This is a genomic window from Niabella sp. CPT15-335-S11, from assembly GCF_058792415.1.
Map to the genome: position 1 here is coordinate 602,115 of NZ_JBYTEI010000002.1, position 57,671 is coordinate 659,785.

Below are 57,671 nucleotides of genomic sequence, written 5' to 3' on the forward strand. Positions count from 1 at the left end.
GATACATTAAAGTGGAGATAACGGATGCCATCGGCAAATTTGGCTCCGGTCGTGAATTGTATGTGTTCAAAGTCCCGGGTACAGAAAGTTATATCCCGGGGGATATCAACAATGATAAACTCATAGACAGGAACGATCTCACTTCATACATGAATTACCTGGGCCTGCGTAAAGGCGATGCTGATTTCGAAGGTTATATCAGTAAGGGTGACCTAAACAAAAATGACCTGATAGACGCTTTCGACGTGTCAGTTGTCGCCACACAACTCGACGGAGGCGCCTGGGAGGAAAGCAAAGAACAACTTGTCGGTAAAGTGGAACTAGTGGCGGACCGTCTGAACTATAAGGAGGGCGACACCATCAATATTACGGTTAAGGGCGTTGGCCTGAACCTGGTCAATGCCATCAGTTTTGCATTGCCTTATGAAGGCACCGATTATGAATATTTGGGAGTAACGCCTCTTCATTTGAAAAAAATGGAGAATTTGACGCGCGACCGCCTGCATTCCAATAGGCAAAAGGCGCTTTACCCGACATTTATTAATGTCGGCGATCAGGAAACACTGAGCGGCACGGAGGATTTGTTCCTGATCAGGTTCAAAGCAAAACGCGACCTGCATTACAACCTGACGTCAAAGGATGGGATGCTGGTGGACAAAAGGCTGGAAACAATATCCTGGTGATCAACGGAACAAGGAAAGGCCTAACCTCAATAGTTATTAAATTTATTTTTTGAATATTTTGCGATGTAATAAATTTAACGCTTGTTTCAAGAGCCAGATGGAAGTCACCGTGATGATCACCGGAATTGAGCTGAAAGATTCGTCATGCGGCCTGGACTTTATAACGCATTCGGATAACTTTCTGCTGTTATTTCTTACCTAAGGAATAAAATCGCACCCAGTCAATTTCCATTTCAACTGGTAAATCTTCAGGCTTTACAGCCCCAACCCAGGATCCACCCAATTGCATATCCACCAACAGGTAGTATTTATTCTGATTAAATGGGAACTGGCCCTCCTTATCTGTGCTGATACGTGGATAGGTAAAGGTTTTCTTGTCGTTGATAAAAAAAACAAGACTGTCGGGGTGCAACTCCACGGCATATACATTGAACCCATTGGGGTCTATACGACCAATGCCACCTTGCTTTGGATTTTGTCTGATGTTCAGGACATGCGTATAATAACTGTGTACGGTCTGGTAAGCGATGGAATCAAAATTTAGCCGTTCCATGATATCTATCTCGCCGCTATCCGGCCACTTACCACCCTGTGCCAGGAGCCAGAACGCAGGCCAGGCGCCGCGTGCGCCATTTAGTTTGGCCCTGATCTCCCATCGACCAAAACCGAAAGAAACTTTGTCTTTCGTAAATACACCACCTGTAATAAACCGTGCGGTGTCGTTTCCGCGATCAGTGTTGTTTATCCCTCGCAGAATCAGTTTACCATCGCGTATCGCATAAAGAGCTGGGTCACTACTCATGTGCCGGTTCCAATCAGAACTGCCGCGGGGAATTTTCGTCCAGTATTTTTCGTTGAACGATGAGTGATCATTGAAATCATCTTCCCATACTAATTTCGCCTTCTGAACAACTGATGCGCGGCTGCAACCGATGAACAACAACGCTAACAGAAAAAGCTTGCAGGGGAAAGCAAATGCAGTTCTCATAAAGTTTGAATATTTTAGTTCTTGATTGTCACTTTCGACTCGGAACGATGGATTCTCCATTCAATCACTTTCAAATACAGCAGCAAACTATTTCTCTATTGTTCAACATGACGCTGTCAGCGGAGGCGCGTTCGGTCTGTATCTGAAAATCATAAATAAATAACCCCTATCGAACACACTTACGAAGGTAGGCGTTTTCACCAATCAGCGAAAATCACAATCGGGAGGTTTTTCAACAGGTGCCTGGTCAATCCCCTAAATTAGGTATTGGAATAAGGTTCCCACGGCGCTATATTTACATAAACTTTGTCTTACACCTCATCCCGTAGCGTATGCCCTGCAAACAAAATTTATCTGACAACTGGTATGTTGTAATCGTCAGGAAATTCCCCTACCATAAAGTACGGGGCTTGCTGCATAAGATGGGGTACGCGTTTTATATGCCAGTTCAAAGGCAATTGCATTATTGGAGCGACCGGAAGAAATGGGTTAATGTACCGATTCTCAGACCCTATCTGTTTCTTTACACTAATTTGACAGACAGACAGCGTCTTCTGGAAAATAGCGATTGTTTTTATTTTCTGAAGTCAAATGGAAAGCTGGCAATTTCCACCGAAAACGAAATCGAACATTTACAAAGGTTATGCAACTATGAAGATGCCGTATCTATTCAACAGGATCCTGTAAGAAAAGGAAATAAAGTCGAAATTATTTCCGGGCCCCTGACAGGTATGAAAGGATATACTTTCGAGGAGTCAGGAAAACACCGTTTCCAAATTCAGATCGAAAGCCTCGGACATTTCGCCAGCATTGATATTGAGGCAAACAGACTTAAGGTAGTCAGATAGATCGATTCATCCGCCTGGCCAGTTTGACCTTGTAACGGAGATCACAGCGCGGAGACTCAATTGTAGCATCCAGTCGGACATTCGATGTGACCGTTGACGGCGAAGCCGTGACCCGCCTGCGCCTCTTACCATTGATCAACCTTTAGTGTTTAAATTCAACGAGGCTTACTAAATCTATTATCAATCATTTCATTTATTGTTTAAATTATAAACTTATGCCAGTACAAACATCTTACCCCGGCGTGTATGTTCAGGAAGTGCCGAGTGGGGTGCGGACGATTTCCGGAGTGGCCACATCGATCGCCGCATTTATCGGCCGGTCCAAAATAGGCCCTATGTTCAAACCTGTTCTATGCCTGAGCTACAGCGATTTTGAACGAACGTTTTCGTCAGACAACTCCCTGGGCGATATGGCCCGATCCGTGCGACTTTTCTTTTTGAACGGTGGCACGCAATGCTATGTCACCCGGGTAGCCAATGGAGCAACCCCTTCGAAAGTAGATTTAAAGAATGATGCTGCTGTGCCCGTTGCCGTGCTGCACATTGAAGCCAAATCGGCCGGTGTTCTCGGCGACACTATCAGAATGGCTGTTACCTATAACGGTTCTCAGCCGGAATCACTATTTAATATGGAAGTGTTTCGCTGGGTGAAAAATGCTGCCGGCATGCTGGTTAAGACCGATCTGGAGATGTTGTCAGGCCTGAGCATGGATCCATTACACCCCCGCTACGCAGGTACTTATATATCGCTGGAATCCAAGTTGATCAACGCTAAGGATGTAGCCCCCCCACCTGTAGCAAAAGGCTATTCACTTTCAGGACCGATACCCAAAAGCATTCTGAATGCAGCCTCCACAGGCAAACAGTTTTCGATCAGTGTGAATGGAAACGCCCCTGTAGCCGTAGATCTGGGTGCGGCTGCGATTGCTGATCTATCAGCAGCCGCCACCCTGACCGCGATTCAAACTGCCATCAATACTGCCGTGAGCCCCGAGACTGTCGCGGTGACATTAATACCGTCAGTTGCCCCACGTATTACTTTAAAAATTGAAGCCGTGAACGGAGATGTAAAGGTGACTCCCGCGGAATCAAACGATATTTCCGGTGTGCTGATGCTGGGAACTGGACAGGGGGGCATAGAAATAAGCAAATACACAGGTAGCAGACCTGCCGCCAACGGCATCACATTTAAGATTGATAAGTTCGCAACATTTGCCGCATTAACACAGAACGCCTTCGATGCCATGACACTGACACCCTCCAGCGCCGACACTCCCAAGCTGGCGTTCAATGGCGCGCTGAAGAAAGTGGGAACAGACCCCATGCTTCAGGATAGTATCCCTGGCAGTATCACCGGCCACAGCGACGGCGTCAGGGAAAAATGGGGTATTATTGCCGATGCCATCAACAACCGGCGGGATATCGATCGTGCTTTTCCCTGGAGCGCAGAATTGTGGGGATCCAGGCTGGCTATACTGCCGGTGAGCGGGGGCGATAACACAGCATTCCTAATCGCGACTTCCGATGCGGGGGGGACAGATATCGGCCCTGGCGGATCCGACTGTTTCTTCATTAATACGCGCTATTACAGTCTCGGCACCCTGGGAGCGGGGATTTATCAGGTTAACGGCGTAGCGGGGGGTGATGGCAATCCACCGAAGATCGCCGATTACCGGACTGCCTTCGATCTGATAGATAAAGAAGTGGATCTCTTCAACCTGCTCATATTACCGAGAAGCGCAACGGTTACATCTATTACTGCGAATACTTTCTGGGGAGAAGCCAGTGCCTTTTGCGAAAAGAGAAGGGCTTTCCTACTAATGGATCCGCCCGAGGAATGGACCACCGTACAAAATGCCACTAATCCAACTTCAGGTGTCAATAGTCTGCGGCTGGGCCTGGTAAAGGATCACAGTGCTATTTTCTTTCCTCGCCTGACTATTAATGAAAATGGCATGAATATTCAGGTTGGCCCCAGCGGCGCCATTGCTGGTTTGATGTCCCGCATTGATGCGAGCCGCGGTGTCTGGAAAGCATCGGCCGGCACAGAAGCGGACCTCCGTGGTGTTATGGGCCTGGAATATCGTTTCTCCGACAGGGAAAACGGCGTATTGAATCCAAGAGCAGTCAACACCATCCGAATATTCCCGAATGGGATTGTCAATTGGGGAGCCCGCACCATGGATGGCGACGACGATTTCGGAAGCGAGTACAAATACATACCGATCCGGCGCACCGCGTTGTTCATTGAAGAAAGTCTTTATCGTGGGTTGAAATGGGTGGTTTTTGAACCGAATGATGAACCGCTGTGGGCGCAGATCCGGCTCAATGTGGGGGCGTTTATGCATAATCTTTTCACACAAGGCGCCTTCCAGGGCAAAACCAAACAGGAAGCTTATTTTGTAAAATGCGATCGCGAAACAACTACACAAAATGATATCAACCTTGGCATTGTCAACATCTGGGTAGGGTTCGCACCTTTGAAGCCAGCAGAGTTCGTAGTGTTATATCTGCAACAAATGACAGGTCAGATTCAGGTTTAATCTAAAAAAAATCATCTATGGCAATTCCTCAATTTGTGGTCAATGCATATCGCTACGACCCCTACAAAAATTTCAAATTCCGTATTAAATGGGATGGCAGGTATGTGGCTGGTGTCAGTAAGATCTCTGCATTGAAGCAATCAACTGAACCGGTTACGCACCGTGAAGGCGGGGATCCCAGCACAGTGAGAGTAAGTCCGGGCTCCTGGAAATTTGAACCGATCACCCTAGATCGCGGCGTAACCCACGATCCGGAGTTCGAAAACTGGGCTAAAAAAGTCTGGAACGTCGAAGGCGATGCGGCCATTTCGCTGAAGGACTTCCGGAAGGACATCATTATTGAGCTGCTCAATGAGCAGGGCGTGGTAGCAAAAGCCTATAAGGTGTACCGGTGCTGGGTATCTACCTATCAGGCGCTGCCTGAACTGGATGCCAACGCCCATGCTGTAGCCATCGAACAAATGGTACTGCAAAACGAAGGCTGGGAGCGCGATACGTCAGTCACTGAACCCAGCCAGACATAGCCGATCATTGATAACATCATAAGGTGGGAGAAATTTTTGTTCCGTTGCGGTTAACGCCGGGTATGGATGACGTGTCTCTGCGTGCAATTAGTGGCGCCGATGAACTGCTGGTTGAAGATGTTACAACCGGCGTTGCATTAACACTCCTGGAAAAACTGGTACACAAGGTCGATCCGGCTGAAGCGATAGCGACGTTTAAGCCAGCGAATATCGTTACCGCCGATCGTGACCGGATCTTCGCAGCATTGTATGGGCAATTGTACGGGAACAAGATCGAAAGCACGATTCAGTGCAGGCACTGTCAAACACGCTTTGACCTGGATTTTTTATTGTCAGCGCTTTTGCAGCATTACGAGTTAACACCGGTCCCGCGCGCCGACCAGGGTATTATTCAGATGGAAGAAGACACCTGGTTTAGGTTACCAACAGGGGCAGATGAATTACTGCTGGATGAAGTTCCTGAAACCGTTGCCGAGAATTTCCTGCTTTCCAGATGTCTGGTAAAAGGGGACATAAAAAAAATGGGAACACAAGTCCAGGAAAAAATGGCCCAGATCGCGCCTATCCTGAACCTGACCATGCAGGCACATTGCCCGGAGTGCGACAATGACCAGGAAGTACTTTTCGATATCCAGACCTTTTTCCTCACGCGCCTGATGCAGGAACGCCCTCAACTCATCAAAGACCTGCATCGCGTTGCTCAAAGTTATCATTGGAGCGCTGATGTTATTCTGAATTTGCCCCGAAAGCTTCGCAGGCAATATGTTGCAATGATCGAATCTGAACTTTAACAAGATCATGCCTAACTATCTGGCTCAAATCGCCACCCGCAATTTCAGCAGTGAACAGCCGATGTTAAGGCCCGAACGTCTCACTTTCACAGTGGGATTGGGAGAGGATCCATTCGAAAGGACCGATCATGTGGATGTTGAACGTGAATCGGCCGCAAAGGAGACCCCACGGCTATCACAAGAAATTATCACCACTGAAAGAAAATCACCCCGCCAGGCGCAGACAGAAACCGGGGAAATGAAAGGCGCAAACCCAGCGGCACAACCTAGAAATATTAAATCACCGTATCTATCAAAATATATTGAGAGATCTCAATATATATACAAAGAACCAGCCAGGGAATGGAAGGAGGCCGATCAGGGTGCCGGTTTGGAGAGTAAAATATCTGAGACCAGTTTTCCTGAACTTTTTCTTGCAGAGAAAAAAAGTTTAACAGAGAATAGGATAAAAACCGAGGTACCTGCTCAGGAACCCATTCATCCAGTTTCACAACCAGCGATGCATCGTAACGAACATACTCCAAAAGTCAAAGCCATCGCCTCAAAGAAACAAGCAACCCGGGAAGAACTTAAGCCGGTTCCTCTTCCTGCAGCTACGAACAGGGCGCAGAAAGACCCACCATTGATTCAGCCTAATTTGCCTGTTCCAGGATCGGGACAGGTTCAAAAAGAAAAACCTGCTCCTTCTTTGGTCATCGGCAAAATCACCGTGGAGGTATTGCCCGCGCAAAAACCAGTCACGAAAATTATTAACCAGGCGGTAAAGCCCCGGCCCGTAACTAATCAACCTAGTAAATTTAGTTTCGGTCTGGGACAACTGTAACATGGACTACACTTCCTTAAAAGAAATTACGACTACAATCGTTGCCGTACTGCAAAATGCCATCGATCCCGGGCTAACCGTGAAAGTTGCCCCGGAGTTGTTGCGCAACAACGACATGGGGGTTGGTTTCTATTTGTTCCATGCGCAGGAAAATCCACACTATAAAAATTATCCGGCACCCGGAATGGACACCCCTCCTGTAAATTATACTCCGATGGCTTTGAATCTGTTTTACCAACTCTCAGCCAACTGGAAAGAAGGCGATAAATCAGACGCCTACGAGGAACAGCGGTTGATGAGCATTGCGATGAAAGCCCTGCACGACAATGCCGTGATGACAACGACCATTCCCGGAGGGAAAAAAATTGATATTAAGATCACTCTGCAAACACTAACACCCAGTGAATCCGTACAATATTGGGCAGCGGCGGAATCACCCGTCAGGCTATCGGCCTATTACGAAGTCTCTGCAGTTTTCCTGGAACCCGAGAAACCAAAGACTTATGCCGGCAGAGTCCTGACCTATGGCAACTATGTTTTTGTGACCAACCAGCCCCAAATCATAAGTAGTGAAAGCGTGATTCTTTATCAAGTCCCCGGAGAACCATCTCAAAGGCAGGTATTCACGTCTCCCGGACAAACGCCACCTGCGAAAGCACTGCCAGCAATGCAAACAAACAAACAGGTTTTCAGGGGTAGTGGTCTGGGAGGAGGGCCCCTGGAATTGTTGATCATTCATCCCCGCTGGCAGGAGCCCGCCTTGGCCGACGCGGTCGACTGGGAACTGGTACGAACCGCCGATCATACGGTGAGCGTGACGGTAAGAGAAACTGTACGATTACAAAAGTCACTGACCGTTGTAAATATATTACCCGGACTGTACGCCGCGCAGGCTTCTATAAAAACCATCCGAGCCACTTCCGCCGGCGCGAAAACATTCATCCAAACTTCCAATCAATTTCCATTCCTGGTGACTCCGCGAATTGACAGTATTGTTCCAGGAATGGGCGTTGGAGGAGACACCTTTACCGTACAGGTTTACATCGTGCAACATCCAGATCTGTTGCCAGGTGACATCCAGGTTTTTGTGGGAGAAGACCGATTGGATTACAAACCAGGTGGCGCACTCAATCCAGGTGAGTTCAAAATTACCGCCGCAGAACAAATCGAATTTAGAGCTCCCGCAATACTTGCAAAAGGCCTGGTGCCTGTAAGAATCCTAATTAACGGCGTCGAATCAACACCAAACTGGATTAAGGGTCTTTAAAAATCTCTTTGAGCGTGATAGAAAGCATTAACCATATCTTAGCACCGGATCATATTGCTACAACATTACCAGAACATCAGCTGGTAATGGAAAAAATTCGCCTGCTTTGTACCCGGCGCGTAGCCTGGCTTCGCAGGGTTTGGTCAGACTTATTGCAGCGCGGTGATGAAACATTTACACCCCACATGGAGGTCGATGGCTACCTCGGTCAGATTGATCATCCGCTCCTCGAAAAAAAATGGCTACGACAAGACCCTCAAATGCGCGAAATCGCATCAAAACTTTTGGACACTGAACAAACGCTTGACTCGTTTCCGGGATCCAGGTTAAAATTACTCGCACAAACTTTTGGTTTAAATAAACAGGAGCAGGATCTCGTGCAGCTTTGTTTTGCATTTTCGCTTGATCCGGACCTCGGCCGCGTATTTGCATATATGCAGGACCACAGCGGGAGAAGCTACGTAACCGGGAACCTGGCGGCGAGGCTGTTTGGGCACGACAGTACGCAATGGCTACGGCCGGCATCGCCGTTACGAATGTGGCAAATTATCAGGGTGGAGTCTTCGGGCCCCGGTGAACCTGAACGAATCGAATGTGATCCATTCATCAAAAACTGGCTACTGGGGAGTGACGACCCTGGTGAATTGCTGTCTACTTTTACAAGACTTCAACCTGCCCATCAACCATTAGAAGGATGGCCGGTAGAACAACTGGATAGTTCGCTCAAAAAAATATTTGATAGTAATGAACAGGAAAGGATCCGTATTTTCGTTTCTGGTAGTGAAGGCTCTGGAAGAAAAACATTTTCAGCTGTTATCTGCAAGCGCCACAAGCTCCGGCTGTTAAGCGTGGATACAGCGCTAATCCCGGAAAACCGTAGGCAACAAACCTATATCCAGCTACAGCGTTATGCATTTCTCACGAAAACCGCCCTGGCCTGGATTGAGTTGGAACCGGAAGAACAATTTCAGACATTTAATACACCTCCCTTTCCTATTCAGTTCTTTATCATCGGACCCGGCGAACATATTCAGCCAGATCCACAGTTTATAGATCTGTCTGTGGAGATTTCCCCATTAAAATTTGATGAGAGAGTGGCTCTTTGGAAGCAATGGGTCCCACAGTCCGCAAGCTGGCCATCGGCAGATTTTATTGGAATGATTGAAAGATATCAATCTACCATTGGACAGATAGTCTCACTGTCGCGAAAGAACTGCGATACGATTTCCGATGCTTATATGGCACTAAAATCTGATACAGCCCATCGCCTGGGCAAATTAGCGCAATTAGCTAATGGGACATTTAACTGGGACGATCTGGTGGTTAGTGAAACGGTCAAAACGACTATTGAAGATTTTACTTTCGAAGCCACCGAGCGGGTACATTTCTGGGAACAGCCTGCTGCGCAGCGCCTTTTTCCACAGGGCCGGAGCCTCATTGCCCTTTTTACGGGCAGCCCGGGCACAGGTAAAACCATGGCGGCGCAGGTCATTGCATCCACCCTGAAGCTTGATCTGTTCAGGATAGATCTGTCCGCCGTCATTAGCAAGTATGTTGGAGAAAGCTCAAAAAACCTGGAACGCATTTTATCGAAAGCAAAGGCAATGGATATTGTATTACTCTTTGATGAGGCCGATTCATTATTCGGAAAAAGAACGGAAATCAAGGACGCCCATGACAGGTACGCAAATACCGATACAAATTACCTGCTGCAGGCCATTGAGCAATATCCGGGTATCATTATTTTATCGAGTAATAAAAAATCGGGTATCGATGCGGCATTCATGCGAAGATTTCGATATGTGATCGACTTTCCCAAACCCGATAAAACACAGCGACTCAGATTATGGAATGCAATGATGCAACAACTTGCGGGCGATAAGGCAGCAGAATCACTGAACAAAGACCTTATTACCCTTTCGGGTTTAGTCGAGATGACAGGCGCTCAGATAAAACAGGCTGTGCTTTCAGCGATCTTCATCTCCAGGAAAGAGAGGGTGGCTCTTAGTACTTCGCATGTGTTAAGAGCCGTGGAGAGAGAATTTATGAAAGAGGGAAAGAGTGTGAACAAGGAACTTGAACAACATTTCCAATCTGTCGATTTATGATACAGATAAATGAATTAGTGATGCGCGTGCCGGGTATGCAGGAAGAGCATGCGAGTCATTTGGGCAGGGAAGTTGCAGAGCTGGTGGCCAGCGAATTGCCCGCTAATTCAGGCAATCGATCGATTCCCGAATTGCGTGTAAAGCTCGACCTTGGTGCACTCCGGCCGGGCGTCCCTATGGCTGTTTCGATCGCGGAAGAAATCTTGAGGGAGATCAGATTAACTACATACAGGTAATCAAAAAAACGCTATTTTGAATCTCACAACATTACAGTATCTCACTACCAGCACCAAACCTGGGCTGCATCGGACTGCAAAACAGGTTCAGGCCAAACTGCAGGTGAATGAGCCAGGCGATAGGTATGAACAAGAGGCGGATGCAATGGCAGATAAGGTAATGCGAATGAAGGACATCAATCAACAGCAAGTGAAGCCCAATGCTGTCACCGGTCTCATTGGCAGATCAGTGCAACGGAAATGTGCGCATTGCGAAGAAGAGGAAAAAAAGAAACTGATGCGAAAAGAAAATGGAAGCGTCGCCAATGACGCTGTACCTTCCTCATTTGCTTCCTCTCTTCAGGCATCAAAAACCGGTGGAAACACACTGCCCTCCCGTACCAGAAACAGTATGGAGAATGCATTTGGCGTTGATTTTTCGGGTGTCAGGATTCACACGGGTAATGAAGCTGCCGGGATGAGCCGCCGGATAAATGCAAGAGCGTTTACATATGGCCAGGACATTTATTTTAATGAAGGAGAATACTCAACAAATACCGCTCAGGGACGAAAATTGCTCGCTCACGAGTTGACACATGTGGTGCAGCAAGGTGGCACGCAACAGCGCGATATTCAAAGAGCGGTAAGCAGTCATTCTCACTGTGCGGCGAATACGAACAACAGCCCTGCCAATCCTTTAGAGGTGATAGCTCAGGCAAACGACAGGGCCGTATTAATGGCACTAGGGGCATCGCATTTATTGTTTGTTGATTCCCTTTTTATGCAGGACGTTCATTTCGGTTCTTCAGGGATATTGAATATGTACCGAAGAAGATTTGGAGACCCCACGCAGGTTACCTCCCACCGCGGCGTAACGAGTTTTAAAAACAGATTTAACGGGACCTCGCATAATACTTTGATAAAGGCACAGGCTTCCGAAATGCAGTTTCTCTCGGCAAGGGCTAAGCGAGTGAGTGAGTTTTTAAACGGACCTATACGTTTTACCTGTGCCGGTACGGGAAGCTTTACGGTGGGTAATTGTGCAACCGGCCATTGTGGCACAAGTGCTGGTATGGCCTCCTGCCCCGACTCAAGTGGCAGACAAATAGCGGTTTGCCAGAATTTCTGGGCCGGATTCCCTTCCATCGATCAGAAAGCCATTGGCATGATACACGAGGCCATGCACATGTTGTTTCATTTGCACACCGACTTTGACACCACACCTGCCGGCTCCTTCGCCCAACGCAGGATTGAGCCGGAATGTTATGCCAGTCTAATTGCAGATGTATACGGAGTAGTCCCGCAAGACCCAAGTTGCCCCCAATTGCCCATTTGAACGCTGTGTTGAGACGATATTATAATGGACATACAACACTTTCAGAAACAAGCTATCAAACCAGTTAAAGTGCAGCCAAAGTTGCAGGTGAACCAACCTGGCGATCGCTTTGAGCAGGAAGCAGACGCTATGGCTGATAAGGTAATGCGAATGACGGATGGTAATCAAAGTAGCTTTTCATCAAGCGCAGTTACCGGCATCATTGGCAGATCGGTGCAAAGAAAATGTGCGAAATGCGAAGAAGAGGAAAAGAAGAAAAAAATAATGCGCAAAGAAGCCAACGGCGCAAGTGGGACAACGGTATCTTCTTCGTTTTCGGCATCATTGCTAGCATCAAAAACCGGCGGCCATGCATTACCGGTTACTACAAGAAATTTCATGGGAAACGCCTTCGATACTGATTTCTCAGCGGTAAGAATTCATACCGGTCGGAAGGCTTCCGAATTAAATAATACCATTCAGGCAAGAGCATTTACTCATGGAAATGATATTTATTTTAATGACAGGAAACCCGCGTTCGATACGTTTGAGGGCAGAAAGCTACTGGCGCATGAACTGACCCATGTGGTGCAGCAAAATAATTTATATAACAGCGTTCAACGCGACTCAGATTCAGAATTGAAAGATCCCTGGGAAATCATCCAGGGGAATACGAGTAAATCAGTGTCCCTGATCATACTGGACGTTGGTTCCAGAAGGACCCGGTTTTATACACTTGGCAATACTTATATGGACGGGATCATCACACAGCTCACCAGTTCATTTGAAATGGGAGAATATCTTTTGGAACGGTCGTACTCAGGTGATGCTGACCGAACCTGGAATATTTTCTTTCCCGACCACAAGAAGTACTTTGGGGGACTCCAGTTTACCGTATTGATGGATCAAGGAATAGACTTTGATGCCATATCATACACAAAACCTGTTCGCTTGTCTGTTGTATCCGGTGTATTACCTAAGAAGATCGATTTGGAAAAAAGAATTAAGGACATTGTTAGCATTGCGGAGAAAATAAGGGTTAATACGGCTGCTGAATTAAAAATCATTTCGCTCCTTTCCGATATTCCGCCAGAACAATCGGAAGACTTCGTAAAGTTATTGAGGGAAACAAAAATAGGGGATGAGATTCTGATCGACCGGCTCGACAGTGTGGTGGATCTTGATGAGAACAACACGCTTCATGAAGCCTTGAGCTTACTTAAGCTGCGTGCCAGAGCAAAAGGCAAAACGACTGATCTATCAAAAGCACCCATGCTTGCCTGGCATGATGTAATGGGTTTTTTCGAACAAACATCGGTATTTGCTATCAAACGGACTTCAAACGGGAAAATTAGTATTCGTTATTTAGGTGCAATATCAAGCGGTTTATTTTCAACTCCGGAATATGATGAGATAAAAGATATGAATATCAAAGATCGGGTAAACTGGATGACTGGCGGTGGAGTAGAACTGGATCCAGATGAACCGGTGATTGTGCATGACTACGATGCTGATAAATTTGTGGTACTTACTGCAGAAGATCTCATTACCTATCAGCATAGTGGCAAAAGAAAATTCTTAGCCGATACGCTTACTATCGCTTCTCTGGCAACACCCGTAGGTGCAGAAACAGCGTTAGGCCGGGCTGCAGTGATTACATTTGAAAAAGCTCTTCCTGCATTGGTGATGCTGGTGGAAGAAAATAAATTGAATATTAAAAAATGGTTCCCAAACTGGGGCCCGGCCATTTTAAAGGCCACTGAAATGGTGAAAATTGCTATCGCTGTATATGGAGCAGCTCAGTTGGTGAGAGGAAGTTATCAATTAGTCGTAAATCTTAAACGGATCCGAAATGCCCGCGGGGCGATGGACGCAAAGGTTATCGCAGACGATGCCAATGAGGTCAGCAAGGCCGAGTCTGTAGCGACACAACTGGAGAAAAAGGCAGATGATCTTATTGACACTGCCGAGCAGGCCAGAAAAGAAATTGGACTAACCCTGGCGGAGGCAACACCGGCAGAAGCAGGTCTTGCCGGGGCGAAAACAGTCAGCGAACTGGAAAGTACCACAGTGAAATCAAAATTGATTGAAGATGCAATTTCAACGAATAAATTTAATGAAGGGGAATTTACCAGGCTTGTGAATAAGGAACTGTCAAACCCACGAGTGCAGGTATCTGCAAGACCGGGGTATAATATTGAGGTCCCTATTGATGGTACAGAGCATGTGCTTGCCCGTAAACCCAACGGAACCTGGTGTTTATTTTCCGGAATACCCAAAGGATGTGGAGACATACCAGTGGCGGAAGACGTGGACCAACTTTTTGCACAAATTTCAGCTGAAATGAAACTGGAGCCTGCAAAAATTGGGAGAAAAGGCAAGGTTGATATTGCAAAAGCAATTAAAGATGCGAAGGACGCCGGTTGGGTTGGAGCGAATGGTGAACCTATCGGTGTTGACTTAGTGGTGCAACCGCATTCTGCTGCATCCGATTACAGAGCTGCCCTGGGTGTGTCTGGCAAGGATTTTCAATCAGCGCACGTCGGCCCTACCGCAGCGCTTAAAAAGGTTCCAGGCTACAGCAGAGAAGGCGCATTAACAGTACTTATGCCGAAAGCAACACATAAAAAATTCGATGATTCCTGGAAGGCATACTCTCTTGCGCAAAGGCAAGAAAATATCACCGAAGTAACTGTTGATGAATTTCTCGGAGTTATGAACAAGGCCATCGAGCAAACTCCCGACATTTCACAGGGATCAAAAAATGCGATGGCAGGATTGTTGTTTGATGAGTTTATGAAATTGGGATTAAAACCAAATGATAAGATAAGGTTGCCTTATGCACCTCAATAGCGATTGAGCTACGGTAAATTTTGTTCCAGTTAATTCAGTATAAACCATGTCTTCTTACCCCCGCTCCCCAAAACTCCTGAAAGGCGCGCTGATTGAATTCTCTGAGCGATTCATCGGACCGGTCCCAAACGTAATCGTGTTTCAGTATAACCCCGAAAATATGACACGATCGCTGGAGGTCTGGAACCAGGGAAATAATAATTCCGGCGGGGGATCAGCAAGCAATGACACCTCTCATACCGCGCAACCGTTCGACCCCCCGGAGACTTTTACTTTAGCCCTTGAACTGGATGCTGCTGACGCACTCGAAAAACCGGAATCGCACCCAGTGGCTTTTATCTCGGGCGTAGCTGATCGTATTGCAGCGATGGAAATGCTGCTGTATCCTCAAGGCGACAGCCTGTTGGGAGGACTCCTTGGCTCCGTCACCGGCTCGCTGAGCGTCGGAGCCAGTGTAGGCGGCGGAGGCGGGAGTATTGGCGGAGGTGTTCCCGGAATAGCCGGCGGCGGAAATGCGCAAGCGGTCCCGCGTGGCACCGTACCTGTTGTATTGTTCGCCTGGGGACCAGGCAGGATTGTTCCAGTGAGGCTTACGTCATTTTCTGTAGAAGAACAGGCATACTCTCCTTCCCTCTACCCTATCCGCGCGAAAGTGAGTATCGGTTTGAAAATTCTGACCCCAAAAGATTTTCCACCCTGTCATCGCAAACTAAGTGAGGACATTGCCATTACCGCTTTTAAGTTCACAAGGAAGCAAAAAGAAGTGCTGGCCGCCGCAAATATGGCAAACAGCGTTGAGTCTATCCTGGGTATGCTACCATTCTAACCCGACCTTTACATTAATTAATACGTGTATATGTTTGATGACACAAGCAGGTATAAAGATATCCAGCAATATGAACAGAAAGACAGACGTGGTCGAATGGTAAAGGTCGTTGCCGTTCCACCAGCGCCCCTTCAATCCTTGATGGGATACCATGTCCTGAAACAGGGGCAAAAGACGGATCACCTCGCTGGCAGATACCTGAACAATGCCGCAGGCTTCTGGCGCATTGCCGCCATCAATGACACAATGCTGGCAGAAACCATGAGCGAGCTAAAGGAAATAGCCATCCCCAATAAATCATAACCGATGGGTCTCAATATCCTGATTTGTATAAATGACCAGCCAAACGACGCCTTGACGCAGATGGTGAGTCAGGTAGAGGTGTATGAAAAAATTGATGAAAACACACACTATAAATTACATTTTTCCGTGGATGTTTGCGATGGGGATATCGCACAGTCAGTACAATCCGCAACTGCTAATGGGACAATGATAAGCGTCATGGTGCAAATGGACAATGGTCTTACCTGCCTGGTAAAAGGCCCCGTGCTGCAACAGGAATCCAGTCTGCAGCAAGGCGGAGCAGGCTCCTGGGTAAAAGTGGAAGGTGAAGATTTCGGGTACGTCATGGACCACACAGCACAGTTCAGGGTGACTGACTCGGGAACCGATGCAGACATCGCATCACAAATCATTTCAAGCTATCCGGACATGACTGCCGACGTGCAGGCCACTCCCTCTTCCACACACGATGAAAACAATCACAGTCACGTCCAGCGTGAATCTAATCTCAGCGTCATTAAAACCCTGGCCAGACGAAACGGCTATCATTTCTGGATAACAGTCGATCAAAACGGACAAAGCACCGGTCATTTCAAACCCAGGAGCTTACTGGGCGCCGCGGTGGTCGATTTGATCATCAATGCCGAATCTAATAATATCGACTCCCTTCAGTTGAATGCTGATAGCCGCCGGCCAACACAAACAATTGGATCGCAGATTAACCTCCGTAACCGGGAGATCATAGGCAACAATGAAGTATTAAATGGTCCTGCCCTCGGCACAGACAATCTCGCCTCCGCAGCAGGTTCCAATGCACAAGCCGTTCACCTGGCACCAACGGTCGATGACGCCGGCGCCCTGCGAGCCAGGAGCCAGGCCGCCCTTGACGAAGCTCAATGGTTTATCAGCGCAACCTGCAGAACAAATACACACCGAATGTGCAACAAGATTATCCGTTTTCATTCGCTGGTAGCGCTGGTTGGCGCCGGGAGTCGTTACAGTGGAAAATACTACGTGACCGGTGTCAGGCATATCATTGATGCCGCTTCCCACCAAATGGAACTTGAACTGGCGAGAAATGCCTGGGGGAATGAACCCGTTGCTGCCGGCGGAATGGCAGCTTCGATATTTTAACATTCAGAATTTTTATTATGAGTACGCCGGAGCTCGATCAGGTATTACAATACATCAGGAATCGCTTTTTTGGGAAATACAGGGGCATTGTAAAAGATAATAATGACCCAACAAACCGGGGAAGAATTAAAGTGAGCGTCCCTGCCGTTTTGCAGGACCTGGAAGTATGGGCAATGCCATGCCTTCCCTACACCGGCAATAACGCGGGCACCTATCTGATCCCCGAGGTAAACGCTGGGGTTTGGGTTGAGTTTGAAGGCGGCGATCCATCCTTCGCTATCTGGACGGGCGGTTACTGGTCGGATGATGAGTTACCAAAAAACGAACAGGGTACCCAGGTGACGCCAGGTATACGCGCAATCCGCAGCCAGAAAGGGTTGATGATTACGTTTAACGACGACAGCGAAGTGATCACTGTCAGTGATCAGAATGGCCAAAACATTATCACCCTCGATGTACAATCGGGCAAGATCCGCATGCAGGCAAATCTGAAAATAGTCATAGAGGCACCAAAAATCGAGCTGGTTGAAAACTCAACGCACCCGTTAGTGTTTGGAGATGATCTGTTACAGTATCTCAATCAATTGGTACAGATATTTAATGAACATATGCATCCGGGTGAGCTGGCCTTTGGTGTAGCACCCATAACACCTGCGCGGCCGGTCCTCTTTATGCCTCCAGCCCAACCATCTTTATTATCGACCAGGGTAACTACCGGTTAATTCAATCCGCAATATGCCACTAAAACCAGGAACAAATCACAGCACAACTGAATTTGCCGACAGCATGGCTGAAGCCATGGTAACCGCATTCAACAATGAATGGAAATACGTAATGGACAAAGCACCTAAACCAGAGTCATTAGACCAAATAAAACTGCTGTTTGCAGCGGTAGCACAGGGAATTGTAGAGCACTTGAAACTTCACGCAACTGATTTTAAAGTGACGGTAAATAGTTCGGGCAGCGGAAATTATAAAGGAACTGTCACCCAGATCGATTAAACTTTAATCTACGGATGAACCAGAAGATTCACAGCATACATTATCCATTTGGCATCGACGGCGGCTTCGGTAAACTATTGGAAGAACCTGATTACGCGCAACACGTTGAGCAAATGATTAAACAGATATTATTCACTAACCCGGGTGAACGAATCAACCGCCCCGATTTCGGCTGTGGGCTGGCGCGAATGGTGTTTGCACCCAACAGTGAGACAAGCGCCAATCTCACCCAGGTGATGATCGTACAATCCTTGCAACGTTGGATAGGCACGCTCATCGAAGTGATAGATGTAAAAGCCAGCGCCGTAAATGAGAGACTGGAAGTAAAAATTGTTTATCTTCTCAAAGCCCGACAGGAACGCCGATACCTGAACCTGGAAGTAACACTATGAGCAGTACAGCACCCGATAGAATTGAGAGCCTGAAAGCACAGGACCAGGTTACCGGAATCGACTTCATCTACGTTGATGCCAGTCAGACCATCCTGGATATTTATTTTCTGCGAGGCGTCACCACATTGGCGAGTCCTTTGCCTGGTTCGATCAATACATCGGATATTCTCATATATAGTACGACGGTAGGTTTACCCGCTATCGAAATAAATTCGCCACTGACATGGCTGGTGCTGGACGGGCAGGATGTGCTACGGGTGATTACAAGGGAACCGGGTGACTTTACGCTGTATAAACTCAAAATTGATGATGCAAGAATAGATCCGTATTTCAATGATGTAACTTTCAGCTTCAAAGCCAATTGCTCGTCAGACCTGGATTGTGTGCCGCCACCGCATGAATGTCCACCTGATCAAATAGTAGATTTTCCTATAGATTATCTCGCCCGTGATTTCTGGAGCTTCAGGCAGGCATTGCTGGATTTTGCCTCGCTGCGATACCCCGGTTGGACAGACAGGCTTGAAGCGGATGCCGGCGTGATGATGGCCGAGTTGATGAGTGCCGTTGGTGATGAGATGGCTTATTATCAGGACCGCGTTGCCCGCGAAGCATTTTTAGAAACGGCCACACAGCGGAGATCTGTACGCAGGCACGCCAGGTTGGTGGACTATCATATGCACGATGGATTAGGTGCCTTCGCCTGGCTGGAAATGATGGCGGCCAATGGCAACCACCAGGTAGCCGCGGGCACAACCGTTTATGCGCTAAGCAATACAAATGAACGCATTTATTTTGAAGTAGGCTACGGACTGATGGAGTCCGTCGCAAACAAACAATATAACGTTGATGCCAAGCGAAATATATTATACCCGCATTTGTGGGATGAGGACCAGACCTGCCTTTCGGCCGGAACGACCAGTCTGTACCTGGAAGGTCATCATGCAGCCGACTTACCCTTTGATGATTTTGGCATCGACCCCAATACCGGTAAACAAACTTCCGGGAAATGGGTACTCATCAAAACAGATCCTGCCAATCCCGCGCAACCCGTACGCAGGCAAATGGTGAGGCTTATCGCGGTAACGGATATGACCGATCCGGTTTTGGCACCAGGGCCTATCACGTTCATTCAATGGGCGCCTGAACATGCGCTCGCCTTCGAATTCGACCTCACCGTTTTAACAATAAGCGGGAATATGTTGCCCGCTACATCAGGGTTAACCAGGCAGGCCTATTTCCTGGTGAATAAATCTGCTATTGGCCTGCTACCTGCACCATTACAGGCTTTTTTGAGTCTGGGTGGCGAAGAAGCAATTCATCGTGAGGGCCACGACCAGACGGCAGCGCCTCGCTTCACTTTGCCCGGAACTCAAAACGATAAACTGACGTACCTGGGAGAAACGCCTGGTGGTGCAAGGCCGGAAGTAGTATTAGAACGGCTGTTTTTTGATGGCGCCTCATGGAAGTCAGCAGGAGAATTCTGGTCTTACAAGAGAAGCATGATTGGTGTAAACTCTTCTGAGCCAGAAGATCTTCATTTCACCCTGGATGATGGCAGTTGGAAAAGGGTGGTAGGTTACCAGCGCATTGGCAAAGAAATTGAACACCGCGACTATGCTTTCGGCGATGGCGTTACGATTCGTTTTGGCGATGGTGAATTCGGAAAAATTCCCGATGATGATTCGGTATTCTTTGTAAGGTACCGGTTAGGTGGCGGCAAGGCCGGTAATGTATCCGCCGACTGTATCACAACAGTCTCTTCTCCTTTAGCATTCGCTGCTAATGTTTCGAACCCGTTGCCCGCATCGAATGGCACGGATCCTGAAACAGCCGTTGAATTACGACAGGTGGTATCAGATGCTTTCAGAGCGATCACCTACCGGGCCGTGCGTCCGGAAGATTATGCTGAAGCTGCCGAAAGACTTCCCTGGGTTCAAAAGGCAGGTGCTGTTTTTCGCTGGACAGGTAGCTGGCTGACAGCTTTCGTTACAGCCGATCCCAAGGGTAAAGTTATTTTAGAACCGAAAGACAGGAAGGAATTGCAATTCCAGATGGATCGGTTTAGACAGGCCGGTCGGGAAGTATATATTAGTGATCCTCAATATGCGAATATAGACCTTGAAATAGAATTATGTATTGACGCTGCTTCTTATGCGGGCGAAGTAAAGGAACGCGTAATGAAAGCGCTGATGGGCAGGAAAGGACTTTGGCCAACCGATGGCTATTTTTCACCCGACCGATTCACTTTTGGTACCTGGCTTGAACGATCCTCACTGGAGGCGGCTATTCAACAGGTACCCGGGGTAAAGGCGGTTGAAGAAATTCGTTTCCGCCGTCGCGGATGGTTTGCCTGGCGCACTTTCGTAGAATACGCTTATAATCCTGGCGACCACGTCATTATACGGATAGAAAATGATCCCTTGCATCCCGAATGGGGAACTTTAAAACTCTTTACACACGGTGGTTTATGAGTTGCATCCAATGTGGAAATAAAAAAGATAGCGGCACCGCCGCTTACAACTGTCCCTGCGATCAGTTTATCCATCCTATGCCTCTGCAAATTGGCGCGGGACTGGATCATCTGCCGCGTCAAATTGCTGGCTTCCCTGAATTCAGAAGGGCGATGATTTACCTGTTGCAAACAGAACAGGTACAGCTCATCGACACCAACAATAACCTGGTCGAAATAAAATCATTGACCAAATGGCGCGCAAGTGGTAGTGATGATCTTGGCCTGATGTTACTTGAGATGTGGGCTTATGTATGTGATGCATTGACGTTTTACGACGAAGCCATTGCCAACGAAAGTTATATCAGGACCGGTCAACTGCGCCCCGATATACGCAGGCTGGTGGCTTTACTAGGTTACAGGCCAAGGCCGGCCGTGGGCTCTACCGTTCAACTGGCTGCATTGGCTGATGGACGAGTACCAGTCAAACTCCCGGTTGGCACTGCCTTTCGCTCGGGTGCTTTTGATGGAAACCCGCCGCAGGTTTTTGAACTCCACCAGGAATTCACGATACACCCACTGACAAACAAGTGGAAAATACTCTCGCCGCATCCCGGTGTTGTACAACAGAGTAATCCTTCTCAACTGACTATTGCGCCCACCTATGATATTAAAGCGGGATCATTGCTCCTGGTGCTGAATGAAGCCAATCAGGCCCAACAAACAGGGCAGTGGGTAAAGAAAATGGAGAAGTATACCGGACAGGATAGAAAACTGTATTCCCGCATCAGTTTTACAGCAGCCACCAAACTAATCGCCGGTACGGCTTTGAATAAGTTGAAGCTGGTGGTTCCTACCCAGACCGCAAAGTTGTGGACACTGAACAACCCTTCGGATTCCGTGACCATGAATACCCTGGTTTTAGAAAATCAATTTCAACAACTGAAGGCTAACGATTATGTTCTTGTCAGCTATAATCAGGAAATCCGGTGGTTTAGGATTAACCAGGTTAGGGACGTGACCCGGCAACCAATGGCAAGCAGCGAGATGACCATCAACGGGCACAAATATAATTTGCCAGGTATGTCAATTTCCGTGACTGAAATTACGCTGGATACAAACATCAATGATGCGGGGAGGAAGCAACCAGGGAGCCTGAACTGGGATAATAATATCCGGAATGCTATCACTGTTCATTTTGCTATGCAGACAGCCGCGACGGTCATTGATGAACCCAAGGGCACCCTATCATCAGGCGACCCCTTGAAATTCGATGGGTTTGTTGAGAAACCGGTTGATCAGATAACGTCACGAAAATTTTTATTACAGGACGTAAACACGCGGGGAGTATCGGTGGAAGGTGAGGTAGATTTTGATGATAAAGAATTGTTTATTAGCCAGGGAACAACCTGGGCGCCCGAACTGTCATCACCCGTTACCGTATTCGGGAATGTAGTCACTGCCCGACGTGGTGAAAAAGTGACCCAGGAGAAATTGGGAAGTGGCAATGCCTCGCTGGCCAATCAAACATTCAAATTAAAAAAGAAACCACTAAGTTACTATTTATACCCTGCCGCTGAAAACGACAATGGAGTTAAGAACACATTAACGATTTATGTAAATGGTGTCAAATGGAGCGAGGTAAACAGCTTCTATGGTAGAACAGAAAATGAACAGATCTATATCGTTCGTCAGAATGATGATGGCGATTCTTTGATAACATTTGGTGATGGAGTCCGCGGGCAGCGATTACCATCAGGGGTAGATAATATAACAGCCAACTATCATTTTGGTGCAGAAGCTGCCTCACCACCCGGAGGCGCAATTAATCAAATCTCAAAACCGGTGAAGGGGTTGCAAAGTGCGAAGAATGTATTGGCAGCATTTGGAGGGGCAGACGCGGAGCCGGCATCAGATATTAAAAAAAATGCACCCCGCTCAGCCCTGATCCTCGGCCGGGTGGTCTCACTGAAAGATATGGAAGCCGTAGCGGCATCTTTCCCGGGCGTAAAGGATGTTCAGGCTGAGTGGCGATGGAATAAACATAAACAAACGACATCGGCCCATATTTTCTATATCGGAGACGATGGTATTCAGGCATCGCTTTCGGAACGGTTGAGAAATCTTTCAGATCCAACAGTATCTATCACTGTAGAACAGGCAAAGCCGGTTCCTCTTGACCTTTCTATTACTGCACGCATCGATAACCGATTCCTTGAGTCTGACGTCATCCAACAAATACGCTCTGCACTCACCAACCCGGATGCAGGAATGTTGGCGGCCGAGCATATTGGAATTGGTCAAGCGCTATTTCAAAGCCGCTTGTTTGAAGCTATACTTAATGTGGAGGGCGTGGTGGCGGTTGATGGTATTCTAATAAACAAGAAAAATTTCGACCAATACGCGGTAACGCCTGGCACCGGGCAGTACTTCAAGCTTGGAGATAACACCTTCACGATTAATGGTTCGATAAACTGATTGACTAGATTATGGCTGAAGATCGTTTTGAAATTTATTATGCGGAGAAGCTCTGGGAGATGGTCCCTGCTATCTATCGTCACGAAGATGGCTTAGCCGAAAACCCGGGTGTGCTGAGGGCCATGGTGCAGGTGATGGCCAGGCAGGCAGCTATTCTGCGCAGGAGTCAGGACCAGTTGTGGGACGATGTATTTATCGAATGGTGTAACGAATGGGCGGTGCCTTATATCGGCGATCTGGTAGCCACACGCTTGTTGTCGGCTTTGAACAAACGCGGCAGAAGAGTGGACGTTGCCAAAACAATCTACTACCGTCGCAGAAAAGGTACGCCGAGAATATTAGAGGAACTGATCAGTGATATTAGCGGCTGGGAAGGGAAGATGGTAGAGCAGTTTCAAAAGCTGGTGCGGTCACGTCACGGGCTTGACCCCTTTCCGGGGGCGCTGGCAGGCCGGTTTTCCGGCACATTGCCTGGAGGAAGTGCTGATCTTCGGAATCCGAGGATCAGTGAACTCGCCAATGGTCCTTTTGAAGAATATTTTCACACACCGGATACCAGGAAACACCATGGACTTGATGGCCGTTACGCCATTTCCAAACTCGCCTTCTATCTCTATCGGCTTAAAGCCTTCAAGATAGATCATGTTACGCCGTTTTCGCTGGGAGATAATCAGGATTTTACTTTCGATCCTTCGGGGCGTGGTATACCGCTGTTTAGCCAGCGTTTGCGATCGGATGACTGGGACAGATGGCATAGTGCACTTGAATGGGAATTACCTGCTCCGATCCCCTGCCGATTACTCGCTCACGCGGAATATAGCATCAATGGTGCGATCATCGGCGAATTAGTTGCAAACGGACTTAGCTCTGGCGCGGCGGACGAACTAAAACAACTATCTGGTTTACGATTTAAGAACGAACCCAGCCTGTTGACGATACTAAACACCTTTGCAAACAAGGTTGAAATATTAAACCCTGGAAATTATCACCGACTAGTTAGTTTATCACTGATTCCTGATTGCGGGAAACAGGTACTTTTGCCAGATGCAGCCACCGCGTCTACGAACCCTCTGGAAGAGAGCTCAGTAATTGTTGGGTTTGGTCCGCCCTCGAATACATTCGTCAGCGTTGAGGACAGTGTCGCGGGTAACCTGTTGAACTGGTCGGCCAATACTAACAAGACCCTGGTCATAGACCCCGAGCATGGACGGTTTCGTTTCACATCAGCAACCGATCCCACACTTACTGTTTATTGTAGTTATCACTACGGATTTTCGGGGAACATCGGTGCCGGAACCTATACGCGACCCTGTCCCGGATCCCTGACCCCTGATCAGACAAAATCCGGGGGCGGTGCCATTGCCTCTTCAGATCTGCTGAATGATGGCATTGTACAGATCAGCGATAATAAAACTTATGGGCCAGTTTCTGATAAACTTAGCATCAAAAACATGACCTTGTATGCAGGCAATCAGCAACGACCATATATAAGGCTGCAAAACGACTGGATCCTGAATACCGGCACAAACAAAAATGCAACGCTAACCCTCGATGGTTGCTGGATCGGAAGTGCAGGCAATACAAGTGTAGCCATCATCCTGAAAGGAAATTTTGAACGCGTAACCTTCCGGAACTGCACAATAGATCCTGGTGGAAGTAACAATGCAAAAGGTGAAACTATTCTTCCAGTAACGCTGAAGATCCAGGGCTTTGTAGAAACGCTCTGTATTGAATCGAGCATAACCGGACCTATTGTGCTGGATAACGCGGGAACGGTTGAACAGGTTTTTATGTCGGATACTATAGTACAGTCTGTAAACCCCGCCATCAAAGCCATTGATGTCCGTCAGGGAAAGATAGATATAGAAAGAACAACGGTATTTGGCGGGATATCTGTACATGAACTTTACGCCTCTGAAGTGATACTAACCGGCGCTGGCATGGTCAAAAATACCCAGGAAGGATGTTTCAGGTTTAGCGCTGCGCCTTCAATCAGTAAACTGCCGCGACCTTATGAATCCTTCCTTTTTGAACACGATGCCAATCACTGGTTTACTTCAAGACGCTTTGGCGATCCCGGTTATGCACAACTGAGCGACACAGCTCCTTCGGCTATTGCCAGAGGTGCTGAAAACGGATCAGAGATGGGTGTGTTCAGCGGACTGCTGAACCCGATCAGGTTTGATGGACTTCGCGCTAAGATCGATGAATACATGCCATTTGGATTAATCCCCATTTTCATAAACAGAACTTAAACCTTTCATATGGGAAGCTTCGATATATCAAGGATTAACTTTAATCCTCAAAAACATTTTGCAAGTGTCCGGATGCAGCAGGGTCGCGTATTGACCGATGACGACTGGAACGAAAATGAAAAGATTGAAAATGAGGACCGGCGGCGGTCACGCGTCGATATCATCGGCCCCTATGGTAGTCCGGATAACGGCTTTAAGATCCAGGTGATCCCTACGGTCGGCAGCCTTATTGATGCTGGCAGGATCAACTTCCTCATTAAAGCCGGAACTATTTATCTAGGTGGCTGGCGGTTTGAATTAGAAGAGGATGAAACTTACCGGTTACAAAACGACTGGCTGCAACAGCCGGCCATCCTGGATCCCACGCCGGCCGGTCTGAATAGCGATCGCTTTGACCTCGTATACCTGGAAACCTGGCTGCAGCCCGTGAGTGCGGTTGAAGATTCATCTCTGTTTGAAGTAGCTCTTGGGGGACCGGATACGACCACACGCATCCGCGCGATGCAGCGAATCCACCTGGCTTCCGGTCTGGACTACTGCGATTGCGCAGAGGCCTGGAAACAACTGGTCAGCAAATGGAGTGCTGGTCATTCAGGGCAGATCAACCAGGAGTTTGAACGAATCACAGACGCGAAGCTGACGGTTTCTTTTGCTGACACCGGGTTGCCCGAAGATCTTTGCACGCCAACGGCAGCGGGTGGTTATCTCGGTGCTGAAAACCAGGCTATTCGCGTGCAGTTAACCGACGCGTCACATTTTACCTGGGGATTTGACGATGCCGCACCTCTGTATCGAATAACGGTTTCGGCTGATGGTAAGAAGGTGCACATGCTCACCGAACCAAAAGACCAGTATCACTGGCCGCTGTCTAACCAGGTTATTGAGATACTCCCCTGGTCGGCTGTGTTACCTAATGGCGAGAAGGTTGCTGAGATCAATGGATACCTGACCAAAGTTAATGCGTCATACAATCCCGATACTGGAGATTTCACGCTGGTGAATGCCCTCCCGGCAGGTTTTGGTGCGGATTGGAAGAACAGGTCGGACAAAAATGATCTGGTAAATCAAACACCCCCTGATTATTTTTATGCGAGGGTCTGGAACCGGGGCAACGATCTCAATTCGCCGGAACAAATTCCATTTACTTCAGGCGCTAAAATCACACTGGGCAACACGGGATTGCAGGTGAGCTTTACCGGGGCTGAATTTATCGCGGGCGATTATTGGGTAATTGCCGCGCGCCCCGAAACTCCCGACCGGGTTGTTCCCTGGGAATTGGAAAAAGGAATTCCACCGCACGGTATCAGGCGTTTCTATGCGCCATTAGCGGTCATCCGCTGGCAGGCTATTGGAGGTCAGGTGCAGGGCGAGATCATGAGCGATTGCCGAAAAAAATTCAATCCGCTGACGGAACAGGGATGTTGTTGTACGTATACGGTTGGCGATGGCATCAGAAGTAAAGGCGATTTTAGTAGCATCCAGGATGCGGTGGATAATTTGCCTGCTTATGGAGGGAAGATCTGTGTACTGGCCGGAGAACATGAAGCCAACGTGGTAATCAAAAACAGGCGGCAGATACGCATCTCCGGATGTGGAGATCAAACCATCGTGCGTCCTAACCCGGACTTATATGATCAGCCCATTTTCCTGATACAGAACTCCCAGCGCATACAAATAGATCAGCTTACCCTGGCAGCTATTGATGGTACCTGCATCCAGGTGGAAGACAGCAGGGAAAGCAAAATGGATTCAGAAAGAATTACCATTAATGAAAACCGCATGATCGCGGGCATTCAGGCAATCCACATTCACACCAGTGAAGACTATGGCGGCGCTAACCTCATTGATATTTCCCATAATGAGATCGGGATGCTGGACAGGCCTGAAGGCAAGCCAGCCATTTTCTGTCTGGCTGACGATGTGCTGATAGAACGGAACCGTATTGTTGTTATCCCAGACCAAAAGGGTGATGATCCGGATGATCCGCGTGATCCGAATGACCCCGGCGATCCCTTCAATCCTTGTCGGGATAAAAAATCACTCCAAAGTGGCAATTTATTTAAGTACCAGATCTATGTATTGATCCGCTATGTAACATTGTATTATCCGCAGGGGCGCTATTTGAAATCATATCTTGCCGATGGCGGCATTCAGATTGGCGGAACTTCCGAAAAAGTGTGGATCCTGGAAAACGAGATCATTGGTGGCAAAGGAAATGGTATCACGCTGGGACATTTACCCGAATCTGACGGCGATTACAATCTAAAGTATAAAGATACAAAAATTTTCTACTCGGCGCTTTATGACATCAAGATCGATGGAAACAGGATCTCACAAATGGGATTAAGCGGTATCAGTACGCTGCTAGTCCCCAGCGTCCAGCAGTTCATCCATGTCGAGGATCTGACCGTTTATAAGAATATCATTAAATATTGTGCTTCCCAATTACCTGTGGAGATTCCCCGGAACTTGCTGAACGACTGGGCCTTTGGCGGCGTTATACTGAGTGAATGCGATAACGGGCGCATCCAGGAAAACAGGATCGAAGATAACGGAAGAAAACAAGGCGATGCTATTTGCGGCGTGTTTGTGCTGCATGGCGAAAAGATGATTATTTCCGGTAATACTGTTATCAGAAATGGAATGTCAGTCACCACCGCCAATGACCTGGTAAAAGCCGGCGCTCGTGGAGGAATTGTCGTGAAGATGGCCTTCAAAACTACCGATCTGAACAAACTATTGAAAGCAAGCCTGCCTTCATTTGATGGAGTACCGGCTGTGAGTGTGTATGATAATATAGTAGAGCAGCCATTGGGGCATGCTCTTTTACTCACGGCCATGGGTCCTGTGTCGGTAGTCGATAACCAGTTTACATCATTAGCCACAGACCACACCAATCCTTTGTCGGTCGCGGCCTCAACGGTTTTCATTCTTGATATTGGCATTTCCAAAGATCTTCTTGCTCAGCATTTCCTGAACATGGCCAATACCAACCCGGCGAATATGACCAAACTAGCCAGCAACCCGGCTTATCAGGCCATCCTGCAGGCATTACAATATCTTCCGAGCGGAAAGGTCATGTTCAATGATAATCAAACGACGTTGGATATGCGTGCGCCCACAGCGAACATTGGTCTCAGTTCTCAATTGATCGCATCGCTGGATGATATTTCTTTTAACAGCAATCAATCGGAATGTGCGGGATTTATATCCACAGCCGCGGGCAACCAGACGTTTGACATGGTTTTGATCAACACGGTCCTCTTTGGCGCTTCCCTTCGCTCAAACGACAATCGTTTCCTGGAAGGATTCACGCTTACACAGTATTCATTGCTTTCCTATGGATTGATGAATACGGCAACAGGAAACCAAAGCACTCATTGCATCCTTGTTCTTGGCAACCTGCGGGCGGTAAACAGCAATATCGTTTTACTCAACCAGCCTTGCAAAGACCAGACCGCGACGGCGGGGGCCAGGTTTGCCGTACCAGCAGGAATGAATTTTTGATCCCAATCAAATTTAAAAATATGCAAATACCTGACAACAACACTGATAACCGGGCGATTGACCAGGCTGCGGAAAGCATTGTTCAACTGGATCGGCAGCGGGTGGAGGAATAAGATTTTTGATGTAAGTTAAATTAGTAATATGCAAATAAATGACAACAACACTGATAACCGGGCGATTGACCAGGCTGCAGAAAGCATTGTTCAACTGGATCGGCAGCGCGTGGAGGAATTGAAAAATGAAAAGCAGCTGCAGGAAATCAAAAATGAGGTAATCAGCCTTGAGGCTGCACGAATGGCAGCGAAGCACGGTGAAGACTCTCCCAGGGTGACAAACTTGATGTCCAGGAATAATTACAACGCATCCATGTTTCCGGGGTTCGACAGAGAGATTAAACAAGCCTCAGCCAAGACAGAACCTTTGCCCTTAAACGCATGGCGGCTCACCGGGACAGTCATGAATAAAAAGATGCGGCCGGTACCCGATACCACCATTCTTTTTTCCGATGAAAAAAGCAACTGGATACAAGAATTTGGATCAGCCGTTTCTGACCAATCCGGGAACTATTCAATTACAGTGGCAGGGAATCTAATAGAACGCGCTCAAAAAACAGCCTTGTATCTGAGTGCTGTCAATAAGAACGGGCAGGAACTGTATCATGAGCTGAATACTTTGACACCAACCAGCGGCATCATCGATTACCAGGATATTTATGTTGAGGAAACACGTACAAGCAGACCCCCGACGATGAATAAAAGGGATTCTTGAGATGAGAGTATGTTTCGCGTAGATTCATATCCATCAAAACACCTAATAACTCCCCAGAGCAATTATTTGAAATAGTCCTGACCTATTTGACAAATCCAATTACACGAGCTACTTCTATGATATGGTTTAATTGCAGTAAGCATTCCCATCAGCGAAGAAGCCTCCATTTAGGGGGGGTATTTATATTAAAACGGTTTGCTTTACTGAGGTAATGGAGATTTTATCTTACGCAAAAGTTTGTTTGCATCTGCCAACTTCTTTGGCGCAAGTACTTTCCCCTTTAACTTGTTGAGCTTTTCATCAACAGTAAAAGTCATCTGCTGCTTAGAGAAAGCGCCTTTATATTTCATGACTTTTTTCATAGTACAAAATTATACATTTTTTCTCTTAATTAAAAAAGCGGTCACCTCAGTATCTCTTGAAAATGGCATAATTTCCTCATTTACATATGAATAAATATTAAATTCCACAGACAACTCTTCCAGGTTAAGCCCAATTGCCATCCGGTAGAGCCGGGTTCGCTCTGTAGCGCTTCCTCTGAAAAAAAAACCTTTCAGGGAATCTTTCTGTATAAGCTTTAATCACACTAACCACTGTTGCTAATATTTTGTTTCTATCTCCATTTTTGCTGTTGCAATAGTCGTCTATTTCTCAATTATTATCAATATCGCCAAATGCTAAATTATAGACTCCTTCTCTTTCTGTTGCCGTAAAAACAATCCTCTTAGGTATTTGACCATTTTTACCTTCGCTGATAAAATCAACAATGCTAAAATCATCCGTGGCTCGAAGAGTAGTGTAGACTTCGTATCTCATTCTTTTTCGTTATTGCCCTGCTAAACCATTTGCAATGGTGCAATTTATCCGACAACTCTTAATTGCCAAAAATGGGATTATCGTTGATTTTTTAAATTTCCCTTTTTCACTTAAACCCCTCCAACCGGGGTATTTATGTAATCTGTTCCACCTTATTCCGTACGACATACAAGGCCTTTCGTTACGCCTGCCGGTAACCGCTCCAGGTTACTTGGCGGACCATGGTTTGCTTTGTTAAATCGGCGTTATCCTAACTGGCATTTCGCCCGTTACTGAAACTCCTGTACAAACTACACTTGAAAAACTTTTACGCTATGTGGTAGTCGGGGTTGTCGGCTTCCGCGCAGAAACTGTAATTCCATAACTTACGGTTGCCCAAAAACTATTTGGTACAATAGGGTAACAAATTTTTAATTTTTGCTGAGTTTTATGGGCTTTGACAAACCAGGTTCTAAACGGCAGCGGCAGGTGATCGTACATTCAGGGCTAAAAGCTTCGCTTTTGTTGCTTCAAAACAGCTTGGCCCGAAACGGATTATTGCATGATCCAGGAAGGGAGGGCTTACCCAAACCCCTTCAACACCTTCGGTGTTGAGTCTTTTTTGTTTTTCCGCAACTTAAAAGCTTCGCTTTTGTTGCTCCAAAACAAAAAAGCCCCTCCAACTTAGTTGGAAGGGCTTTGTGCCCGGGACTGGATTCGAACCAGCACACCTCGCGGCGCTGCCACCTGAAGACAGTGCGTCTACCAATTTCGCCACCCGGGCCTATCGCTCCACCATACCATGAAGGTGTGGTGAATCAATTATTTCAATCTTTTTAAGAACTCTTTGCCTGATCCCGATTTAAGAAACTTCTCTCTTTCCCTCGCCGACTTCCTGTCTCCCAAATCCTCAGTATAAATCACCTCAAAAGGCCTATAAGCCTTAGTTGAACGATTTCTTCTTCTCTTTCTGATCCACAAATCAAACCCAACCAGCATCGGGGTTGCAAATTTAGTGAAAATTCTTCTGGAATTATCAATCCATTAAAAAAAGCCGCCTCAAAGAAGCAGCTTTTTTCATACAGCCATACCTTTAATCCATGTCACCCTGGCGACCACTACCTAATAAAAGCAACTCGTTTACCTGGATCTCCGTGAAATACTTTTTGACCCCGCTCTTATCTTCATAACTGCGGGTCACCAGCTTACCCTCGACTGCTACTTCCCGGCCTTTTTCCAGAAAACGGTCCGCGATGTCCGCTAACCGACCCCAGGCAACTAAGTTGTGCCAATGGGTCTCCGTAACCCTTTCACCATTTGCATTCTTGTAACTTTCATTTGTGGCGATACTAAAACGTGCCATTTTCTTTCCATTTTCTGTCGTTCTGATCTCAGGGGCATTACCCAAATTACCAATCAACTGAACTTTGTTTCTAAGTGCGTACATAACTTTTTGTTTTGTGTTCCTCGCGGAACGATTAAGATTTTTTATTTCACTCAATCCTGCCAGCATCGGATTGACAGGACAAAGATGGGGTCCCCTTTATGCGAAAGCCGGTTAATAAGGGTTTACTTACGAATCTAAATGTATATAAGCGTTTGTAAATGGATAAATAGTATTATCTTACCCCTTGTAACTATTGTATGCATATATGAACAGCCCGGAACCTAAAACCTGCCTGGCCTGTGGCAAGACTGTCAAAGGCCGGTCAGATAAAAAATTCTGCGATGATTATTGTCGCAACCAGTTCAATAACCAGCAAAAAGGCGAGAACAATCAGCTGGTAAGAAATATAAATAATGTCCTTCGCAAAAACCGTTACATCCTTCAGAACCTGATTCCAGAAGGCGGAATGATCAAAGTCAACCGGGAAAGACTGTTACAAGCGGGTTTCAGCTTCAAATACCTGACACACCAATACCAGAACAAAAAAGGAAATACCTATTCATTTTGTTATGAATATGGCTACCTGCCACTCGATATTGACTGGTACCTGATTGTGAAAAGAAACGATAATTAGAGATTATTGAAGTTCTTGTATTCCGCTGATTGAAAAGATAATATCACTCACTAGTTACCAGATACGGCAATTATTAGAGGTGCTTACAAAAAAATTTGCTACTATTAAAACCCGCAACTTATGGCTATATAAACCCTGTAAAACGAACCGATCAAAAAAATCTCTTTGTTTATTTATTAGGGGGCTGTCCAAAAGAAGTGTCATCCAATGGTAATCACAGAAGTCCGGCCTATTGGAAAAATCGGCACTTATTGACTTGTTACAAAGAATAACACCCGATGACTTTCCGGCCAAACTATGCGAATAATAGAAGCAGTTTCAGTTATTCAGTATTGTCCGCGGCCAACAAACTTCTATTTCTTATGTCTAGCGGCCAACAAACTTCTATTTCTTATGTCTAGCGGCCAACAAACTTCTATTTCTTATGTCTAGCGGTCAACACCGCGTTGACATCCCGGAGCGTAAATCCTTTTGCCTGCAGCAAAACGAGGTAATGAAACATGAGATCGGCGGCCTCTCCAAGAAAAAGTTCATTATTCTCATCCTTACTTTCGATGACCAGCTCAACAGCCTCCTCTCCCACTTTTTGAGCAATCTTATTGATCCCCTTTGCAAAAAGCGATGCGGTATATGATTTATCCGTAGGATGCTCCTTTCTGTCGCGGATCACCGCTTCGAGCTCCTGGAGGGAAAACAGGTCATTGGCCGGTCCAAAGCAACTTCTGTCACCCAGGTGACAGGTAGGTCCAACCGGATCAACACGAATCAGCAACGTATCCTGATCGCAATCCAACAGTATTTCGCGGAGATTCAAAAAATTGCCCGAAGTCTCCCCTTTCGTCCATAGCTGCTGCCTGCTTCTGCTAAAAAAAGTAACCTTGCCCTCTTGCTGGGTTTTTTCCAGGGCCTCCGCGTTCATAAAGCCCAGCATCAGCACCTGAAGCGTCTCCGCATCCTGGATGATTGCTGGCATCAGCCCATCGGCATATTTAGAAAAATCCGGATTCATATATATGTTTTAAAATAAATGGGTTATACCCCTTGTTTATAGTCTTACACTGATTTGTCTGTCCGCCAGGAATTTTTTCAAAGCCCCAATTTCAATCTCCCGAAAATGAAAAATACTGGCTGCGAGGGCAGCATCGGCTTTCCCTTCTGTAAATATTTCTTCAAAATGTTCCATCGTCCCTGCGCCACCCGATGCAATGACCGGGATTGATAACATGGAACTGATGGTCCTGGTTATTTCGGTGGCAAACCCGCTCTTCGTTCCGTCGTGATTCATAGAAGTCAGCAGAATTTCCCCCGCTCCAAGCGATTCCCCTAATTTTGCCCATTCCGTTGCGACCTTGTCCGTAGGTGTTCTTCCCCCGTGAGTCACAACCTTCCAAACGCCTCCGAAATCCTTGGCGTCTATTGCGAGCACCACACACTGACTGCCAAAATTCCTGGAAAGGTCAGCTATCAATTGCGGATTCTTTACTGCTGATGTATTGACTGAGATCTTATCCGCTCCATTCTCCAGTAACACGGAAACATCCTCCACTGTATTGATCCCGCCGCCGACCGTAAACGGGATATTGATGTGCGTGGCGATCTTTCTCACCAGTTCTGCAAGCGTCTTCCGTTTATCCACCGTTGCTGTAATATCCAGAAAAACCAACTCATCCGCCCCTTCTTCACAATAGCGCATAGCCAGTTCTACCGGATCACCCGCATGACGGAGATTCACAAAATTCGTCCCTTTAACTGTCTGCCCGTCCTTAATATCCAGGCAGGGAATAATTCGCTTAGCTAACAATATTTTCAGTTTAAAATTTCATAGAAATGCGATCAAGGCAATTCTGTTGCAAATGAGTGACAACAGCGTCTGATCAAACCCCCGCATGAAAAGCGCTTAGCTCCTGCAGCCTGATTCTTCCTTCATAAATCGCTTTACCAATAATGGCCCCGGTGCACCCGATACGTTGAAGTTCCTCCAGATCCGCCATACTGCTCACTCCACCACTCGCGATCAATTCAATGCCGTCCACTTCCCGGATGATCTTCTTGTACAACTCGCTGCTGCTCCCCTGCAACAGGCCATCTTTGCTGATATCAGTACAAAAAAACTGTTTCAGACCTTTGGTCCGGTAGTGTTTCAGAATGTTGAAGACATTGATCTCGGTCGCCTCAGCCCAGCCTTTTACCATAATCTTTTCGTTCAGCACATCCGCTCCCAAAATAAATTTCTCCACGCCGAAGCGGGTCAGCCATTCCTGGAAAACCATCGGTTTCTTCACAGCCACGCTGCCCACTGCCGCATATGCCGCACCTGATGAAAAAACGGCCTCCACATCCTCTTCGCGGCTGATCCCCCCACTGAAATCAATCGCCAGCCCCGTTTTGCCGGCAATAGCTTCAAGCACTTTCCAGTTCCTCACATGCCCTTCCCTGGCGCCGTCAAGATCCACCAGATGCAGTCTCCTTAAACCCGCATCCTGGAACTGCAGCGCTACTTCAAGCGGATGCTCGTTATATATTTTCTTGGAGGCATAGTCACCTTTGCTCAGCCTCACAGCTTTGCCATCAATGATATCAATTGCCGGTATAATCTCCATCATAACGATAAAAAATTTTTTAATATCTGTTCACCTGCACCTGCACTTTTTTCGGGGTGAAATTGTACCCCATAAAAATTATCTCTGTTCATCGCACTGCTAAAGGTCTGCGCATAACGCGTAGTTGCAATGGTCTGCGGGCTAAGCGTCGCGTAATAACTGTGCACAAAGTAAAACCAGGCGTTCTCAGTAACTCCTTTGAAGAGCCGGTTTTCCCTGAAATCCACATTGTTCCACCCCATATGCGGGATCTTGAGCGTGTCACTTTCGAAACGCTTCACACCGGCGTCAAACACACCCAGACAATCCGTATCGTTCTCCTCGCTGTGCCGGCAAAGCAACTGAAGGCCCAGACAAATACCCAATAGCGGCTGTTTAGCATTCCTGATAACTTCATCCAGTCCCCGCTCTTTCAGATACTTCATAGCTGAGCTTGCCTCGCCAACTCCGGGAAAAATAATCTTGTCGGCCCCGGAAATTTCCTCCAGGTTATCTGACACCTTTGCCTGAACGCCTATACGCTCCAGGGCAAACTTAACAGATTGTATGTTACCGGCGTTATATTTGATAATGATAATGCTCATGTCTTCCTGTTAATCGCTTTTAACAAATATCCGGCCTAAAGGGTTCCTTTGGTACTGGGTAAGGAAAAATCACCCGGAGTCCGGCGGATGGCCGCTCTGACCGACTTGGCAAATCCCTTAAAAATAGCCTCGATCTTGTGGTGTTCGTTCTCGCCTGTGGCCCTGATGTTCAGGTTGCAGCGTGCACCGTCACTGAAAGATTTAAAAAAGTGATAGAACATTTCAGTCGGCATCTCACCGATTTTTTCACGCTTGAATGTGGCATCCCAAACCAGCCAGGGGCGACCTCCGAAATCAATGGCCACTTGCGCAAGGCTATCGTCCATCGGTAACAGAAATCCGTAACGCTCCATACCCACTTTATTTCCAAGGGCCCGCGCAAAAGCTTCTCCAAGCGCAATACCCGTGTCTTCAATCGAATGATGTTCATCTATGTGCAGGTCTCCTTCTACATCAACTTCCAGATCCACACCACTATGTCTTCCCAACTGATGCAACATATGATCAAAAAAACCTATACCGGTATGAATAACAGATTTTCCAGTTCCATCGAGGTTGAGTCGGATCCTGATGCGGGTCTCGTTGGTGTTCCTAACGTGTTCCACCACCCGTTCGCCCAGCTGGAGATAAGCATATATGTCCTGCCAGTTGTTTGTTTTCAAAGCAACGGTTGATTCAAGCTCCGCCATTGTATCCGTAATCTCCTCCGCACCCAGTTCTTCATTACCGGCGATCCAGATTGCCCTGCATCCCAGGTTGCGTGCCAGTTGCAGGTCGGTCACGCGATCGCCGATCACGAAGGATCCTTCCATATCGTAATCGGGATTGTTCATATAATGTTTCAGCATGGCTGTTCCCGGTTTCCGGGTAGGCGCCATTTCTTCCGGGAAGGTACGGTCAATAAGCACCTCGCTAAAATAGATTCCTTCGGCTTCCAGGTTGCGCATTACCAGATCCTGAAACGGCCAGAAAGTTTCTTCCGGATAGGATGCGGTTCCTAGTCCATCCTGGTTGGTCACCATCACAAGCTCAAAATTCAAATCCCTGGCTATCTTACCAAGCCAGGTAAACATCCCAGGGTAAAAAGTGATCTTGTCCAGGCTATCCAGTTGAAAGGTAGGCGGCGCCTCATAGATCAGCGTGCCGTCTCTGTCGATGAATAAAACTTTTTTCCTCACATTCGAGAGTTGCTTAACTGTTTGCCGGTCTTCTGCGCCCTGAACGGCTGCAGATTGACTTTCCTGAGTATTTGTGCTATTTTCCTTCATTGGTTGTTTGTTTGATCTGCATCATCACGATGACCAGACCGTTCTATTTAATTTTCACTCAATAGTGAATTTCCTCAGAGCTTCCATCAGCCTGTTGTTTTCGTCTGCTGTGCCAACGGTAATTCGCAGGCATCCTTCGCATCCAGCAACATTACTCCTGTTTCTTACAATGATCCCTTTGCCCTGCAGATAGATAAAAATTTCCAGCGCATGCTGCATTTTCACCAGCAGGAAATTGGCATCACTGGGAAATATCTTTTCGACAAATGGCAGTCCCGCGAGTTGCTCTTCCAGCGAGCCTCGCTGGGCAATAATCTCCCTCGTCCAGTCATTTACCTTTTCAACATTCTCCAGAGCCTGAAGGGCGAGTTCCTGTGTTGCCAGGTTGATGTTATACGGATATTTTACATTGTTCATCAGACTTATGATCTCCGTGCTGGCAAAAGCCAGACCCAGTCGAAGCGCAGCCAGACCCCAGGCTTTCGAGAGGGTTTGTAATACTACCAGGTTCGGATACTCAGAAATTTGCAGCGAAAAAGTTTTTTGCTTTGCATAATTTATATAGGCCTCATCGATCACGACAATGCCGTCAAAATTGTTGAGGATAATTTCGACGTCCTGCCGGTTAATACTGTTTCCGCTGGGATTATTAGGCGAGCAAATAAATATCAGCTTGGTAAAATCATCTATCGCATCTGCAATAGCCTGTATGTCCATCTGAAATTGTTCATTCAACGGCACTTCTTTCACCTTCACATTATTGATCGCGGCAGCCACCTGGTACATCCCGTAAGTCGGCGGGAGAATGATCACATTATCGATACCCGGCTCGCAAAAGATTCGAAAAAGAATATCAATCGCCTCATCACTGCCGTTTCCGGTAAATATATGCTCGGGTGGCAAGCCCTTGATCTCACTGATGCGTTGTTTCAGCTTCATCTGAACCGGATCAGGATATCGGTTCAGCCATTCACTTCTTTCATTAACCTGCAGTGTAACCGGAGAGCCCATCGCGTTTTCATTGGCATCGAGCATGATATCTGCCCTGCCGCTAAACTCATGCCTGGCTGTCGAATAAGGAGCCAGCAGCTTGATGTTCTCCCTGATCAGGTAATCTAAATTAAATTCCATTTTAGCCTGATTGTTTCTTTATTTCAACTTAATATTTTTACCTATCCTGATTTGTACTGATTCGCTATGCGCATGCAAACCTTCAGCCTGCGCCATTTCTGTGATCACCGGCGCCAGAAGCCCGAGTCCTTTTTTCGAAAGTTTCTGAAAAGTAACTTGTTTGCAGAAACTATCCAGCGAAACACCGCTATACATTGCGGCATTGCCATTAGTCGGCAGCGTGTGGTTGGTCCCGCTGGCGTAATCGCCTGCGCTCTCCGGCGAATAATTTCCCAGGAATACCGAGCCCGCATTCCTAATACCTTTTAGCATGGCCGCGCTGATCTTACAGGCCAGGATCAGATGCTCCGGGGCATATATATTTGAAAAATCTGTTGCTTCTTTCAACGACTTAAATACCAGGAACCTGGAATTTGCTATGGAATGTGCAGCCAGTTCCTTCCGGGGCAGTGTCTTTATCTGCCGGTTGATTTCGGCCTGTACTTTTCTGACCATTGCCGTTCCGGTTGATGCCAGGATCACCTGCGAGTCCGGTCCGTGCTCGGCCTGTGCCAGAAGATCTGCCGCCACCCAGGAGGGATTGGCGGAAGCATCCGCTATGACCAGCACCTCAGAAGGTCCTGCAGGCATATCTATCGCCACTTTATCCTGTACCAATTGCTTGGCGACAGTAACATACTGGTTTCCCGGACCAAATATCTTATAAACGGCAGGAATAGTTTCCGTTCCATATGCCATCGCTGCTATTGCCTGAGCGCCACCCGTCTTGTATATTTTTTTTATGCCACAAACTGATGCAGTGTATAAGATAGCCGGATGAACCTTCCCTTCCGCATCCGGCGGCGTGCATAGAACCACCTCGCCGCAACCCGCTATTTTAGCAGGCACTCCCAACATAAGCACGGTTGAAAACAAGGGCGCCGAACCACCTGGTATATATAGTCCGACTTTCTCAACCGGCCTGGCCTCCCTCCAGCATACGACCCCGGGCGATGTTTCCACTTTCGGGATCGCCTGCTGCTGAGCACGGTGAAATTTTTCAATATTGAGTTTGGCTTTTTGAATGGCCGCCCGCAACGGAGCAGGCACCTCTCTGGCCGCCAGGCGGATTTCTTCCGCTGACACCATCAACTCATTCGTGCGGACTCCGCTGAACTTTTTATTATACTTTTTTAATGCAGCGTCTCCGTTTCGTTTAACATCGGATATCACCCGGTTAACAAGCGCAAGAATCTTGCTGCGATCCTGAACGGGACGCTTACACAAATCCTCCCATGAATCAGGAGGCGGATATTTAATAATTTCCATTCCTGGTGATATTTATTGGATCATTTTTTCAATCGGAATGATCAGGATACCTTCAGCCCCGGCGGCTTTTAATTGCTCGATAACATTCCAGAAATCAGTTTCGCTGATCACGGAATGTAGTGAAGACCAGCCCTGCCGCGCCAGAGGAACAATAGTCGGGCTGTTGAGGCCTGGCAGGTACTTGCAGATTTCTTCGATCCGGTCATTTGGCGCGTTAAGCAGCACATATTTATTATGCCGCGCCCGCTGAACTGCCCGGATGCGGAATATTAGTTTTTCCAGTAGCCCGAGTCTGGCTTCCGACAGATTTTTCCCAGAAATAACAACGGCCTCCGAGCGAAGCAAGGTCTCGAACTCGTCGAGCTCATTGCTAAACAAGGTACTCCCTGAACTCACGAGATCGCAGATGGCATCTGCCAACCCAATCCGTGGAGCGATCTCCACAGAACCGCTGATAACATGGATATCCGCGTTCAATTTGTTCTGCTTTAACCATTTCTTAAGGATCACCGGGTAGCTGGTTGCTATCCGCAGCCCATCCAGATCCTGACGGGTAGCGCCTCGCTTTGATCTCGGAAGGGCAATCGATAACCTGCATTTACCATAACCCAATCTTTCGATGATTTTGGTCTCTTTACATTTTTCAAGCACAACATTCTCACCTACAAAACCAATATCAGCCACACCATCGGCCACATACTCCGGGATATCATCATCGCGCAGAAATAATATTTCGGCATCAAAGTTTTCTGTCGTGATCTTCAGCTGGTTATTGACCGAAGGAATGCCAATGCCGCACTCTTTGAGCAACCGGAGCGTGTCTTCGCTGAGTCTGCCCGATTTTTGAACGGCTATGCGTAGCAATGATTTCTGAGTGATTCCCGTTTCTATCTTACCTGACCCAATTGTTGATTCATTCGTTTTATTCACTTTTGACCTTTTTAGTTTTAAACAATCCCGGTGACGGTATACAAACTGTTCCGGGCTCAGAACAAAAAAGGCTTACATATCTGTAAGCCCAATTTTTATACTTTTCGCATAGCATCTCCGGCTTACCTTGATAAGGACGCAGCATGATGATGGATATGCACTAAATTTTTCATTCGTGGCGCAAAGATAGGATTAATATAATTAGCAAAAAATTATTTATTCTCTATCTTTACGCCAAATATTTTGCATGTTACAAATTACCAAACCCCTGGCTTTTATTGACCTGGAGACGACTGGTACAAACCTGGGGACAGATCGAATTGTGGAAATAGCTATTGTTAAATTACTACCCGATGGGACGAAAAGCGTGAAGAGAAAACTCATCAATCCCCAAATGCCAATACCTAAAGCGGCCAGCGACGTTCACGGGATAACCGATGAAATGGTAAAGGACGCTCCTGCCTTCGCGGATGTGGCGCGTGAACTGAAACAAATGCTCGATGGCTGCGACCTAGCCGGATACAATTCAAACCGTTTTGACATTCCATTGCTCATGGAAGAATTTTTAAGAGCAGACGTGGATTTCGACATGAAGGGCCGGAAATTGGTGGATGTCCAGAACATTTTTCACAAAATGGAGCAAAGGACCTTGTCTGCGGCCTATAAATTCTATTGCAACAAAAGTCTTGATGATGCACACTCAGCCGAAGCCGATGCCTCAGCAACCTATGAGGTGCTATTGGCGCAAGTGGAAAAATATCCTGAACTGGGTCACACCATAGAGTCTGTCCTTAAATTTATAGGTGAAGACGTGATCGTTGATTTTGCCCGCCGGTTTGTCATGGACAATGGTGTGGAAGTTTTCAATTTCGGAAAATTCAAAGGCAGGCCGGTTGCCGAAGTACTGAAGACAGAACCCCAGTATTATGACTGGATGATGAGAGGTGATTTTCCCCAGCATACCAAACAAAAACTTACTGAAATCTTTACCAGGAGCAAATTGAAAAAGGCTTAAACTTAGATACGATTTGGATAAATTAGTGATTATACCCACGTACAATGAGCGTGAGAATATTGGCAAAATCATTCACACGGTTTTAGGACTTGAAGGTGATTTTCATATTCTGATTGTAGACGACGGATCTCCCGATGGTACCGCAGATATTGTGAAGTCCTTGCAGGAAAAATTTCCAGGCAGGCTTTTCATTGAAGAAAGAAAAGGAAAACTGGGGCTGGGTACTGCTTATATTCACGGGTTCAACTGGGCGCTGGAGAAGAACTACCCGTATATTTTTGAAATGGATGCGGATTTCTCACATAACCCCAACGACCTGATCCGACTGTATCAGGCTTGTAAAAACGATGGCGCTGATCTGGCCATTGGAAGCCGCTATGTAAAAGGCGGAGCAGTTGTTAACTGGCCCGCAGACCGGATAGCACTTTCAAAAGGAGCCTCCCTTTATACCAGAATAATTACCTGGATGCCCGTAAAGGATCCGACTGCCGGCTTTGTTTGCTACACGGCCCCGGTGTTGGCCGCTATCAATTTTGATAATATTAATTTTGTAGGATATGCGTTTCAGATTGAAATGAAATACGCAGCATGGAAGATCGGATTCAAGATCCGGGAAGTACCCATCACTTTTCAGGACAGGACAGAGGGTATGTCCAAGATGAATAAAGGTATTATCAAAGAAGGAGTCCTTGGCGTATTGAAACTTCGTTGGCAAAGTCTCTTCAAAAATTATCGAAAAAGAGTTCGCAGCCAGTCATCATGAAGAATTGCCTGCATCCTTCGTCACCAGCCGCCGGATATGTATTCCAGGTCTGAAACAAACGATGAGCAGGGAAGCCCGGTCTCCAGGATCTCAGTAAAACTGGAAAAGGTGAATGTCTTCAACAGGGATGACTGGCCTGCTATTATTTCTTTTTTTAAGCCCCGGATCGTCTGGCTTGATAGCTTCTGGACCACCATCAAAATCAACTTCGAACAATAAATCCATCGTATGAACAAAATATTTATTTGTTTTTTACTCTTCGTTTTTACCCGGGTAAACGGTCAGGAAGAAATTCGTTTGTACCAGGCTATTCCAAATAGCAAACCTTCAGAAAATATGGAAAAATCAGTAACTGGCGCTGATGGTATACTCAGGATCAGTCAGGTTTCCGTTCCGGAGATGACGATGTATACCCCCGCTCATCCCAATGGAACGGCCGTGATCATATGTCCGGGCGGCGGATATAGTATCCTGGCGGCCAGTCACGAGGGAAGCGACGTGGCAAAAGTGTTTACGGAATGGGGCGTAACAGCCTTCGTACTGAAATACCGGATTCCCGATGATAAGATCATGCTCGACAGATCCATTGCGCCACTGCAGGATGCGGAAAGGGCCATTCAGTTAGTGAGAGAGAACGCGAAAACCTGGAATATCAACCCAAAAAAAATTGGCATCATGGGGTTTTCCGCCGGCGGTCACCTGGCAGCCTCCCTTTCTACCAGGTATGCCGAAGTGCTTATTGAAAATCCCCGCAAGACTTCCCTGAGACCCGATTTCTCCTTATTGATTTATCCGGTGATCAGTTTCACGGATAGCCTGACGCATATGGGAAGCCGGATCAACCTGATCGGTAAAACCCCTTCCCCTGCAACGATCCGTAAATATTCCAACGAGCTCCAGGTAAATAAAAGAACGCCCCCTGCCTTCCTGGTTCATGCAAAAGATGATAAGACCGTCCCCTGGCAAAATAGTCAGGTTTACTATGATGCCCTTAAAAAATTTAAGATTCCAGCTCAAGTGAAATACTATGAAAAAGGAGGGCATGGATTTGGTATGACCAATCCCACTTCTAATGAGAAATGGATGGAGGATCTAAGGACATGGATGCATAGTTTAAAATTGGGCCAATGAGGCACTAGATTCCAGACACTATACATTAAACACAAAATGTATATACATTTAATTACGAATTACGAGGGCAGCTTCTTTAGACAAGTTCTCTTCTTTAGAGACCCATTCGTAATTCGTCATTGAACATTCGTAATTCTCTAAGTCTCAACCTTTCAACGCTTCTGGCATATATTTATCGCTTTGTTCGATGGCATCCATGATTTGATCGGTGATGTCCTGTACGGATGCATTATAATCTATATTCAGCGGTTCCTTAAAGCAAACGCTAAGCCGGTTACCCCTGCTTTTTAACCGTACACCCGTCTTGTGAAATGCTTTTGAAAACCCATTGATCACAACCGGGATTACCACCGGCCGGTGATGTTTTATGATCAGTGCCGTACCCTTCCGGGCAGGTGCAAAAGGAGTAGTCGTTCCCTGCGGAAAAGTAATGACCCAGTTCTTGGACAGCGATCGTTCTATCTTCCGGGTGTCTGATGGATCCAGGCCGGACCTGGCCTCTCCGCTGCTTTCATTCCAGGTACGTTTAACTGTTACTCCGCCAGCCACCAGAAACAAACGACTCATCCAGCTACTCTTCATCGTTTGCTCAGCAGCCACATAATTGATCCTCGTCATGGGATTCAGCAGGTAAACCGGGATTCCAAGCCGGTCGGTCTTCCTCCATTTTAAAGCTGAGAAAATATGAAACAGGGTAATCACATCCAAAAAATAAGTCTGGTGGTTGCAAACAAATAACACACCCGACTTTGGCAAATCCTTTAGGTTCTTCATCCCGGTGATGCTGATCCGGTTGAAGACAGTTATACCCGGATAAGTGAATAATCCTACCAGTAAATGCACGAACTTTCGCACAATTTTTGGATTTTTTATCGAATTCAGGATCCGGCTCATTTTCTGTTAGTACACTTTTTCCGCTTTAAGGTACAGTTTTGATTTCTAAATAATTTATCAATTTCCATTTTAGCCCGACTTTCGCCAACACTTTATACATCGCCGTCAGCCTCCGTTAAACTCAGGGGGTCTTGTCAAAAGCAACTATCACCCCCATAACACCCGCATCCTTCGCAGAAACTTTAAACTGGATGCGTCCATCTGCTGTTGCTCCCGACCCTGCCGATGAATTTGTTAAAGTTTCCAAAGCCTCAAACACTTTGCCCGCATAACCCGACTTTGTACTTCGATTGATCGCGTCATTGATCTGGCTATAGCTTAGTGGATCCCTGCTGGTCACTATGGCGATATAATCCCGGCTACCAAGAGAATCCGCCGTTAGCGATTGTCCCCGGGGAAACAACCGATAACCCGTGATCCCACAATAGGGCGAGTGTTTAGATACCGTTTTCCCGGGCTTGATATAAGGAAACAACACATAACTGCTGCCGTCTGTTTCCTGCCCGAAAATATACGTGTAGCAGGCGGTGTTATTTTTTACTTCCATCTTAAAACGGGTCCCAGCGCGAATAGGTTCGATAGTCTGGAAATTATTCTGCCCTACCGACTTGAGCCGGATATATCGGTTCGTTTTCACATTCATCAATCCAATCTGGCATTCAAGCGGGAGCGAAGCCACGGCCGCCGATTTAGGCAATGGATCGATGCCATATGCTTCCCTGACATATTTTTTAAAATCCGCATACCTGACCCAGGCTATTCCGTTCTCGCCCCAGGCAGGAGTCCAGCTATTCATGATCTGAAAAGCTCCGCCATACTTCCGGTCGTCGTACCCGATCACACACATGGCATGACCGCCCATTCCCATTCCGGCCTGATCCATACCCTGCGGGGTCCAGAGTGATTTACCCATCATATCTTTCATAAAACTCTGGCCGACCAGCATTCCGATAACCACCGGCGCATCCTTGGCAAGATGCTCTTTCACAGCCCTCACATTAATCTGCTGAAGGTTATCACCCTCGGTCAGACGGGTGAAGCCATGGATCGTGTTCTGCCGCCCAAGGGCGATGGCCCTGCTGTCCGGAACTCTTTCGCAATCGCGATCATCGTAGGGATATTGATTTAGAGGTACACCCCCGGTACGGGACATAGCCTCCATGGCGCGCTGGATATAAGAGCCCTGACAATCCGAACTCAACCGGATCTGGTTGTACAAATACGATGGGCTAAAGGCTATCTCATCCGGATTCTGACCTTTTGCAGCCGCCGTTAGAATGGTCTGAGCAGCATACGCGCTGCTCCAGGCTACGCAGCTACCCTGTTGACCCTGATCGCCACGGCGCGGCGCGAACCTCAACAAGGAAACTGCTTCCGGCAATGGGTTCTTCGAGTCATTATCTTCGAGCCCTTCATAAATCGACGCCTTATTAAATTCATCAGGATTGTAGCTGTAGCCGCTTTGCGAAAATAACTGGCGAGCGGTATTGCCAACGTCTGTCAGTGGAAAGAGATTGCATCCGGACCTACCGCCAAGGAAATAAACAGCCGCACCAATGATCAGCAACCAAATGATCCCCCGGCCCCTGAAGAGCCCAAAAAGAAGTGGCAGCAGGTTAAATAATCCACCGCCTCCTCCCGGCAGCCCGGGACCTCCATCTCCTCCGCGGTCTTCGTTATAATCGTTGCCTCCCTGATCCTCTGGATCATCGGTCATTCTGATGGGCATAGCGAGAAATTTTTATAAAAATAAAAGTTCTTCGCCACACCGGCTCATCGGATTGGTAAAATGAATTAAAAAAAATATTGCCCTGCCCGGTATCTAAAGAGATACCTAATTGAAAATTTTCCGGTTAACTGAAAACGGCGGGCAACTATTGTAAAGTACGACCAGTTAAGATACATCAAAATATCCGGATAAAAAAATATACTTTATCAATCGCAGTCGAACTTCCCCGGAATCATTGGCTGAGGACCTGTCCCGTCAGCAGGTCATCGAAATTACTACGTTCCCGTATCAATCTGGAAACCCCTTTTTCAACCATCACTTCTGCGGGTTTGAACCTGGAATTATAGTTTGACGACATTTCGAAGCCGTAAGCACCAGCGTTATAAAACGCGAGGAGATCGCCTTCCCTGATCTCGGGTATAGGCCTGTTCCAGGCAAATGTATCTGTCTCACAGATATAACCGGTAACGGTGTATTCTTTTAAAGGTCCGCCCGGATTTGAAATATTATCGATGCGGTGATAAGCATCATAGAACATAGGGCGGATAAGATGGTTGAACCCACTGTCCACACCTGCAAAAGTAGCGGCAGGCGTTTCTTTTAGGACATTCACGGTAGTCACCAGGTAACCGCATTCGCTAACCAGAAACTTCCCGGGCTCAAACCAGATTTCCAGATGCCTCGTACCTTCCTGACTTTGAAAAGCCTTCAATACTTTTTTCGCCAGTTCTTCGACGTTAATGGATGGGTCGTCTTCTTTATAAGCGACTTTAAATCCACCCCCCAGATCAATTGATTTAAGGTGTGGGAAATGAGGTACCAGTTCAAAAAGAACGTCTATCCCTTTCAGAAAAACATCCGGATCCCTGATGTCACTGCCCGTGTGAATATGAAGGTTGTTGATGACCATTTGATAGGTGTCAATAATCACTTTTATTTTATCGATATCATCCACGGGTATCCCGAATTTACTTTTATCGTGACCAGTCGAAATTTTCAGGTTGCCGCCTGCCATAATATTGGGTCTGAGCCGGATACCGACCGGATAACTACCGCCGTACTTTTTCCCAAATTTTTCGAGGTTGGAGAGACTGTCAATATTAATGATAACTCCCAGCGAAGCTGCTTCTTCTATTTCACCAAATGATATGCCGTTACTGGTATACAATACCCTCGACGGTTCAACGCCGGCATAAAGCGCCAGCCTCACTTCGTTGACAGAGCTACAGTCGACATTGCAGCCCAGGAAATTAATATACTTTAAAATATTTATATTTGTCAGCGCCTTACAGGCGTAAAAAAACTTCACATTACCCGATTCAAATGCACGAGTCAGCCTGTTATACTGGATCTCAATCTTATCCGCATTATAAATATATACCGGCGTCCCGAATTTTCCGGCGATCTGCCTGAGTTGCTGATGGTTCAATTGATCTGACATAATATTGAAAGCCCTAAATTAAGGTCGATTTCTGTTGAATTTGGATGCGTTAGCATGGAAAATACCGGCTTATTCCTGGTTGCGATGTTCGTTCTCCCCATTTGCATCTTCCTCTTCCGTTCCTGACACCCATGCCGGTTGATCGGCTCCTTCGGGAGGCTCCTTCTCAATGGTGTCCTGCGCTGCACCTGCCTCCGGGTTTGGGTTGTCCTGCAATGGCCTATCCGCACCCTGTTCCTCTTCTGGTCCCTGATCATCGCTGGTATCCGTTTCTTTTCGGTGCTGCTCTGACTCCTGTGTTTGGAATTCACCCATATTCTCCTCAGCCTCAACGGCCTCCTCAACCTCACCTTTCATCTCAACCTCAGCCCTTCCCTCGACCTCAACATCAGCCTCAGTCTTCTCCTCAACTTCTTCCCCAACCTTTTCTTTAACCAGGGTTGGTGCCACCAGGTGTTCGGATAGAACTTCTTTTATCTTAGGAAGATCATCCGAAGAATTGATACCGAAATAGTCCATGAAAGATTTGGAGGTCGCGTAAACCAGCGGGTGCCCTGGCATTTTTTCATTCCGGCCACTGATAATAATCAGGTCCTTTTCGAGGAGTTTTTGTACGGCATAATCAGCGCTCACACCGCGAATGGCCTCAATTTCCCCCTTGGTCACCGGTTGCTTATAGGCAATAATGGCCAGGGTCTCCAAAGCTGCTGCTGACAGGCGCTTCATGAATTTTTCGCCATTTAGCTGAGCTACCGTCTTATGAAATTCTTTCTTGGTCAGGAACTGCCAGCCTCCGCCGCTCTGCACTACTTCAAACGGATAAAAGTCTGCATTATATTTTTCCACAATACCTTCCATCGCTGCTTCTACCTGGTCAAGGCTAACCTTATCCTCCATAAACCCGAATGCGTTGTTTAGGAGATCAGTAATTTCCAGGACCGGCAGAGGTTTGTCGCTGGCAAAGATCAGTGCTTCAATATGTGGTATTAACCCGGTAAGATCCATCTAAAAGTCTAAGTTTTTCCGTTACAATTTTATCCCGCCGGGACCCCGCATCAGGTAACCCGGTAAGCCGGTCGGCGGCAGATTTTTTCCGTTTGCCCGCTCATCAATTTTTAAGCGCCGCGGCGCCACCTACAATCTCATTTAGTTCGGTTGTGATAGCAGCCTGCCTGGCCCGGTTGTACGTTAATTTGAGGTTTCGGAGCATCTCGTTAGCATTTTCGCTGGCCTTATCCATGGAAGTCATACGGGCCCCGTGTTCCGAAGCGTGAGAATCCAGGACCGCCTTGAATAACTGCGTATTCAGAATTTTTGGAATCAATTCGCCAATCAGTTCATTTTTCTCGGGATCGAAAATATAATCGGCTCTGCGCTCTCCTTTCTTTTTCTCCATTTGCAGTATAGGCAGAAATCGTTCCACAGTAAAAAGTTGCGTGGCGGCGTTTTTAAACTGGCTGTACACGATCTCCACCACATCAAACTGCTTCTCTTCAAACATTTTCATCGCCAGTCCCGAAATCCGCTCAACCTGTTCGAATTTCAGGTCCAGAAAAAGATCCCTGAAACTACCATCCGTTTTATATCCCGCTTTAGTAAGGCTTTCGTATCCCTTTTTGCCGATATTCCAAATGGTCAGGTTGCCATTTTCAGCCTGCCTGCTATATTTCCCCGCGATCAGAGATTTGGTCAGTTTGACCAGGTTGACATTGAATGCTCCTGCCAGTCCTCTGTCGCTGGTAATGACGATCAGTAAGACTTTTTCAACGGGCCGCACTGTAGCCTGCGATATTTCAATTTCTCCCTCACTGGCGCTCACGATATTACTCAAAACTCCCTGAAGTTTCTGTGCATAGGGTCTCATCTGCAGAATAGCCTCCTGTGCCCGGCGGAATTTCGCAGCGCTTACCATCTTCATCGCCTTGGTAATCTGCTGCATACTCTGCACGGAACTGATCCTGTTGCGAACTTCTTTTAGCTGCCCTGACATGGTTTTATTGTTTTAACGGAATCACCCTGATTCAGGGCGCAAAAGTAAGTTCAATTTGGCAATTTTCCACCATACCTGTGATAAAATGAGACAGATGTGGAAAACAGAAACCTGCACACTCTCCGCAGCCTGCCCGTTTCCGGACGATCACCCGTTCAAATACTAGTCAAATATCACTAAACCCCGCCCCTTTCAAGTAAAAAAGCCTCTTTCCAGAGGCAATTCGTTCATTCTTAGGCACCTGATCTAGCCAACAGATACGGAAAACGGCATCTTTTTGGGCGGAAGGCATTTAGAATCATCGCAGAGCTGGTATTCTACTGTTCCGGTCAGGCTGGTTTTAGCATTCGCCTTGAGCGTTACTTTCTGAATAAAGTTCACCGACCTGGAATATTGATGGGCTGTAATACTCAAAGCCGGGTCTTTGTATTTTTCCATCTTCCCCGATTCCCGCACTTTGCCATCCAGGTTCATCAGGGGGTTTTTAGAAAAAGCAAATTTTGTTGGAATGGCAATCGCATCCTTGGGTTGGTTTTGTGAATAGATATGCCAGCCTGAGTTTAAATTGGCTGTCATCTGTACTTCATAAACTTTATCGGAAATTTTCTTGGCGCTGAAATTCCATTTAACAGGTTCAGATTGAGCCTTGGCCGCGCCAGCAATAAAGAAAATAGAAACAATCAGAAATAATCTGTTCATAATTACAATTTTATTGAATAAAGGGAATGACCTGAATCTCCTTCAGCCAGGTACGGCTGCAGGTGCCAGCCGGGTTACCCTATAAATACTAAGATACGACGAAAAACTTAATGCACAAGTTGCCGGGCCATTAGGAGGGACGTAAGGATCTTTTTACCATCTTCATTTCCCAGCACCGGACTTGATGCTCTTTCCGGGTGAGGCATCATGCCAAACACGTTTCTGCCGGCGTTACAAATCCCCGCGATGTTACGCTCCGACCCATTCGGGTTACTTTCTTTTGTAAGATTGCCAGAGGCATCACTGTACCGGAAAATCACCTGCCCGTTAGCTTCAAGCTCATCCAGTACCTGGCTATCTGCATAATACCGGCCCTCGCCATGAGCGATCGGTATTTTGTAGGCCTCCCGGAAATTCTCTGCATCGCCGGTTACCAGGTCTTTGTACCAGCCATCCGGCTTAACATAAATATTGTTGCAAATGTATTGTTGATTTTCGTTTCTCAGCAGCGCACCCGGGAGCAGCCCGCTCTCACAAAGGATCTGAAAACCATTACAAACACCGTAAACCAGCCCTCCGCGGTTTGCAAATGCAATTACCTCAGTCATGATCGGGCTAAACCTTGCAATAGCTCCGCAACGAAGGTAGTCTCCATAAGAAAAGCCGCCGGGCAGCACGATACAATCTTCAGTAGAAAACGAACTGATATCGGTGCTCTTGTGCCAGAGCATTTCGACTTCCTGACCCAGGTCATGGGACAACGCATCCTGCATATCCCTGTCGCAATTAGATCCCGGAAATACTACAACCCCAAATTTCATAGCTCATGTTTTAATACCACCCAGAAAACTGCAAAGATAATCATTCCTGACGGTTCGGTTTCAGACCAGCAGTTTTTTATCCTGGCTACCGCCGATTCGTATTGGCGCTCCCTGCTGGTTTCAGATCCCCGGGAAAAAAATCACGGCCACAACAATGAACACAACGGATAGCCAAAATGCCACCGGTGGATAAGCCCTGATTTCAGCATTTAAATATCCAAATCCGTGAAAAGAGGCAACTGGCAGCAATAGACAAACCCAATTCGAGTAATTTTCCGATGGGAAGAAGAACAACAACAGAATACCCATAATCACGTACCACCCAAACAGTATCCAGGCCTTCCTGACATGGATCAGCATTTTGCCCGACAAGCTCTGGGCATAATACATGCCGGTGAGCAGGGGCAGCAATAGCAGAAAAACCGTACCCGCAACCCTTAATGTTGCTTTCTGCAGGGGCATACCCAGGGTTAGCGGTCCCAAAATATGAAATTGGTCCAATTGGTCAGTGAGAAAAAAATAGGCAAACAAAAAATAAAACGGCGTGAGTATCCCAAGCACAGCCAGCAGCCATTCGTTTGGGCGGAATGGCCGCAGCACAGCCAGTGCAATCAGCAACCAAAAGAAAAAGACCAGACTCGGGAAGAACAGCAGGGCTGACAGCCCCAGCAGCACGCCGCTATTAAAGATCGGGGCCAATTGGGATTCCCGGCCATAAGTTTTGAAAACCTGAATAAATATCAGCATCAGTAATGCGGAGACTATCAGTTGCGACGACAACTGGTTGAATCCTGGCAACAACGAAGTGATCAGGAGATAGGATAATGCAGGCAGGTAATTGGCACGCGACATCAGGCGATTTTCGTTGACAAACCGATTCAGCATATTAGCCTGTAAAAAAATCAGGAATATTGCCAGTACAGCGTAAATGCCCGGGATGACATCACCCACAGGCCGGATCCAATCGATAAATTTCCTGAATAAAATGCCGTCGCCCGGACTAACAATGACCGGGGCGGCCTTGTATAGAAAGGGTATCTTCAATAATACCCCAACAAGCAATAACAGGCGTACGACCCCTGTTTTGTTTTTACTAAATTGTCCAATCACATTAACAGCAGTTATCTGGCAAATTTAGCACTATAGGCCCAATTACAGAAAAGCATCCTGGCGGCTGATGAAGAGTTACACGCAGGTATCTGAGACACTCCTGCGAAATCTGCGACACATTCGTTGCCTGGGCTGAGATTTGCACACAGCACCGGGAAGCATTACCCGGTACTAAAATTTTATCTTAGCAAAAGAAACTGATTTCTTTAAAAGGATAGGGATAACCGCTTCATTGGGGCTGATCTGCCTGGCGTACCGTGGCATGAAATCTGTGTTCTTATCCTTTGCGACGGTGACTTCATGATCCAGCATGATCCCGTTTCTCTTAACCTCCACATCTTCCAGTTTTGAGAATTTAGCGGCTTTGTTCATCAGGAAGTGCATGTTATCTCCCCTCTGCATGATCTGATAAGATATGGTTCCATCCGTGGAGCTCCCGCTCTGACGCTTAATAATGATATTATCCCATTCCTTATTGCCGTCCTTGTCAAAAGACAGCAACGCCACATTATCGGCATGATACCGGTCCTGTTCCCAACCATAGCCATACCAGGGATTTCCCCACCAGTAACTGCGGTAGAAGAAGGGACTGTAATAGTAATAAGGCGACCAATACCTGCCCCAGCCACCCCAGCCTCCCCAATAGCCACCATACCAGCCATAAGGACTGTAATACGGATAACCGTATCCCCAATAGCCCCATCTGTCCCACATATTTCCATAGTTGCTGGTATAAAGTACTTCCGCGCTCAGTGTATACCCGCCATCGCTGTGCAGGACGATATTATTGATAAAATAATCGTTGAAAGAATTTTTGGCGCCAGACAGGTTCATACGCGCTCTTTTTCTCAAATCTTCACTCAACGGGGAAGTTTTCTCGTATTCAATCCTGCCCGTCCGCTGATTGTAAGCAGCATTGTAAACGCCTGCAATATTGCCTCTCTTTTTTGCTGAATAAAATGAATTGAGAAGGTATCGCCGGTTCCTATCGTCAATGCGCAATTTAATATCATCCAGAAAAAGATTATTGATCTGTAAAGGAATCGATTTAAAATTATTGTTACCTGCAGATTTAATCATCAGTGAAGCGTGGGCAATATCACCACCGGAAAGACGATTATATTTAACAAAAACAAGATTGCCCTCCTGATCCAGACTGTAACCCGTCAGGTAGTCACCATTGGGATTCATAGGAAGGGACATCCGGTCCTCCTGCAAAAGATCCAGGTTATCATCATATAATTTCGTGGTAAACTGATAGAGAGCCCTGTTCTTCCGGTTAATTTTCATCAACATGATCCGGTTGCCATCTTCACTGGCAAAATGATTATAAATCTTGCCCTCTGCCTTGTAATTGATCCTTGTAGTATCCAGCAATACCGGGCTTTCCAGGATTCGACCGTTTGCTTCTACCCTTGCTGCTTCCAGCGAGACCACGTTACCGTCCTGGTACTGAAACAACATCCAGGAGTAGTTTGAACGAGGGTAAAAAGTGACATCCAGCAAGTCCTGCCCGGAAGGCAATACGCGAATCGGCACGTTCTCAAGTTCGCGCATATTCTCATGATAAACTGAAATCCAGTGACGCCCTTTAACTTCCTTGTAGATCAGAATATTGTTGGCCGACTTACCAATGATCTCAAAATTCATTCGTTGCAGGTCGTTCTTATTGGGCTCAGCGTAAATAATTGAAGACTGCCCGTAGCCGGTGTTCCATAGTGATAATAAAAATAAGCAGTAAAGGGCAATGAATATTTTTTTCATAGACCTGAGATTGAACAGTAAAGTTAACGAATCGCTTCGCAATTTCTATCGGGCGATGTTAAATAATGGATTAACCGGGTAAATATAACTTTTCTTTTATAATAACCCGATCTGGTGCAAAAAATAAAGTTTTTCAAAATTCCACTGTTTTGTATGAACTTTGCTGCTTATTTTCAAACAAATCGAAACCTTCTTGTGAAAACTTATACGAGTAAAGCGACGGCCGCGGGCCTGCTTATTGCGTTAGGTATTATATACGGGGATCTTGGTACTTCGCCACTGTACGTTTTAAACGCAGTGATGACCGGGCGGGTCGTTTCCAACGAATTAATTATCGGAGCGCTGTCCTGTATCATCTGGACACTAACCTTACAAACTACTTTGAAGTACGTCTGGCTGACCTTAAAAGCCGATAACAAGGGGGAAGGTGGCATATTCAGCTTATACACCCTGGTCAGACGAAGGAGAAAATGGCTGGTCATCGCAGCCATGATTGGAGGTTCTGCATTGTTGGCGGATGGTATGATCACGCCTCCCATCACGATCACTTCAGCCGTTGAAGGTCTCAGACAGGTACCTATTCTCAGTTTTTTAGGTGAAGAGCACCATATCAGTACCATTATGTACATTGTACTGGGCATCCTCGCGGTACTTTTTTTCGTTCAGCAATTTGGCACTCATTCCATCGGCAGTACGTTCGGGCCGATCATGGCTGTGTGGTTCGCCATGCTGGCTGTGCTGGGGCTTTTACACATTCATGAAGACTGGAGTATACTCAAAGCTCTGAATCCCTATTACGGCATGAAGCTGCTGATCCAATACCCGAAAGGATTCTGGATTCTGGGAGCTGTTTTCCTTTGTACTACCGGGGCCGAAGCATTGTATAGCGATCTTGGCCATTGCGGCCGCAAGAATATTGTAGTGAGCTGGGTCTTTGTGAAAACCGCCCTGATCCTGAATTACCTGGGACAGGGAGCTTACTTGTTGTCGCATTACATGGGCAAACCTTTTCCATCAAACAGCAACCCATTTTTCGAGATCATGCCATCGAGTTTCCTGATGGCGGGTATCGTCATTTCCACCATCGCCGCAATCATTGCCAGCCAGGCGCTGATCTCAGGTGCTTACACACTCATCGGCGAAGCAATCCGGCTGAATCTTTGGCCCAGGCTGAAAATTAATTACCCGACGGTCGAAAAAGGTCAGTCGTATATTCCGGGCGTGAACCTTATGTTATTCGTAGGCTGCGTCGGTATGGTGATATTTTTTAAGCAATCCAAGTACATGGAAGCCGCATACGGGCTCGCCATTACCCTGTGTATGATAGCAACCACCATCCTGTTTTCAAATTACCTGGTGATCAAAAGAGTGCGGCCGGTATTTGTGTACCTCTACCTCGTGGTCTACCTCACGATTGAATCAGCCTTCCTGATTGCCAACCTGGAAAAGTTCCCCCACGGCGGTTACGCCACGCTCGTGATCGGAGGATTACTGTTCGTGGTGATGTATGTCTGGTTCAGGGCACGGAAAATCAAGAATCGTTATGTGGAATTCGTGCGAATGGAACACTATATCCCAAAAATTCAGGAACTGAGCAACGACAGGTCTATTGCTAAATACGCAACACACCTGATTTACCTGACAAGCGCCGATAACCCCAAGGAAATTGAACACAAGATCATCTATTCCATCCTGAACCGTAAACCCAAAAGAGCCGATATCTACTGGTTCATTCACGTCGATACAGCCGATGCACCTTACACTTCAGAATACAAGGTAGAACATATTATTCCTAACGATATTATCAGAATAGATTTCAAGCTGGGATTCCGCATCCAGCCGCGTATCAACCTGATGTTCAAAAAAGTGGTGGAAGACCTGGTTTCAAATAATGAGGTAAATATTATCAGTCGCTATGAAAGCCTGGCAAGCAGCAATACCGTGGGTGATTTCCAGTTTATGGTTATGGAAAAATACCTGAGCCAGGATAATGAGCTGCCGATCATAGAGAAGATGGTGATGAAACTGCACTTTTGGATCAAACAGCTCAGTCTTTCTGAAGAAAGGGGCTTCGGACTCGACCAGGCCAATGTAACCGTAGAAAAATTCCCGCTGATCGTATCTCCGGTTACCAGTCTGCGACTAAACCGTGTTGAGTAAAAACGGCGCAACCAAGATTCAAAAATAAATATTCACTCGAAAGTGAATATTACGGCTTTACTACTCTTCCAGGATAACTTTTTTCCCCGTTACCTTTAATTTGTACCCCACGCCGATTTTTATAGCGAAGTTTTCTTTGTCGTGGCCCACCGGGAAATTATAACAAATGGGATATTTGTAGTCTTTCAGAATCTCGTGCAGTATTTCAGGAACCGTTGCTCCAAATGGTCTTTCCGTATCCTGCACATCTGAAAAATGACCCAGGATCAGTCCCTCCAGCCTGTCCAGTTTACCACTTCTTTTCAATTGATAAAACATACGATCGATATTATACTTCTGTTCCCCGATATCTTCCAGAAAAAGGATCCGCCCTTTTGTCTTCACTTCGGATGGCGTACCGAGCGTATGTACAAATAAAGCCAGGTTTCCACCTACTACCTCGGCGATCGCCTCCCCGTTCCTGTTGAATTCATGAGGAGCGCAGTCATACTTCGCCCATTTCCCTTCCAGCGCGTGTTTCAGCGATTGTACATATTTATTGATGTAACCGGCATCATTGAATGCAGCCGCCATTGGCGCATGCAGAGAAGATATATAATAATTGTTGTATAGATGATTATGAAAAACCGTTATATCACTGAAACCAATCACCCATTTCGGCTTTTTCCTGAACTTTCCAAACCTGATCCTGTCTATGATGCGGCCTACACCGTATCCTCCCCTCGCACAGAGTACGGCCTGTATCCCATCATCATCAAGCATTTCCTGAAATTCAGCCAGGCGCTCATCATCGGTACCTGAAAAATAAGTCTCTGAGCTGCTGCCTAAGGTCTTCCCCACCTTCACCTGGTAACCCCATTCCTCCTGCAACACCCGGATACATTCCGCCGCTTTATCAAAAGACATATAGCCGGCGGGACAAGTGATCCCGATGGTATCACCCGGCTTCAGGTAAGGAGGAGTTTTGATGATCATGATATCAGATTTAGTTTACACGAAGTTAATGCCGGTCCGGCAACCGGGCCTCTCCCATTTACAAATTCAGGCGGACTCACCTTTTAAAAATCTTCTATATTTACAACTCTTCAAGAATGGCTCCCTGTCCGTTGACACTTAACCGATGCACCACCCCGCATTTCAGGGCATAATTGTCGATCTGGTGGCCGACCGGAAAATCAAAACACACCGGGTAAGTATAATTTTTCACTTTTTCATTGACAATTTCGTAGACCTGCCTGCCAAAGTACTCGTCCGGCGCATCCTGCTTTATTTTCATTCCCCCTACGATCAATCCCGCGAGACCGGATAACTTGCCCGAACGTTTCAGGTTCCAGAACATCCGGTCGATGCTATACAGGTATTCACCGGTATCTTCCACGAACAGGATCCTGCCTGCGGTGTGTATGTCTGATGCTGATCCCGCAAGACTTTCCAGGGTCTTTAGATTACCACCGACCAAAGCCCCC

50 protein-coding genes, 1 tRNA gene and 1 pseudogene (2 of these 52 cut by a window edge) are annotated in these 57,671 nt (G+C 46.8%); 28 read left to right on the plus strand and 24 right to left on the minus strand.

Going from position 1 to position 57,671, the window contains the following annotated elements; all coding sequences use genetic code 11:
* Positions 1-683, plus strand: partial view of a TIM-barrel domain-containing protein gene (locus tag AC3WS5_RS09080; protein WP_492466985.1) — the 3' portion only. Its footprint begins 3,136 nt before the window's first position; the window shows 683 of its 3,819 coding nt (coding positions 3,137-3,819); its start codon lies beyond the left edge, outside the window; the stop codon is at positions 681-683.
* A gap of 187 nt (positions 684-870) precedes the next feature.
* Here the strand turns inward: AC3WS5_RS09080 and AC3WS5_RS09085 are convergent, their stop codons facing one another.
* Complete coding sequence (locus AC3WS5_RS09085; protein WP_492466986.1) at positions 871-1,671, minus strand: glycoside hydrolase family 16 protein; 801 nt, start codon at positions 1,669-1,671, stop codon at positions 871-873.
* Between the two features lie 332 nt (positions 1,672-2,003).
* Between AC3WS5_RS09085 and AC3WS5_RS09090 the strand changes: the two genes are divergently transcribed.
* The 21 genes from AC3WS5_RS09090 to AC3WS5_RS09190 all read left to right on the plus strand — a co-directional run bounded on the left by AC3WS5_RS09090 (position 2,004) and on the right by AC3WS5_RS09190 (position 30,051).
* Positions 2,004-2,519 (plus strand): UpxY family transcription antiterminator, encoded by a 516-nt coding sequence (locus AC3WS5_RS09090; protein ID WP_492466987.1) that lies wholly within the window; start codon positions 2,004-2,006, stop codon positions 2,517-2,519.
* Positions 2,520-2,734: 215 nt separating this feature from the next.
* Complete coding sequence (locus AC3WS5_RS09095) at positions 2,735-5,062, plus strand: phage tail sheath family protein (RefSeq protein WP_492466988.1); 2,328 nt, start codon at positions 2,735-2,737, stop codon at positions 5,060-5,062.
* A 17-nt stretch (positions 5,063-5,079) separates the two neighbouring features.
* A complete protein-coding gene (locus AC3WS5_RS09100; protein ID WP_492466989.1) occupies positions 5,080-5,586 on the plus strand; it encodes a phage tail protein in 507 nt (168 codons plus the stop codon).
* 23 nt (positions 5,587-5,609) lie between these two features.
* Positions 5,610-6,377 (plus strand): T4 family baseplate hub assembly chaperone, encoded by a 768-nt coding sequence (locus tag AC3WS5_RS09105; RefSeq protein ID WP_492466990.1) that lies wholly within the window; start codon positions 5,610-5,612, stop codon positions 6,375-6,377.
* Between the two features lie 7 nt (positions 6,378-6,384).
* Positions 6,385-7,200 (plus strand): hypothetical protein, encoded by an 816-nt coding sequence (locus AC3WS5_RS09110; RefSeq protein ID WP_492466991.1) that lies wholly within the window; start codon positions 6,385-6,387, stop codon positions 7,198-7,200.
* A 1-nt stretch (position 7,201) separates the two neighbouring features.
* Positions 7,202-8,467, plus strand: a complete 1,266-nt coding sequence (locus AC3WS5_RS09115; RefSeq protein ID WP_492466992.1) for a Pvc16 family protein — start codon at positions 7,202-7,204, stop codon at positions 8,465-8,467.
* 86 nt (positions 8,468-8,553) lie between these two features.
* On the plus strand, positions 8,554-10,575 hold the full coding sequence (locus AC3WS5_RS09120) for an ATP-binding protein (RefSeq protein ID WP_492466993.1): 2,022 nt from the start codon (positions 8,554-8,556) through the stop codon (positions 10,573-10,575).
* A complete protein-coding gene (locus tag AC3WS5_RS09125) occupies positions 10,572-10,811 on the plus strand; it encodes a hypothetical protein (RefSeq protein ID WP_492466994.1) in 240 nt (79 codons plus the stop codon). Before AC3WS5_RS09120 ends, AC3WS5_RS09125 begins: the two co-directional genes overlap by 4 nt.
* A gap of 16 nt (positions 10,812-10,827) precedes the next feature.
* A complete protein-coding gene (locus AC3WS5_RS09130) occupies positions 10,828-12,126 on the plus strand; it encodes an eCIS core domain-containing protein (RefSeq protein ID WP_492466995.1) in 1,299 nt (432 codons plus the stop codon).
* A 24-nt stretch (positions 12,127-12,150) separates the two neighbouring features.
* Entirely contained in the window at positions 12,151-14,958 is a 2,808-nt protein-coding gene (locus AC3WS5_RS09135; protein WP_492466996.1) for an eCIS core domain-containing protein, read from the plus strand.
* 46 nt (positions 14,959-15,004) lie between these two features.
* Complete coding sequence (locus tag AC3WS5_RS09140) at positions 15,005-15,784, plus strand: hypothetical protein (protein ID WP_492466997.1); 780 nt, start codon at positions 15,005-15,007, stop codon at positions 15,782-15,784.
* Between the two features lie 30 nt (positions 15,785-15,814).
* The gene (locus tag AC3WS5_RS09145) at positions 15,815-16,087 is read left to right on the plus strand and encodes a hypothetical protein (RefSeq protein ID WP_492466998.1); all 273 of its coding nucleotides are present in this window, start codon (positions 15,815-15,817) and stop codon (positions 16,085-16,087) included.
* A gap of 3 nt (positions 16,088-16,090) precedes the next feature.
* Entirely contained in the window at positions 16,091-17,200 is a 1,110-nt protein-coding gene (locus tag AC3WS5_RS09150; RefSeq protein WP_492466999.1) for a hypothetical protein, read from the plus strand.
* A 17-nt stretch (positions 17,201-17,217) separates the two neighbouring features.
* Entirely contained in the window at positions 17,218-17,922 is a 705-nt protein-coding gene (locus AC3WS5_RS09155; protein WP_492467000.1) for a phage baseplate assembly protein V, read from the plus strand.
* Positions 17,923-17,935: 13 nt separating this feature from the next.
* On the plus strand, positions 17,936-18,202 hold the full coding sequence (locus AC3WS5_RS09160) for a hypothetical protein (RefSeq protein WP_492467001.1): 267 nt from the start codon (positions 17,936-17,938) through the stop codon (positions 18,200-18,202).
* A 14-nt stretch (positions 18,203-18,216) separates the two neighbouring features.
* Positions 18,217-18,594, plus strand: a complete 378-nt coding sequence (locus AC3WS5_RS09165; RefSeq protein ID WP_492467002.1) for a GPW/gp25 family protein — start codon at positions 18,217-18,219, stop codon at positions 18,592-18,594.
* Positions 18,591-21,065, plus strand: a complete 2,475-nt coding sequence (locus AC3WS5_RS09170; protein WP_492467003.1) for a baseplate J/gp47 family protein — start codon at positions 18,591-18,593, stop codon at positions 21,063-21,065. The genes AC3WS5_RS09165 and AC3WS5_RS09170 overlap by 4 nt, the downstream gene beginning before the upstream one ends.
* Positions 21,062-23,521: a baseplate J/gp47 family protein gene (locus AC3WS5_RS09175; RefSeq protein ID WP_492467004.1), complete on the plus strand. Its 2,460-nt coding sequence runs from the start codon at positions 21,062-21,064 to the stop codon at positions 23,519-23,521. The genes AC3WS5_RS09170 and AC3WS5_RS09175 overlap by 4 nt, the downstream gene beginning before the upstream one ends.
* A gap of 11 nt (positions 23,522-23,532) precedes the next feature.
* Positions 23,533-25,776, plus strand: a complete 2,244-nt coding sequence (locus tag AC3WS5_RS09180) for a hypothetical protein (protein WP_492467005.1) — start codon at positions 23,533-23,535, stop codon at positions 25,774-25,776.
* 9 nt (positions 25,777-25,785) lie between these two features.
* Positions 25,786-29,283: a DUF6519 domain-containing protein gene (locus AC3WS5_RS09185; protein WP_492467006.1), complete on the plus strand. Its 3,498-nt coding sequence runs from the start codon at positions 25,786-25,788 to the stop codon at positions 29,281-29,283.
* A 141-nt stretch (positions 29,284-29,424) separates the two neighbouring features.
* Positions 29,425-30,051 (plus strand): hypothetical protein, encoded by a 627-nt coding sequence (locus tag AC3WS5_RS09190; RefSeq protein WP_492467007.1) that lies wholly within the window; start codon positions 29,425-29,427, stop codon positions 30,049-30,051.
* A gap of 200 nt (positions 30,052-30,251) precedes the next feature.
* Here AC3WS5_RS09190 and AC3WS5_RS09195 read toward each other — a convergent pair whose 3' ends face one another.
* From AC3WS5_RS09195 to AC3WS5_RS09210, 4 genes and pseudogenes are all read right to left on the minus strand, one after another.
* On the minus strand, positions 30,252-30,413 hold the full coding sequence (locus tag AC3WS5_RS09195; protein WP_492467008.1) for a hypothetical protein: 162 nt from the start codon (positions 30,411-30,413) through the stop codon (positions 30,252-30,254).
* 9 nt (positions 30,414-30,422) lie between these two features.
* A pseudogene (locus AC3WS5_RS09200) lies at positions 30,423-30,867 on the minus strand (DUF6934 family protein).
* Between the two features lie 681 nt (positions 30,868-31,548).
* Positions 31,549-31,630, minus strand: a tRNA-Leu gene (locus tag AC3WS5_RS09205).
* 309 nt (positions 31,631-31,939) lie between these two features.
* The gene (locus tag AC3WS5_RS09210; protein ID WP_492467009.1) at positions 31,940-32,293 is read right to left on the minus strand and encodes a single-stranded DNA-binding protein; all 354 of its coding nucleotides are present in this window, start codon (positions 32,291-32,293) and stop codon (positions 31,940-31,942) included.
* Positions 32,294-32,498: 205 nt separating this feature from the next.
* On the opposite strand from AC3WS5_RS09210, the gene AC3WS5_RS09215 reads away from it, so the two are divergent.
* On the plus strand, positions 32,499-32,867 hold the full coding sequence (locus tag AC3WS5_RS09215) for a hypothetical protein (protein ID WP_492467010.1): 369 nt from the start codon (positions 32,499-32,501) through the stop codon (positions 32,865-32,867).
* Positions 32,868-33,282: 415 nt separating this feature from the next.
* On the opposite strand, the gene hisIE is transcribed toward AC3WS5_RS09215, so the two are convergent.
* The 8 genes from hisIE to hisG form a co-directional block, all read right to left on the minus strand.
* Positions 33,283-33,876 carry a bifunctional phosphoribosyl-AMP cyclohydrolase/phosphoribosyl-ATP diphosphatase HisIE gene (gene hisIE / locus AC3WS5_RS09220; RefSeq protein ID WP_492467011.1) on the minus strand — a complete coding sequence of 198 codons (594 nt, stop codon included), beginning with the start codon at positions 33,874-33,876 and terminating at the stop codon, positions 33,283-33,285.
* A 36-nt stretch (positions 33,877-33,912) separates the two neighbouring features.
* Complete coding sequence (gene hisF, locus AC3WS5_RS09225) at positions 33,913-34,668, minus strand: imidazole glycerol phosphate synthase subunit HisF (RefSeq protein WP_492467012.1); 756 nt, start codon at positions 34,666-34,668, stop codon at positions 33,913-33,915.
* Between the two features lie 73 nt (positions 34,669-34,741).
* Complete coding sequence (hisA, locus tag AC3WS5_RS09230; protein WP_492467013.1) at positions 34,742-35,470, minus strand: 1-(5-phosphoribosyl)-5-[(5-phosphoribosylamino)methylideneamino]imidazole-4-carboxamide isomerase; 729 nt, start codon at positions 35,468-35,470, stop codon at positions 34,742-34,744.
* Positions 35,467-36,051 carry an imidazole glycerol phosphate synthase subunit HisH gene (gene hisH, locus AC3WS5_RS09235; RefSeq protein WP_492467014.1) on the minus strand — a complete coding sequence of 195 codons (585 nt, stop codon included), beginning with the start codon at positions 36,049-36,051 and terminating at the stop codon, positions 35,467-35,469. The genes hisA and hisH overlap by 4 nt, the downstream gene beginning before the upstream one ends.
* A 35-nt stretch (positions 36,052-36,086) precedes the next feature.
* Positions 36,087-37,319: a bifunctional histidinol-phosphatase/imidazoleglycerol-phosphate dehydratase HisB gene (gene hisB / locus AC3WS5_RS09240; RefSeq protein WP_492467015.1), complete on the minus strand. Its 1,233-nt coding sequence runs from the start codon at positions 37,317-37,319 to the stop codon at positions 36,087-36,089.
* Positions 37,320-37,373: 54 nt separating this feature from the next.
* Complete coding sequence (gene hisC / locus AC3WS5_RS09245; protein WP_492467016.1) at positions 37,374-38,450, minus strand: histidinol-phosphate transaminase; 1,077 nt, start codon at positions 38,448-38,450, stop codon at positions 37,374-37,376.
* Between the two features lie 18 nt (positions 38,451-38,468).
* On the minus strand, positions 38,469-39,758 hold the full coding sequence (hisD, locus tag AC3WS5_RS09250) for a histidinol dehydrogenase (protein WP_492467017.1): 1,290 nt from the start codon (positions 39,756-39,758) through the stop codon (positions 38,469-38,471).
* A gap of 12 nt (positions 39,759-39,770) precedes the next feature.
* Positions 39,771-40,688, minus strand: a complete 918-nt coding sequence (hisG, locus tag AC3WS5_RS09255; RefSeq protein WP_492467018.1) for an ATP phosphoribosyltransferase — start codon at positions 40,686-40,688, stop codon at positions 39,771-39,773.
* A 247-nt stretch (positions 40,689-40,935) separates the two neighbouring features.
* Between hisG and AC3WS5_RS09260 the strand changes: the two genes are divergently transcribed.
* From AC3WS5_RS09260 to AC3WS5_RS09275, 4 genes are read left to right on the plus strand one after another with little or no spacing between them, the layout of a single operon-like run.
* Positions 40,936-41,703 carry an exonuclease domain-containing protein gene (locus AC3WS5_RS09260; protein ID WP_492467019.1) on the plus strand — a complete coding sequence of 256 codons (768 nt, stop codon included), beginning with the start codon at positions 40,936-40,938 and terminating at the stop codon, positions 41,701-41,703.
* Positions 41,704-41,716: 13 nt separating this feature from the next.
* On the plus strand, positions 41,717-42,466 hold the full coding sequence (locus AC3WS5_RS09265) for a polyprenol monophosphomannose synthase (RefSeq protein ID WP_492467020.1): 750 nt from the start codon (positions 41,717-41,719) through the stop codon (positions 42,464-42,466).
* Between the two features lie 36 nt (positions 42,467-42,502).
* Positions 42,503-42,685, plus strand: a complete 183-nt coding sequence (locus AC3WS5_RS09270; RefSeq protein ID WP_492467021.1) for a DUF4268 domain-containing protein — start codon at positions 42,503-42,505, stop codon at positions 42,683-42,685.
* 9 nt (positions 42,686-42,694) lie between these two features.
* Positions 42,695-43,597 carry an alpha/beta hydrolase gene (locus AC3WS5_RS09275; RefSeq protein ID WP_492467022.1) on the plus strand — a complete coding sequence of 301 codons (903 nt, stop codon included), beginning with the start codon at positions 42,695-42,697 and terminating at the stop codon, positions 43,595-43,597.
* Positions 43,598-43,741: 144 nt separating this feature from the next.
* Here the strand turns inward: AC3WS5_RS09275 and AC3WS5_RS09280 are convergent, their stop codons facing one another.
* The 9 genes from AC3WS5_RS09280 to AC3WS5_RS09320 form a co-directional block, all read right to left on the minus strand.
* A complete protein-coding gene (locus tag AC3WS5_RS09280; protein ID WP_492467023.1) occupies positions 43,742-44,452 on the minus strand; it encodes a lysophospholipid acyltransferase family protein in 711 nt (236 codons plus the stop codon).
* Positions 44,453-44,612: 160 nt separating this feature from the next.
* Positions 44,613-46,220, minus strand: coding sequence for a C1 family peptidase (locus tag AC3WS5_RS09285; RefSeq protein WP_492467024.1), 1,608 nt, complete (start codon positions 46,218-46,220; stop codon positions 44,613-44,615).
* Positions 46,221-46,452: 232 nt separating this feature from the next.
* Complete coding sequence (gene lysA / locus AC3WS5_RS09290; protein ID WP_492467025.1) at positions 46,453-47,661, minus strand: diaminopimelate decarboxylase; 1,209 nt, start codon at positions 47,659-47,661, stop codon at positions 46,453-46,455.
* 69 nt (positions 47,662-47,730) lie between these two features.
* Positions 47,731-48,666, minus strand: coding sequence for an SMC-Scp complex subunit ScpB (scpB, locus tag AC3WS5_RS09295; protein WP_492467026.1), 936 nt, complete (start codon positions 48,664-48,666; stop codon positions 47,731-47,733).
* Positions 48,667-48,769: 103 nt separating this feature from the next.
* Positions 48,770-49,651: an ATP synthase F1 subunit gamma gene (atpG, locus tag AC3WS5_RS09300; RefSeq protein WP_492467027.1), complete on the minus strand. Its 882-nt coding sequence runs from the start codon at positions 49,649-49,651 to the stop codon at positions 48,770-48,772.
* A 246-nt stretch (positions 49,652-49,897) separates the two neighbouring features.
* The gene (locus AC3WS5_RS09305) at positions 49,898-50,350 is read right to left on the minus strand and encodes a protein-disulfide reductase DsbD domain-containing protein (protein WP_492467028.1); all 453 of its coding nucleotides are present in this window, start codon (positions 50,348-50,350) and stop codon (positions 49,898-49,900) included.
* Positions 50,351-50,457: 107 nt separating this feature from the next.
* Entirely contained in the window at positions 50,458-51,171 is a 714-nt protein-coding gene (gene purQ, locus AC3WS5_RS09310; protein ID WP_492467029.1) for a phosphoribosylformylglycinamidine synthase subunit PurQ, read from the minus strand.
* Positions 51,172-51,291: 120 nt separating this feature from the next.
* Entirely contained in the window at positions 51,292-52,281 is a 990-nt protein-coding gene (locus AC3WS5_RS09315; protein ID WP_492467030.1) for a hypothetical protein, read from the minus strand.
* A gap of 171 nt (positions 52,282-52,452) precedes the next feature.
* The gene (locus tag AC3WS5_RS09320) at positions 52,453-54,045 is read right to left on the minus strand and encodes a hypothetical protein (protein ID WP_492467031.1); all 1,593 of its coding nucleotides are present in this window, start codon (positions 54,043-54,045) and stop codon (positions 52,453-52,455) included.
* Positions 54,046-54,240: 195 nt separating this feature from the next.
* Here AC3WS5_RS09320 and AC3WS5_RS09325 point away from each other — a divergent pair, with 195 nt between their 5' ends.
* On the plus strand, positions 54,241-56,205 hold the full coding sequence (locus AC3WS5_RS09325) for a KUP/HAK/KT family potassium transporter (RefSeq protein ID WP_492467032.1): 1,965 nt from the start codon (positions 54,241-54,243) through the stop codon (positions 56,203-56,205).
* 60 nt (positions 56,206-56,265) lie between these two features.
* Here AC3WS5_RS09325 and AC3WS5_RS09330 read toward each other — a convergent pair whose 3' ends face one another.
* Positions 56,266-57,180, minus strand: a complete 915-nt coding sequence (locus AC3WS5_RS09330) for a S66 peptidase family protein (protein ID WP_492467033.1) — start codon at positions 57,178-57,180, stop codon at positions 56,266-56,268.
* 100 nt (positions 57,181-57,280) lie between these two features.
* A protein-coding gene (locus tag AC3WS5_RS09335; RefSeq protein WP_492467034.1) for a S66 peptidase family protein crosses the window boundary here: on the minus strand, positions 57,281-57,671 show its 3' end. 632 nt of this gene lie beyond the right edge of the window; only the last 391 of its 1,023 coding nucleotides appear in the window; its start codon lies beyond the right edge, outside the window; it ends in the stop codon at positions 57,281-57,283.

Excerpts from the sequence above, each read along its gene's own strand:
- hisH (WP_492467014.1), bottom strand. The coding sequence starts at position 36,051 with ATGAGCATTATCATTATCAAATATAACGCCGGTAACATACAATCTGTT.
- scpB (WP_492467026.1), bottom strand. The coding sequence starts at position 48,666 with ATGGATCTTACCGGGTTAATACCACATATTGAAGCACTGATCTTTGCC.
- AC3WS5_RS09135 (WP_492466996.1), top strand. The coding sequence starts at position 12,151 with ATGGACATACAACACTTTCAGAAACAAGCTATCAAACCAGTTAAAGTG.
- AC3WS5_RS09285 (WP_492467024.1), bottom strand. The coding sequence starts at position 46,220 with ATGCCCATCAGAATGACCGATGATCCAGAGGATCAGGGAGGCAACGAT.
- AC3WS5_RS09215 (WP_492467010.1), top strand. The coding sequence starts at position 32,499 with ATGAACAGCCCGGAACCTAAAACCTGCCTGGCCTGTGGCAAGACTGTC.
- AC3WS5_RS09180 (WP_492467005.1), top strand. The coding sequence starts at position 23,533 with ATGGCTGAAGATCGTTTTGAAATTTATTATGCGGAGAAGCTCTGGGAG.
- AC3WS5_RS09155 (WP_492467000.1), top strand. The coding sequence starts at position 17,218 with ATGAGTACGCCGGAGCTCGATCAGGTATTACAATACATCAGGAATCGC.
- AC3WS5_RS09125 (WP_492466994.1), top strand. The coding sequence starts at position 10,572 with ATGATACAGATAAATGAATTAGTGATGCGCGTGCCGGGTATGCAGGAA.
- AC3WS5_RS09085 (WP_492466986.1), bottom strand. The coding sequence starts at position 1,671 with ATGAGAACTGCATTTGCTTTCCCCTGCAAGCTTTTTCTGTTAGCGTTG.
- hisIE (WP_492467011.1), bottom strand. The coding sequence starts at position 33,876 with ATGAATCCGGATTTTTCTAAATATGCCGATGGGCTGATGCCAGCAATC.
- AC3WS5_RS09170 (WP_492467003.1), top strand. The coding sequence starts at position 18,591 with ATGAGCAGTACAGCACCCGATAGAATTGAGAGCCTGAAAGCACAGGAC.
- AC3WS5_RS09100 (WP_492466989.1), top strand. The coding sequence starts at position 5,080 with ATGGCAATTCCTCAATTTGTGGTCAATGCATATCGCTACGACCCCTAC.
- AC3WS5_RS09195 (WP_492467008.1), bottom strand. The coding sequence starts at position 30,413 with ATGAAAAAAGTCATGAAATATAAAGGCGCTTTCTCTAAGCAGCAGATG.
- AC3WS5_RS09190 (WP_492467007.1), top strand. The coding sequence starts at position 29,425 with ATGCAAATAAATGACAACAACACTGATAACCGGGCGATTGACCAGGCT.
- AC3WS5_RS09120 (WP_492466993.1), top strand. The coding sequence starts at position 8,554 with ATGGAAAAAATTCGCCTGCTTTGTACCCGGCGCGTAGCCTGGCTTCGC.
- AC3WS5_RS09175 (WP_492467004.1), top strand. The coding sequence starts at position 21,062 with ATGAGTTGCATCCAATGTGGAAATAAAAAAGATAGCGGCACCGCCGCT.
- AC3WS5_RS09145 (WP_492466998.1), top strand. The coding sequence starts at position 15,815 with ATGTTTGATGACACAAGCAGGTATAAAGATATCCAGCAATATGAACAG.
- AC3WS5_RS09305 (WP_492467028.1), bottom strand. The coding sequence starts at position 50,350 with ATGAACAGATTATTTCTGATTGTTTCTATTTTCTTTATTGCTGGCGCG.
- AC3WS5_RS09150 (WP_492466999.1), top strand. The coding sequence starts at position 16,091 with ATGGGTCTCAATATCCTGATTTGTATAAATGACCAGCCAAACGACGCC.
- AC3WS5_RS09330 (WP_492467033.1), bottom strand. The coding sequence starts at position 57,180 with ATGATCATCAAAACTCCTCCTTACCTGAAGCCGGGTGATACCATCGGG.
- AC3WS5_RS09160 (WP_492467001.1), top strand. The coding sequence starts at position 17,936 with ATGCCACTAAAACCAGGAACAAATCACAGCACAACTGAATTTGCCGAC.
- atpG (WP_492467027.1), bottom strand. The coding sequence starts at position 49,651 with ATGTCAGGGCAGCTAAAAGAAGTTCGCAACAGGATCAGTTCCGTGCAG.
- hisD (WP_492467017.1), bottom strand. The coding sequence starts at position 39,758 with ATGGAAATTATTAAATATCCGCCTCCTGATTCATGGGAGGATTTGTGT.
- AC3WS5_RS09165 (WP_492467002.1), top strand. The coding sequence starts at position 18,217 with ATGAACCAGAAGATTCACAGCATACATTATCCATTTGGCATCGACGGC.
- lysA (WP_492467025.1), bottom strand. The coding sequence starts at position 47,661 with ATGTCAGATCAATTGAACCATCAGCAACTCAGGCAGATCGCCGGAAAA.
- purQ (WP_492467029.1), bottom strand. The coding sequence starts at position 51,171 with ATGAAATTTGGGGTTGTAGTATTTCCGGGATCTAATTGCGACAGGGAT.
- AC3WS5_RS09320 (WP_492467031.1), bottom strand. The coding sequence starts at position 54,045 with ATGAAAAAAATATTCATTGCCCTTTACTGCTTATTTTTATTATCACTA.
- hisB (WP_492467015.1), bottom strand. The coding sequence starts at position 37,319 with ATGAAGGAAAATAGCACAAATACTCAGGAAAGTCAATCTGCAGCCGTT.
- hisC (WP_492467016.1), bottom strand. The coding sequence starts at position 38,450 with ATGGAATTTAATTTAGATTACCTGATCAGGGAGAACATCAAGCTGCTG.
- AC3WS5_RS09185 (WP_492467006.1), top strand. The coding sequence starts at position 25,786 with ATGGGAAGCTTCGATATATCAAGGATTAACTTTAATCCTCAAAAACAT.
- AC3WS5_RS09110 (WP_492466991.1), top strand. The coding sequence starts at position 6,385 with ATGCCTAACTATCTGGCTCAAATCGCCACCCGCAATTTCAGCAGTGAA.
- AC3WS5_RS09140 (WP_492466997.1), top strand. The coding sequence starts at position 15,005 with ATGTCTTCTTACCCCCGCTCCCCAAAACTCCTGAAAGGCGCGCTGATT.
- AC3WS5_RS09090 (WP_492466987.1), top strand. The coding sequence starts at position 2,004 with ATGCCCTGCAAACAAAATTTATCTGACAACTGGTATGTTGTAATCGTC.
- AC3WS5_RS09260 (WP_492467019.1), top strand. The coding sequence starts at position 40,936 with ATGTTACAAATTACCAAACCCCTGGCTTTTATTGACCTGGAGACGACT.
- AC3WS5_RS09275 (WP_492467022.1), top strand. The coding sequence starts at position 42,695 with ATGAACAAAATATTTATTTGTTTTTTACTCTTCGTTTTTACCCGGGTA.
- hisA (WP_492467013.1), bottom strand. The coding sequence starts at position 35,470 with ATGATGGAGATTATACCGGCAATTGATATCATTGATGGCAAAGCTGTG.
- AC3WS5_RS09270 (WP_492467021.1), top strand. The coding sequence starts at position 42,503 with ATGTATTCCAGGTCTGAAACAAACGATGAGCAGGGAAGCCCGGTCTCC.
- AC3WS5_RS09095 (WP_492466988.1), top strand. The coding sequence starts at position 2,735 with ATGCCAGTACAAACATCTTACCCCGGCGTGTATGTTCAGGAAGTGCCG.
- AC3WS5_RS09210 (WP_492467009.1), bottom strand. The coding sequence starts at position 32,293 with ATGTACGCACTTAGAAACAAAGTTCAGTTGATTGGTAATTTGGGTAAT.
- AC3WS5_RS09115 (WP_492466992.1), top strand. The coding sequence starts at position 7,202 with ATGGACTACACTTCCTTAAAAGAAATTACGACTACAATCGTTGCCGTA.